Origin of the sequence: Natronococcus sp. JC468, from assembly GCF_012163165.1 — an archaeon.
Lineage (GTDB): Archaea > Halobacteriota > Halobacteria > Halobacteriales > Natrialbaceae > Natronococcus > Natronococcus jeotgali.
Genome location: NZ_JAAVUO010000002.1, coordinates 57,672 through 111,418, shown reverse-complemented (window position 1 = coordinate 111,418; position 53,747 = coordinate 57,672). Strand labels below are relative to the sequence as shown.

Genomic DNA, 53,747 nt, shown 5'->3' with positions numbered 1-53,747 from the left:
CGGGTTCGTCGAGCCGGTAGACGAGACCGGGGAACTGCTCGGGCTCGTACTCGATGTTCTCGAGGCCCAGCCCGATCGCGATCGCGTTCAGGTTGAGGTTGCGTCCGAGGTCCGCGCTCGTGACGATGTTCTGGACGACGATCTCGGGGTCCTCGTTGACCTGGATCTGGAGTTCCCGGAGCTTGTCGAAGACGATGCGGAGGCTCTCGTGGACGTCGTCGGTGCTTTTCGCACCGGTACAGACGATCTTCCCCGAGCGGAAGATCAGGGCGGCGGACTTGGGGTTTTGCGTGCGGTAGACGAGGCCGGGGAACTGTTCGGGGTCGTAGTCGGCCCCCTCGAGGTCCATCGCGACGCTTTGCAGATCGAGCTCCTGTCCGATGCCGGTCGACGCCACCACGTTTTCGATGTTGATGGTGTCCTTCGGATCCGTCATAAGTCGCTTAAAAAGACGTATTTAAGGTTTATAAAGGTTGGTACCGCCACCTGATATGTCCGGTTCGTACCGAACGGTTCGGTGACGAAATCGGCGTTGCTCGACGTCCTCCGTGCGATTCAGCGGAATCCATGTGCTAGGTTCTCGAGTACCCATCGGGGCGAGATCGTGTCCCGAGCGTGGAAAACGGTACGCTGATACTCGCGCCCGCGTCACGACGAGACGTGTACTTCCTCGAGCTCGGCGGCGAGGACGACGCGTTCGCGGCCCGCGAGGCCGAAAGCGCCGCGGCCGACGTTCGCCCGATCGCGCCCGGACTCGCCCTCGCGAACGCCGTCGTCCCCGAGCGCGTTCGCGGACTCGCCTACGCGCACCGCGCGAGCGAACTACTGGGCCGGACCGATGCCGACCTCGCCAGCGCGAGGGCGTTGCTCGAGGCGGCCTCGATCGATCGGGACCGAGACGCGACAGTCGCGGTGCGAGCGACCGACGTCCACGGCTCGACGGGCGTCAGCACCGAACGCGCCGAACGGGAACTCGGCCAGGTGCTGGTCGACCGGGGCTTCTCGGTGGACCTCGAGGATCCCGACCACCTCCTGCGGGTGGCCTTCTCCGAGGGTCGGCTCGAGCGCGACGAGGACGGACGGGGCGACCTGCTCTCGAACGCCGAGGGAGCGGTCGACGGGTCTCGAGGTGAGTCCGTGTCGGTCTGTGCGCTCGGCTGGCTCGCAGCCGAGAGCGTCCGCGACTTCGGAACCCGCGTGCCGACGGACAAGCCGTTCTTCCAGCCCGGCAGCATGGACCCGCTGCTGGCCCGCGCGGTCGCGAACGTCGCGGGCGCCCGCCCCGGCGCGACGATCCTGGATCCGATGTGCGGAACGGGCGGTGTGCTGGTCGAGGCGGGGCTGGTCGGCGCCGACGTCGTCGGCACGGACGCCCAGGCGAAGATGGCTCGAGGTGCGCGGACGAACCTCGAGCACTTCCTCGAGCGCGACGAGCCGTCGCCGACGGGCGTCTCCCGCGGTTCGTGGCACGTCGGCCGCGGCGACGCGACCCGATTGCCGTTCGCCGACGGCGCGGTCGACGGCGTCGTCTTCGACGCGCCCTACGGCCGCCAGTCGAAGATCGACACCCACCGCCTCGAGGACCTCGTTGCGGGCGCGCTCGCGGAGGCCCGCCGGGTCGCCTCGCGGGCCGTCGTCGTCGCGGACCGCTCGTGGGCGAGCGAGGCCCGCGAAGCGGGGTGGGAACTCGAGGCCGCCTTCGAACGCCGAGTCCACCGGTCGCTGACGCGGTACGTGCTGGTGCTCGAGTAACTGCTGATCCCGACACGATCAGACCCGATCGCTCCCCACAGTTTATGGTGATCGTATCCGTACCCAAGGGAACGGGTGATTCCTGTGAGCGAATCCGACGATTCTGCAGACGAGGAGTACGGGACCGCTCGACTCAACCATCGTGGTCGATTAACGATTCCAAAGGCGCTCCGAGACGACCTCAACCTCGAGGACGGAACGGAGTTCCGAGTTGTCCGCGAGGGCGGAGACATCCGGCTCGTACGTGAACTTCCCGATCTCGAAACGGTAACTCGCGGCGAAGAGTGGGGTGCGGAGGCGTTCCGAGACGCGGGTGAGGCGACGTTCGGCGGTCGATAGGATGAGCGGCACTCGCGTTCTTCCCGATCTCAACGCGTTGTCGATACAGTTGGTCGACGACCACCCCGGGCATCCGTACGTCGCCGAGGAACTCGTTCCAGCACTCGCAGGTGGTGATACGCTCGTCGTCTTCGGGTACTTGCCCCTACGAATCCAGTGGGTACTCGAGGACCTGGGCTTCGAACCCTACGAGGCCAGAAACGCCGTTTCGTCGCTGCTCCAGTATCCGCTGGAGTTCGTCGACGTGGACGGGACGACAGTCCTCGACGCCTACGAGATCAGTGCGCAGAAGAATCACGACGCCTTCGATTGCTTCTATCTCGCACTCGCGCGACGGGCCAACGTCGACGTCCTCGTCACGACCGACCGCGACTTCGAACGGCTGTGCGAGGACGAGTCCTTCGAGTACGTCAACCCGGTTCCCGAGGACGTACTGGAACGGTTCCACGACGTCGACGAGTCGTGATCGACGGCGAAGGGATCCGCCCTTCGACGACCGAAGCGCCGGACTCGGTGCTCGAGTGACCGCCGTTCGAGACCGGGTCGACCCGGTTCGATCCCGACGAGTCACGATAAGTGACTGTTAAGACCCGATACCGCCACGGTCCCGCATGGACCTTTCTTCAGCGGCTCCATCCGCGGCGGGCGGGACGACGTCGATCTGTACGCCGACCTCATCGGGCTCCTCGAGCAGCACGGAACGGTCCTCACCGAACACGTCGGCACTGAGGACGTCGAGGCGAAAGAACAGGAGGCGGGACTGACCGACGGCGATATCCACGATCAGGACGTCGCCTGGCTCCGGCGAGCCGACGCCGTCGTGGCCGAGGTGACGACGCCGAGCCTCGGGGTGGGGTACGAACTCGGTCGGGCCGTCGCCTGGGAGACGCCCGTCCTCGCGCTTTATCGTCCGGACGACGAGCACGAACTGTCCGCGATGGTGCGGGGCAACGACGCCGTTGAGGTGGTCGAGTACCGAACCGTCACGGAGGTCGAACCTGCCCTCGAGGCGTTCCTTCGAGGGTAGCGGCCATCGCCTACGACTCGTCGTCGAGTGCGCGCTCGCGAAGCCGTTCTCCCTCCTCGCTCTCGGCGGTCAGTTCGGGAACCGACTGGGGGCTCCCGTCCTCGTCGATCGCGACGAACGTAAAGGAAGACTCGGTCGTCTTCTCGGCCTCGCCGGTGCGGGGCTCCTCCCGCCAGGCCCGCAGCGCGACGTGGACGCTCGAGCGGCCCGCGTCGTAGACGTAGGCCTCGACAAGCGCGATGTCGCCGATCCTGATCGGACGCTCGAAGTCGAGTTCGTTCACCCGGGCGGTGACGCAGGTCTCGCCGGCGAAACGCATCGCCGACATCGCGCCGATCTCGTCGAGCCACTTCATCAGGTTCCCGCCGTGAAGCGTCTCGTTGTTGTTCGCGTGGTTGGGCTGGACGCGGAATCGGTTCTCGATGTAGGTCTCGCGGACGGTCGGCATACACACTCCTCGGTTCGGGGCCACGAAAAGTCCGGGCCCGGAACGCGACGTGACTACGCGCTCCGACCGAGTTCGGCAAGCAGGTGCGAGACGTGGATGCGGTCGCTCGTTCCCTCGTGCATCTCGAACTCGACGTCGGCCGCCAGCCGGTGGGTGCGGGCCAGTTTCTCGCCCTGGTAGCGTTTTCGCGCGACCTCGAGCACGAGATCCAGCACCTCCTCGCCGTCGAGTCCCTCGTCGACGAGCAGGTCGTCGAGCGTCTTCCGGGCGTCCGTGAACGCGCCCGCCTCGGCGTCCTCGAGCATCCCCTCGACCTCCTCGGCGAGGCCGACCTCGCCGATCGTCTCGTAGGCCGCGCTCATCGTTAGCTCGCCCGCGTCCTCGACGGTGGTCTGGGCCGCGAGGATCGCCTTCCGGAGGTTGCCGTTCGCGTAGCCGGCGACGAACTCGAGGCCCTCGTCGTCGTACTCGACGTCCTCCGCCTCGACGATGCGCTCGAGCACCGCGACGGTCTCCTCGCTGGTCGGCGCACGCACCGAGACGGGGAAACACCGCGATCGGATCGGCGGGATGAGCTTCGTCGGCTGGCGGGTCGCGATGACGAACTGGGTCGTCCGGTGGTGTTGCTCCATGATTCGGCGCAGCGCCTGCTGGAAGTCCTCGCGGACGTCCTCGGCGTTGTCCAGCAGGATCGTCTTGTACTCCCCGGAGACGGGGGCGTAGCTCGCCGACTCCTTGAGGACGCGGTTGATCATGTCGCGTTTGGACATCGACGACCGCCCGGTCAGGAAGGCGGCGAAGCGGGGGTCGTTCTTGATCTCCGTTTTCGTCCGGCCGAAGAAGTCGGCGACGTTGATCTCGACTAGGTCGTTGTCCGGATCGTCGTGGGCCGCTCGAGCGAGCGCGCGCGCCGCCGCGGTCTTGCCGCTGCCGGGCGGTCCTTGCAGGACGAGGTTGAGCGGTTCCTCGACGGCTCGCTGGAGGTACTCGCGAGCGTCGTCCTGTGGCAACTCGGCCAGCTCCGGGGCGTGGGTGTCGGTCCACAGCGGCGCGTCCATCGTCCGTCGGTAGGGGTGTAAGCGGTAAGAATCGGTCGGTTGGCCGCCGCGTTACGCCCCGTCGCTTCCGCCGTTCCCGTCCGCGCCGTTCTCGGCCTCGTCGGATTCGGCTCGAGCCTCCGCGACGGTGAACGTCTGCTCGACGGGCTCTCCGTCGTGCTCGATGGGCTCCGCCGACTCGACGTCCTCGGGGTCGCCCCCATAGACGACGGCGGTCAACTCGTCGTCCTCGCCGACGCTCGCGTTCTCGTCGAACGCGACGGTGACGTTCTCGTGTTCGCCGGGATCGAGGGCGTCGCTGGTGCCGAGGACCTCGTCGCCGTCCTCGATCGCGACGAACCCGCGCTCGGGGGTCGCGACGTCGACGGTCACCTCGTCGGTGTCGGCGTCGACGACGTCGACGGACGGATCCGTGTGGAACTCGAGCTCGATCTCGCCGAGTTCGCCGTCGTCGTCGGTGTAAACGCCGTAGGTCTGGGTGCCCGGCGGCGCGCCGTTCGTGTCGATCTCGAAGGTGATCTCGCGGCTCTCGCCGCCGTCGAGTTCGAGGATCTGGCGCTCGAGGACGGTGCCGTTCAGCCGGAACTCGACGACCTGTTGCTGTGCGAACTCCGTGGGATTTCTGACCTCGGCGACGGCCGTGATCGTCTCGTTTGTCGTCGCCGCGTCGGGGGCTTCCAGCGACTCGACGAGGAACGAGTTGGAGGCGCCCGCTTCCTCGTCGATCGTCACCGACGCGGTGTCGCTGATCGGATACCCGTCCTCGAGGTAGGGGGAGTCCTCCTCGCCGTCGGTCTCGCCGTACTCGAACGTCTCCTCCTCGCCGGTGTCCTGGTGAACCGTCGCGGTCAGCTGTCCGGCGAGTTCGGTCCCGTTCTCCCGGCTCTCGACGGTGACGTTCTCGTGGGATCCGTCCTCGAGGTACTCGGAGACCGCGAGGGGCTCGTCGCCGTCGGCGGTGATGACGACGAACCCGCCGTCGGAGAGGGTAACCTCGTCGACGGTGACGCTCGTGCCGTCGCTCTCCTGATCCTCGAACGTGATCGAAGCCGCGGGATCGTCGTCGACGCCGAAGATAGCCGGCGCCTGTCCGACGATGATTCCCGCCGCGAGAACGATCGCGATCGCGATCAGGACGGCGGTAACTCTCTTGATGGTTCCGAACGTCGCTCTCGAACTCATTTGGGGGTAGTGATGCTCGACACGTTAGCGCTGCAGGGACGTAAAACGCACAGTCTGTTTGCCGGTTCGGAACGGCGCGGCCCCCGTCGACCTCGTCGGGCCCGACGGATCCGAAGGCGGTTTAGTCTCAGCGCGTCGAACGGACACTGATGCCACTGCGCGTGACGTTTCTGGGGACCGGCGGGGCCGTTCCGACGACCGAGCGGAATCCGAGCGGAATCTTCGTCGCCCGCGAGGGCGAGGGGTTGCTGTTCGACGCCGCCGAGGGGACGCAGCGTCAGATGATGCGGTTCGGGACGGGTTTTTCGATCTCCCAGATCTTCGTCACGCACCTCCACGGCGATCACGTCCTCGGACTTCCCGGACTCCTCCAGACGATGGACTTCAACGACCGGGAGGATCCCCTGGCGATCCACGCCCCTCGTGGCACGCGCCGGGAGCTGAAATCGCTGGTCCACGCGCTGGGCAACCGTCCCTCGTTTCCGGTGCGGATCGACGAGGTCGGCGGGGGCGACGTCGCCTACCGTACCGACGAGTACGAGGTGCGGGCGTTCGCGACCGACCACGACACCCGCTCGGTCGGCTACGCGCTCGTCGAGGACGACCGCAAGGGACGGTTCGACCGCGAGCGCGCCGAGGAGCTCGGCGTTCCCGTGGGGCCGAAGTTCTCGCAGCTCCACGCGGGTGAGTCCGTCGAACTCGAGGACGGAACCGTCGTCGACCCCGAACAGGTCGTCGGCGACCCCCGCCCCGGGCGATCGATCGTCTACACCGGCGACACCCGCCCGGTCGCCGCGGCGATCGAGGCCGCGGACGATCCCGACCTGTTGATCCACGACGCGACGTTCGCGGACGACCGCGCCGACCGCGCCGCTCACACCGCCCACTCGACGGCCCGTCAGGCCGCCGAGATCGCCACCCGCGCGGGCGCCGAACGGCTGGCGCTGATGCACCTCTCCTCGCGGTACGCCGGCGACGTCTCGGCCCACCTCGAGTCGGCCCGCGAGGTGTTCCCGGGCGAGGTGTTCGTTCCCGACGACGGCGAGGAACTCGAGATCCCGTATCCGGACGCCTGAGCGGACTCGATCGCGGAGACCGGTCGCCCCGACTGCAGTCGGCCGACAGTACTTTGTGCTATTGTCACACAGCATCAGGGGCATCGACATGCAACCGTGCCACAACTGTCGGGCGATCATCGACGAGTACACCCTGGACAAACAACTCGAGCCCCTGCGCGGACTCACGGCCGACGATTTCAACGTCTGTGCGGACTGTGCGACGGTCGTTTCGGACGCCTGCGTGGCGTGCGACGGCGCGGTCTACGTTCCCCGAAGCGAAACGTCGACTCCCGACTACTGTCCGGCCTGTCGCTCCGATCGGATCGAGCGGACGGGTCACGACCCCGGCTGGACCGCCGAACACACCTCCTGACGGCGGATCGTTCTCGGAACCCGCCGCGCGGCTCTCCGCCCGCGGCCGCCTCGCGAGCTACTCGTGACCGTACACCGGAACCGGCTCGTAGGGCTCCTCGAGGTACTCGACGTCCGAAGCCGACAGCGACAGCTCGAGCGCCTCGACGGCCTCCTCGAGGTGATCGACGCTCGAGGTGCCGACGATCGGCGCGGTCGTGTTCTCGTTCTGGAACTGCCAGGCCAGCGCGATCTGGGCCATCGCGACGCCGTACTCGTCGGCGAGTTCCTGCACGCGGCCGTTGATCTCCTCGCTGGCGGGGAACTCGTGGTAGGGGACGCCCGCGTTCTCGACTTCGTGGTCGCCGCGGGTCGTGGTCCGGAACTCCCCGTGCGGACGGGCGAGATACCCCGCGCCGAGGGGGCTCCAGGGCATCGTCGCGACATCGTAGGCGTCGCAGACGGGGAACATCTCGCGTTCCTCCTCGCGGTAGGCCAGGTGGTAGAGGTTCTGCATCGTCTCGAACGGCGCGAGTCCTTCCCGCTCGCTCACCCGCCGGGCCTCGAGGAACTGGTGGGCCCACATCGAGGACGCCCCGAGGTGACGGACCCGCCCGCGGCGGACAGCGTCGTCCAGCGCGCGCATCGTCGTCTCGATCGGCGTCTCGTAGTCCCAGCGGTGGATCTGGTAGAGATCGAGCGTGTCCATCCCCAGGCGGTCGAGGGAGGCCTCGAGCTCCTGTTCGATCGTCTTCCGGGAGAGTCCCTCGGCGTTGCGGTGGTCGTCGGCGCCGGGGAATCGGACCTTCGAGGCGACGACGAACTCGTCGCGGTCGTAGTCGGCCAGCACGTCGCCGAGGATCGACTCGCTCTCGCCCGCCGAGTAGACGTTGGCAGTGTCGAAGAAGTTGATTCCCAGGTCGATCGCCCGCTCTACGAGGTCGCGAGCCTCCTCGCCGTCTAGCATCCAGTCCCGTCCGCTGCCGAAGCTCATACAGCCCAGACAGATCTTACTGACTTCCATACCGGTCGAGCCGAGCGTGGTGTACTCCATAGTCGATTCACGCCGACCGCCTCCTAATAATCGAGGCAAGCGGCACGGACCGCCTTGCCTTCGGGTGACGATCCGCGTCGGATTTATACGCGACTCGACCCTAGACGTTCGCGTGAGCACGCGAACGAGTGCGCTCGACGCGGTCGTCTTCGGCGTCGACGTACAGAGCGGCGACGTGCGCGGGGACGCGCCGTCGTACGCGCTGGTCGTCTACGACGACGAGGGCGTCGACCGAGACGCCGTTACCCACCGGAAACTCAGGCGACTGATCGACGACGAGGAGCCGGCTATCGTCGCCACGGACAACATGTACGAGCTGGCGGCGGACAAGGATCAGTTGATCCACTTCCTGGGGTCGCTTCCCGTCGGGACGAAGCTGGTTCAGGTAACAGGCGCCGAACAGCCCGAACCGCTCTCTCGCGTCGCGAAACGCCACGGGATCCCCTACGGCAAACAGCCGATGCAGGAGGCCGAGGCCACGGCCAGACTGGCGGCGCACAACGTCGGCCACGAGGTCTCGGCGTTTACGGACACGACGACGGTCAAGGTCTCGCGGGGACGCTCGACGGGCAGCGGCGGCTGGAGCGAGGACCGCTACACCCGTCGCATCCACGGCTCGGTCAGGAAGCGAGCCCGCGAGGTCGAGTCCGAACTCGAGGAGGCCAACCTCGAGTACGAGCGCGACGTGCGAGAGGCCTACGGGGGCTTTGCCAACGCCGTCTTCACGGTCGAGGCCCGCCCGCAGGACATCCCGGTCTCGCGGAACCGCTCGGGCGACGTCCGCGTCGAGATCGAGCGGGAACGCCGCGACGGGATCGAGTTCCGCCCGCTGGCCAAGCGACGGGACCACGTCGTCGTCGGCATCGATCCCGGGACGACGACCGCGGTCGCGATCGTCAGCCTCGAGGGCGAGGTACTAGACGTCTGGAGTTCGCGCATGAGCGACACCGCCGACGTGATCGAGTGGATCGTCGAGCGCGGACGGCCGATTATCGTCGCCGCGGACGTGACGCCGATGCCCGAAACCGTCGAGAAGTTCCGCCGAAGCTTCGACGCGGCGGGCTGGATGCCCGACAGCGACCTCCCCGTCGACGAGAAGCAACACCGGACCCGCGACCATCCCTACGACGACGACCACCAGCGGGACGCGATGGCCGCGGCGCTGTACGCCGTCGACGACCACGAGAGCCAGTTCGAACGCATCGCCGAGAAGATCCCGCCGGGGATCGACCGCGGCGAGGTCATCGCCCGCGTCGTCGCCGGCGAGGAGAGCGTCGAGGCCGTCCTGACCGACCTGACCGAAGACGACGAGGAGGAGGAGGAGTCGACCGAACACGAGCCCCGGGAGCTGACCGAGGAGGAACGAAAGATCAAGGACCTGAAGACGCAGGTCGAACGGCTCCAGTCCCACGTCGAAACCCTCGAGGACCGACTCGAGGAGAGAGACGAGCGCATCCACGAACTCGAGAACAGCCTCAGCGGCGCCCGCCGCCAGGAGCGCAAGGAGGTTCGCAAGGACCGGGAGGTCTCCCGACTCGAGCGCAAGGCCGACCGCCTCGAGCGCGAGCGCGACGAGGCCCGCGAGGCGGTCGACGAACTCGAGGGGAAAGTCGAGCGGATGAAGGCCCTCTGGAAGCTCGACCACTCGAACTTCAGCGACGTCTCCGCCGAGAAGGAGGGGCTCGTCCCCGTCAAGGTCGTCGAGAAGTTCACGAAGGGCGCGATCCGCGAGGCCGACGAGCAGTACGGGATCGCGGCCGGCGACGTCGTCTACCTCCGAGACGCCAGCGGCGCGGGGCGTTCGACCGCGGAGTTGCTCGCGGGGTTCGAACCGCGGGTCGTCCTGAAGGAGGGCGGCCTGTCGGACGTCGCCGACGAGATCCTCTTCGAGCACGAGATCCCGGTCGGGCCGGCCGGCGACGTCGCGATGCAGGAGGTCGACGAACTCGCCGTCGCCCGCGAGGACGACGTCGAGGCGGCGATCGACGACTGGTGGGACCGAGCCGAGAAACGCACCCGCGACCGGAAGGCGGAGATGGTCGATCAGCTCATCAGCGAACACCGGGCGGGCGACAACGAGGTCTGAGAAGGGCGGCGAGTCGACGGCTACATCATCCCGAACTGCCGGAACACGCTCGAGACGAGCGCTTTCACGGCCAGTCCGAGGCCGAGGAGGACGAGCGCGAACCCGGCGGCGACCAGGAGGCTCTCGTAGGCGATAACGACGAGTCCAACCAGCACGAGCGCGATACCGACGATTCCGAGGGGCCCGAGATGCCGCAGCATACGGTCGACTGGTCAGGGCAGGGGGATAAGCGACGCGGTTCGTCACGGCCTCAGATCGGCAGCCAGTGGCGGTTCGGTCGACGAAATCGATAAAGGATTAAACCGATCGAACCCGAAGCCTGCGGTATGAGCGACGACGGTGACGGCGGTCGGAACAACCTCCGAATGCCCGACGACGACGAGGTGTTCGCGACTGTCACCAACATGCTCGGGGCGAACCGCGTCAAGGTACAGTGCGCCGACGGGACCGAACGCACCGCGCGCATCCCCGGCAAGATGCAAAAACGCATCTGGATCCGCGAGGACGACGTCGTCCTCGTCGAACCCTGGGACTGGCAGGACGAGAAGGCCGACATCACCTGGCGCTACGAGAAAAGCGAGGCCGACCAGCTCCGGCGCGAAGGCCACATTCAGTAGTTTCGATTTTTCGGGTTCCGCACCACTCGAGCGTCGTCCGGTAGCGATGGCGCCGCTGTAGATCTGCGGTTCGGACGCCGTCGCGGTATGTCGACGGCGGATCGTCGTTTCCGGGTGCCGGCGCGGAGCCGAACGGGACCGGGCCCGGACCCCGCGAGGCGGCGTTCGGTCGTTCCCGCGGTCCGCGTGCGACCGATCAGAGTCCGGCGACGTCCTCGATGGCGTCGGTCAGCGCCTCGATGGACTCGCGGTCGTGTTCGCCCATGTGGCCGATGCGGAACGTCTGCTCGCCCAGCTGCGAGCCGTAGCCGTTCGAGAAGACCATGTCGTACTCCTCGCTGACGGCGTCGATCGTCTCGGCGACGTCGATCCCCTGCGTATTCTCGATGCAGCTGACCGTCTGCGATTCGTACCCGTCCTCGGGGAACATCCCGAAGTGCTCGCGGGCCCACTCGCGGGTGTACTCGGCCATCTCCCGATGGCGCCCGTCGCGGGCGTCGTGGCCCTCCTCGAGCATATGTTTCATCTGTTTGCGGTAGGCCAGCATGACCGGGATGGCGGGCGTGGAGTGGGTCTGGCCCTTCCGGTCGTAGTAGTCAAGCGAGCGCTGGAAGCCGCCGTACCACGACGCGGACTCGGACTCGAGTTCGCGCTCGTAGGCGTCGTCGCTGACCACACACACGGCGAGGCCGGGCGGCATGGCGAAGGCCTTCTGGACCGAGGTGAAGAGGACGTCGATCCCGTGGGCGTCGATGTCGACGTAGTCCCCGCCCAGCGCGGAGACCGCGTCGACGACGAAGTAGGTGTCAGGATACTCGGCGATGACGTCGCCGATTTCTTCGATCGGGTTCCGAACGCCCGTCGAGGACTCGTTCATCACGCAGGTGACGGCGTCGTAGTCGGCGTCGCTCTCCTCGAGGCGTTCGCGGACGTCCTCGGGCTTGACCGCCTTCCCCCACTCGTACTCGAGGGTGTCGACGTCCTTGCCGAGTCGTTCGGCGACGTTGGCCTGGCGCTCGCTGAAACTGCCGCAGGTCGTCACGAGAACGTCGTTGTCGACGAGATTGAGAATCGAACTCTCCATGAACTCCGTGCCGGAGCCGGTGAGGACGATCACGTCGTTGTCGGTGCCGAGGAACTCCTTGGTGTCCTCGACGATCGTGGTGTAGAGGTCGGTCATCCGGTCCATCCGGTGGCCGAACATCGGTTGACTCATCGCCTCGATGACGTCCTCGCGGACCTCGGTTGGCCCCGGAATGTACAGCGTCTTGTCGGGATAGTCGCCCGTATACTCGCGTTTCTCGGTCACGTAACCACCTGAATACGAGCCACTGAGTCGCCCGACGATATGGTACTTGTGAATGCCACAGCAACGGTCGGTCGCGGAACGCGTCCGATCCCGTTCCCGGCGCATCCCCGCGGCGGTCGCGGGCGCGCCGAATCGACCGCCGGGCGGCCGTCCTAGGTTTCGACCCAGCCGTCGTCCGGCCCGTCGTCGTCGTGGGACCGTTCGCAGTACGGACACCGGTCGGCTTCGACCGCGATCCGGGCGCCACAGGCCGGACAGTTGGTTTTCTGTGGCGACGCGTCGTCACCGCCGAACGTCTCGAGGGTGTGATCGGTCCAGGCGTGCAGAAGTATCGACACCAACAGCCCGAACGCGACGAGAAACGCGGCCATCCAGAGTCTGCTGCCGTTCGCAGCGACGGAGAGTACGCCGACGACGGCGCTCGTCATACCTTCTGTCGTTCGATCCCGGGGATACGTCTTGTGGCCCCGACGGGTCGGGACCGATCAGTCCGCCGACTGCATCGACCCGGCGTAGCGGTCGGCGTTGGCGACGTAGACGTTGCCGTCGACGACGACGTCGTCGGCCCTGGCCGCGGCAGCGGCGGGTCGGGTCGGCCCGTAGCCGACGACTGGCGCGCCGAGCCGCCAGAGCGCGTCGATCTTACATAGCGCGAACCCGGCGAGGATCAGCGCGAAGCCGCCGATCGTCGCGGGCGTGATCGTCTCGCCGAGCAGTGCCCAGCCGACCAGCGCCGCGACGACGGGCGAGGCGTAGTTGACGAGGCTGAGTTCGCTGGCGCCGACGCGCTCGAGCAACACGAAGTACGCCAGGAAGCCGCCTGCGGTGGAGACGACCGCGAGGTACGCGAGCGCGGCGGTCGTCTCGACCGTCAGCGCGGCCCGGAGCCCGGCCGCGCTCTCGGTGGGGCGGGCGAAACTCAGCGCGTGCAGCATGACGGCGCCGACGCCCATCGCCCACGTCTGTAGCGGCAACAGCGACAGGGTGCTGTGAGTCCGCTCGGTCAGCACCGAGCCGATCGCGAACACCAGCGACGAGCCAAGCAGCAGGCCGACGCCGGCGACCTGTCCGCCGAGTGAGCCGCCCGACAGCGCGATCGCGACCACGCCGGCCAGGCCGAGCCCGAGGCCGACGACGGCCGGCGCCCGGATCCGCTCGCGGGGCAACAGCGCCAGCGCGAGCGGGGGCGTCACGATCGGCGTCAGGCTGAGCACGATTGCGGCGACGCCGCTCGAGACGTACGTCTGACCGAGGAACATGAGCCCGTAGTGACCGCCGACGATGAGGCCGCCGGAGACGGCGATCGTCACTAAGTCCGCCCTGGTTCGCGGTCGCCACTCGGAGCCGATCGCGGCGACGGCCGCGACGAACAGGAGGGTCGCACCGTCCAGTCGGAGCGCAGCGAAGAGGATCGGCGGCAGCGTCTCGAGGCCGACCTCGACCGCGCCGAAGGCGGTCCCCCAGGCGACTGCGAGCGCGACGAAAAGGAAAACGTCTCGCTGTGAAGTCATTTTATCACGGGAGGAGCGCGAGCGACTTGAATGTTGATATTCGGCTGTAGAGCGGTGCTACGTGCCATATTCTCCGAGAAGTGGTGCCAATGAACACACCGCTATCGGGGCATGGTAGTCAGTACCCCGAAATGAATTTCCGGAACGCGAACCGATCCGGTTCGCCGGGGCCGATCGGCGATTTTCGGTTCGCTCCCGAAACCGATCGCCGTTCGAAGCGACGTCCGTTCCGGTGGAAACGCGAGGTCGAGGCGACGGCGACGACGGGAGCTGTGGCTCTCCGGTACGGGTACTCAAAAATGGATGAAGTCGTAGCGCGGGGTGACCGAGTTACTCGCCGAGGCCGCTGTCGTTACCGTTCTCGGAGGCGTTGTCGCCTTCGGTGGCGTTGTCGCCCTCGGTGGCGTTGTCGCCCTCGGTGGCGTTGTCTTCGGTAGCGTTGTCCTCGGTGGCGTTGTCCTCGGAGGCGTTGCCGTTGCCGCCGTTGCCACCCGAGACCTCGATCGTGCCGCGCATCTGACTCTCGTGGGGACGGCAGACGTACTCGGCCATGTCGCTGCTGGCCTCGAACTCGAGGAACTGGTCGTCGCCACCCTCGCTGGCTTCCTCGGTCGAGAGGTCGTTGACGATCTCGTCGTTCTCGTCGACGATCTCGATGTTGTGGGTCGCGCCGTCGCCTTCACTCCAGCCGATCTCGTAGCTCTCGCCTTCCTGAAGGGCCAGCGTCGGGTTCGACTGGTCGGCAATGCTGTCGGGTGCAATGCCCGTCCAGTCGGAGGTGTTGGCCTGGAAATCGATCGTCGTGCCGGGCTCGATCTCGGCGGCCTCGCCACCGCTGCCGCCGTTACCGCCGTTCTCGCCGTTACCGCCGTTGCCGCCGTTTTCCCCGTTACCGCCGCCGTTGCCACCACAGCCAGCAACGAGCGTCGTCGCGGCCGCAGCACCCGTGACCTTCATCGCCGTTCGTCGGGAGATGCCGTTATCTCGTGTCATCACCGATGGATTGGGACTGGGTACATAAAAATGGCCACCCTCCATCCGAGCGTCGGCATGTCTTGACATACCACATATTTGGTAGTATCAACCGAACTGGTTCGTCTAATCGTCGCTCAACAGTCGCCGTGCTCTCCAGCCCGGAAGCGATCGGCGCCCTCGAGCGAGAGTCGGAGGAACGCGGGGACGGCGACGATCGCGATCGCGATCTCGAGGCCGCCGACGACGAGGAAGGCCGAGCCGTAGCCGTAGCTTCCGGCGACGGTGCCACCGATCAAGAAGCCGCCGAGAAAGCCCAGGCTCCCGGCGAGGTTGAACCCGGCCATCGCGACCCCGCGCTCGCGCTCGCGGGCGACGTCGGTGACCAGCGCCATCGTCGTCGGCGAGACCAGCGCGCCGAGGACGCCGACGGCGACCATCGCGACCGCCGCCGTCGCCACCGACGGCGCGGCGCCGACCGCGAGGATGCCGACGCCGTAACACAGCGAGCCGACGACGATCGGAATCGTTCGCCCGATCCGGTCCGACAGCGCCCCCAGCGGGTACTGCAGCAGGGCGAACGGGGCGAAAAAACACGCCAGCAGGAGCCCGGTTGCGGCGGGGCCGACCCCGAACGTATCCTGGAAGTACAGCGTCCCGACGAGCGCGAAGAAGCCGGCGGTCAGCCGATCGACGAACCCGAACGCGTACGGGATCGCCAACGTGGGCTGCCGTCGGAGTCCCTCGACGAGCGCGCGGGCGGAGCGACGGCTCCCGCCGCTCCGGTCGGGGATCAGCGACACCAGCGCGCCGACGCAGACCAGCAGGACGGCCGCAGCGACCAGCGGCGCGAGCGGGTGCAGTTCGGTCAACCGACCGCCGATCGGGGCGCCGAGCGCGGCGCCGAGGCCGATCGCGATCCCCGCCGCGCCCATGTTTCGTCCGTGGCCGCCCTCGAGGTCCATCAGCATCGTCATCGTCAGCGAGAACGCGCCGATGGTCATCGCCCCCTGGAAGACCCGCAGCGCCAGCACGCCTGCAAACGGAATCGAACCGATCGCCGGAACGGCGACCAGGGCGGCGTAGCCGACCGCACCCGCCAGCGCGCCCGCGACGATGAACGGGCGGCGCCGCCCTGTCGTGTCGCTGGCGAGTCCCCAGACGCCGACGAAGGCAACGTAGGCGGCGAACTCGCTCACGAGAAACCACATGCTCGCGTCCAGGGCGGTCGCCGCCAGCGGCGAGGTCGCCGCGTCGGCCCCGAGGGTTTCGACGAGCGTGGCGACCCCCGGTACAACAGCAGCTGGGAGAACAACACCGCGAAGACGACCGTCGCGAGGAGGACCCGTTCACGATCGTTCGAGTGCACGTTCCGTCGTTCGCGCCGACGGCCTATCAACTCGTTCGTCCCGCCGCGCTGGCTGCGGTTTTTGCCGTTACTGGGACGCATATGAACGTGGAGAAGTATGCGTACTAAACATGAGCAACGACGAGAGCGACGGGCGCGGCGAGCCGTCGGCCCCTCGATTCGGAACCCGTAGCGTTCACGCCGGTCAGTCGGCCGATTCGGCGACGGGCGCGATGGCGCCGCCGATCTACCAGACGACCTCCTACGCCTTCGAGGACGCCGACGCCGCCGCGGAGCTGTACGCCCTCGAGGGGGAGGGATACATCTACTCGCGGATCGCCAACCCGACGGTCCGCGTCCTCGAGGATCGCCTGGCCTCGCTGGAGGGCGGGGCGGGAGCGGTCGCGACCGGGAGTGGGATGGCCGCGCTCGATTCGGCCGTGTTGATCCTCGCCGAGGCGGGCGACAACGTAGTCTGCTCGACGGACACCTACGGCGGGACGACGGCCTACTTCTCGAAGACCGCCACGCGCCGGGATATCGAGACCAGGTTCGTCTCGACGCTCGAGTACGACGCCTACGAGGACGCGATCGACGAGGACACCGCCTTCGTCCACGTCGAGACCGTCGGCAACCCCTCGCTGGTGACCCCCGACTTCGAACGGGTCGCCGAGATCGCCCACGACAACGGCGTCCCGCTCGTGGTGGACAACACGTTCGCGACGCCCGCGCTGTGTCGACCGCTCGAGCACGGCGCGGACGTCGTCTGGGAGTCGACGACGAAGTGGCTTCACGGCTCGGGAACGACGGTCGGCGGAATCCTCGTCGACGGCGGTTCCTTCCCCTGGGGCGAGCACGGCTACGACGAGATCGCGGGCCAGAACCACGCCTACCACGACGTCGACTTCTCGCGGGACTTCCCGGAGGCGCCCTTCGCCGCGGCCGCGCGCTATCGCTCGCTGCGCAGCCTCGGCAACCAGCAGTCGCCGTTCGACGCCTGGCAGACCCTGCAGGGCCTCGAGAGCCTGCCGCTGCGCGTCGAGAAACACTGCGAGAACGCCGCGATCGTCGCCGACTACCTCGAGGGCCACGACGACGTCGCCTGGGTCACCTACCCGGGACTCGACTCGCACCCGACCCACGACAACGCCTCGCGGTACCTCTCGGATTACGGCGGGATGATCGCGTTCGGGCTCGAGGGCGGGTACGAGGCGGGGAAGGTCTTCTGCGAGAGCGTCGAGGTCGCGCAGTTCCTCGCGAACATCGGCGACGCGAAGACGCTGGTCATCCACCCCGCGAGCACGACTCACGGCCAGCTCACCCCCGAGGAGCAGGAGGAGGCCGGGGTCACGCCCGATCTCGTCCGACTCTCGGTCGGGATCGAGGACCCCGAGGATATCCTCGCGGACCTCGAGGGAGCGATCGACGAAGCGACACACGCGGCGCGCGAGGAATAAATGACGACCAAGGAGACGATCGATCTCGGGGAGTTCCAGTTCCTCTCGGGGGAGACGATCCCGAGCCTCGAGGTCGCCTACGAGACCTACGGCGACTTCACCGGGGACAACGCGGTACTGATCTGTCACGCCCTGACGGGCAGCGCTCACGTCGCGCGCCGTCCCGACGCCGGCGACGAGACCGCGGGCCAGGCCCGGGCCTGGTGGGGCGACGTCGTCGGTCCCGGAAAGGCGATCGACACCACCGAGTACTACGTCGTCTGCGCGAACGTTCCCGGCTCCTGTTACGGGACGACGGGGCCGGCGAGCACGAACCCCGAGACGGGCGACCCGTACGGCACCGACTTCCCGCCGGTGACGATCGGCGACTGGACCCGTGCCCAGCGGCGGCTGCTCGACACGCTCGGCGTCGGTCGGCTCCGCGCCGTCATCGGCGGCAGCGTCGGCGGGATGAACGTCTTAGACTGGCTCCGACGCTATCCCGACGACGTCGATCGGGCCGCGGGTGTCGCCACCGCTGCGCGACTCGACGCGCAGTGTCTCGCGCTCGACACCGTCGCCCGGCGGGCGATCACGGGCGACCCGAACTGGAACGGCGGCCACTACTACGGGGGGCCCGAGCCCGAGGAGGGGCTGGCCCGCGCCCGCCAGATCGGCCACATCATGTACCTCTCGAAGGCCTCGATGGCCCGGAAGTTCGGTCGACGGTCGGCGGGCCGCGAGACGGTCCGCGAGGAGCCACCCGACCCCGCGGGAGCGTTCTTTCCCTACCGCGAGGTCGAGTCCTATCTCGACTACCAGGCCGAGAAGTTCACCGACCGCTTCGACGCGAACAGCTACCTCTACCTGACACGCGCGATGGACGACTTCGACCTCTCGGCGGGCTACGAGTCCGACGCCGACGCGCTGGCGGCCTTCGAGGGCGAACTCCTGTTGCTATCCTTTACCGGCGACTGGCACTTCACCGTCGAGCAGGCCGAGGTCGTCGCCGAGGCCGCCCGCACGGCCGACGTCGACGTCGCCCACCACGTCGTCGACTCCGACCACGGCCACGACGCCTTCCTCGTCGAACCCGAGAAGGTCGGCCCGCCGCTGTCGGAACTGCTCGAGACCGGGCTCTCCGGGCGGACGATCACGGACACGAACCCCGATGCGGAAAACGAGGACGACTCGTTCGCGCCGGTCCACACGAGCCTCTTTTCGAAGTGACGGCCGTCCGGGCTCTCAGTCCGCGGAGGTCGCCGACGGCCCCTCAACGGGCGCGTACTGCTCCGCCAGCCGACGGTCTCCACGACGTCGATCGATCCACCGACCGACGTCCCGCACGAACAGGTCGAGTCCCGTGGCTCGAGCGAGGCGGTGGACCGGTCGCTGGGGCGATCGGAACGTCGCGATCAGCGACCACATCGATCCCGCGGCGTAGGCACCCAGCGCCGAGAAGGTCATCCCGAGGGTGAGAAACGTCGTTCCGTACACCATCCCGATCGCCATCGACGGGAGGCTCGTCCCGAGGGGGACCCGGGCACTCGCGTCCCGCAGCGTCGGCGCGAGAAAGAAAATCGAAAGTGTGCTTCCTACCATGAACACCAGGTCTTGCCACATCATCGAGACAACTTACTCGGTCACGAGTAAATAACTCTCTCGGTATCGAAATGGCCGATTACCGCAGAATTTCAGCGGCGGCCGACGGATCCGTGCTACTCGCGATCCAGTACGCCCTCGGCGAGTAACGCGTCCCGAACGCCGGCCATCGAGTCGACGACGACCTCGCAGTGGGGCTCGACGGCGGGCTTGGGATCGAACCCGATCGAGAGGCCGGCGACCCGCAGCATCGGCAGGTCGTTCGCCCCGTCGCCGACTGCGACGGTCTCCTCGAGCGCGGCGTCGACGCGGGTCGCCAACTCCTCGAGTGCGGTGTCCTTGGTCCCCTCGATCAGCGGTCCCTCGACCTCGCCGGTGAGTCGGCCCTCGGCCATCGGCAGCCGGTTCGAGACGACGTGATCGACCGCCACGTCCTCGCGCTCGAGGGCTGCTTCGACGCCGCGCTCGAACCCGCCCGTGAGGATCGCCGTCGTGACGCCGGCGTCGTTCAGCGACTCGATCAGCGCCGCGGCCCCCTCGCGGAGTTCGACCTCGGCGAAGGCCGTCTCGACGGCGTCGTCGTCGAGCCCCTCGAGCAGCGCCGCCCGCCTGCGGAGGCTCTCGGCGTACTCGATCTCGTCGTTCATCGACCGCTCGGTGATCTCGGCCATCTCGTCGGCGACGCCGCACTGGTTGCCCAGCAGGACGGTCATCTCCGAGTCCGAGAGCGTCCCGTCGAAATCGAACGCAACGACTGTCATCGCCCGCCCGTTGTGGCCCCCGGGATAAACCAGTTCAGGTTCCGCCTCGAGGGCGGACCGTCCGGGACGATCGACGACGGCCCCCGCGTCGTCTCACCGATCCGTTCTCGCCCCGCTCGGCGGCGACTCGGTCGGGTCGTCGCCCCGATCGGCCGCCCCGTCGGGTTCGGCCGTCGACTCGTCGCCCTCTCGGAAACCGAGGTGCCGTTTCGCTTCGGGTTCGTTCTCGAGGAAGGAGAGCTCGCGCTGGGGGAACGGGATCGTGATTCCCTCCTCGTTGAACCGATCGTAGATGCGGCGATTGAGCTGGTCGACGGCGCGGATCTCCGCCAGCGGGTGGGCGACGTAGGCCTGAAGCTCGAAGACGAGCGCAGAGTCGCCGAACTGGTTGAACAGCAGGCGCGGCCGGGGCGACTCGCGGATCATCGGCGCCTCCTCGCAGACCTCCATGGCGATGCGCTCGACGGTCTCGTAGTCGGTTCCGTAGGCCGCAGAGATCGGCACGTCGACCCGGATGTGGCGTCGGGGCGCCGTCTGGTTGACGATCTGGGTCGAGTTCAGCACCGAGTTCGGCACCGTTACCATCGTGTTCTCGGGCGTGAGCACCGACGTCGACCGGATCCCGATGTCGACGACGGTGCCGCGTATCCCCTGCTCGAGCACGATGACGTCGCCCGGTTTGTACGTGTTGTCGAAGTATAGCGCGACTCCGCCGATCAGGTTGCCGATCGCGTCCTGGGCGGCGAAGCCGACGACGATACCCAGAACGCCCGCCGACGCGAGAAACGGCGTCACCCGGAGGTCCCAGATTCCGACGATGACCAGCGCCGCGATCGCGACCATACCGATCTTCCAGAAGTTCTGGAAGATGGGCGCGAACTCGTAGTCGTTTCCGGAACCGTTCGCGATCTCGAGCCAGCGGGTTCCGATCCGAGTCGCCGCGCGAGCCCACAGCACGGTCAGGGCCGTCGCGACCGCGTTGCCGAGCAGCGACTGGGCGTCGATGATGCCGAAGGTCTGTAACGAGACGGAGACCCCGATAAACAGGATCGAGATCGCCAGCGGCGTGTAGATCTCCTCGGCGGTCGCCCGCCAGAACGAGGTCGGCTCGTCTTCCTCCAGCGGCGGCAGGTACCGCTTGCCGAGCCAGTGAACCAGCCGTGCCAGCAGGTACGAGCCGACCACGACCACCGACAGCAACAGCCACTCCCACTCGAGCAGCGACGTCGATAGCGCCGGCTGACCGACGCCGTCGAGGTGCAGCCACCGCCACGGGAGAATTCGGAGCGACATCGAGGACGTGTAAGCCGTCGTTAGGACGAGTAATATACTGTTGGATGTGCGATCGAGCGCTTTTTGTACGGGTCCGAATCGTGTCCGGAACCGGAACGATAAACGGCGCTGCCAGTCGACTGGTACCGATGAGCGATGAGCAACGGGCGTACGCCCGTCGAGGATGACCGGGACGTCCGTCGACGTCGTCGCGCTCGCGCTGGTGCCGGCGGTCCTCTGGGGACTCACGCCGATCTTCGACAAGCGCGGGATGGCCAGCGGCGGCGGCTCGATCCAGGCCGCGCTCGTGGTCGTGGCCGTCCAGCTGCTGTGGTACTGGACCGCTATCGCCGTCGTCTACGGCGGTTCGGCCTTCTCCGGACTGACGGTCGAGGTGCTGGCGGTCTTTTCGCTCGCGGGCGCGGTCGGGACGGCGCTAGGGCGGATCGCGATTTTCGTCGGCGTCGACAGGGTCGGCGCGAGCCTCAACAGTACGATCCTGAGCACGCGGCCGCTGTTCGCGACGCTGATCGCCCTCGTCGCACTGGGCGAACCGCTGGGCCCGGTGACCGGTGTCGGAATCGTCGTCCTCGTCGTCGGTCTCTCGATCCTGGCGCTGTCCCGGGGCGGCGACCTCGAGGGCTGGACCCCACGGGATCTGGGCTGGCCGATCCTGGCGGCCGCGACGTTTGCCGTGGCGAACGTCGCTCGCCGATACGGTATGCTCGAGACGCCGATCTCGGCTCTCGAGGCCGTCGCGATAAACGAGACGGCCGGACTGATCGCGCTGGTCGCCTACGCGGCCGCCGTCGGCGGCCGCGACGTCCTCGAGCGTCCTCGGCGTTCCTACCGCTCCTTCGCGGTTAGTGGCCTGCTGACGACCGTCGCGATGCTCTCGTTGATGGCCGCGCTCGGCCTCAAGGCCGGCCGGGTCGCCCTCGTGGACCCGCTGGTCGCGACCGCACCCTTTTTCACGCTCGTGTTCGCCGCGGTGTTCCTGCGGGACGTCGAGCGCGTGAGTCGGGGTGTCGTCGCGGGCGCCGTTCTCGTCGTCGCGGGCGCGGTCCTGATCACGATCTGAGCGCCCGCCCCGCCTCCTGCCGGCTCCGAGCTTCGACGGATCGTCCGATTTCGGGACCGAGAGGTCGGGTTTGCTACACTTGTCGACAACGGAAGGGTTTACCCGTTCCAAGCCGGTGTCTCGCGCATGAAGGTGCTCGTTACGGACCCGATCGCGGATGCGGGTCTGGACGTTCTCAGAGAGGCGGGCCACGAGGTCGAAACGGGGTACGAACTCGAGGGCGCAGATCTGCTCGAGGCGGTCTCGGACGCCCACGGGCTGATCGTCCGCTCGGGGACCGAGGTCACCGAGGAGGTCCTCGAGGCGGCCGAGGAGCTGATCATCGTCGGTCGGGCCGGGATCGGCGTCGACAACATCGACATCGAGGCCGCGACCGACCACGGGGTCATCGTCGCCAACGCGCCGGAGGGCAACGTCCGCGCGGCGGCCGAACACACCGTCGCGATGACGTTCGCGACCGCCCGCTCGATCCCGCAGGCTCACATCCGTCTGAAAAGCGGCGAGTGGGCCAAAAGCGACTACCTCGGCGCCGAACTCGACGGCAAGACGCTGGGGATCGTCGGGCTCGGCCGCGTCGGCCAGGAGGTCGCCAAGAAGCTCGACTCGCTGGGGATGGACATCGTCGCCTTCGACCCCTACATCTCCGAGGAGCGCGCGGATCGGCTGGGCGCCGAACTCGTCGAGTTCGAGCCGTGTCTCGAGCGCGCGGACTTCCTGACGATCCACACCCCCCTCACGCCGGAGACCGAGGGGATGATCGGCGCCGCGGAGCTCGACCTGCTCGAGGGCGGCTACCTCGTCAACGTCGGCCGCGGGGGGATCGTTCAGGAGGACGCCCTCGCCGCGAAAGTCGAGGACGGCACCCTCGCCGGGGCGGCGCTGGACGTCTTCGCCGCGGAGCCGTTGGCCGAGGACTCGCCGCTGCTGGAACACGACGACGTCATCGTCACGCCCCACCTGGGCGCCTCGACGGAGGCGGCCCAGGAGAACGTCGCCGTCTCGACGGCCGAGCAGATCAACGCCGCGTTCCACGAGGAACCGGTCGCGAACGCCCTGAACGCCCCCTCGATCGACGAGAGCGCGTTCCCCCGCGTGGAACCGTACATCGACATCGCCGAGACCGCGGGGAAGGTCGCCGCCCAGCTGCTCGAGGGCCGGATCGAGCGCGTCGAGGTCTCCTACGAGGGCGAGATAACCGACGAAGACCTGGAGTTCGTCACCGCCTCGGCGCTCAAGGGCGTCTTCGAACCGCTCGAGTGGCAGGTCAACGCGGTCAACGCCCCCCAGATCGCCGAGGACCGGGGCGTCGAGGTCACCGAGTCCAAGACCCGCCAGGCCGCCGACTTCCAGAGCCTGATCTCGGTGACGGTCGGCAACGGGGACGACGAGGTCTCGGTCGACGGGACGCTCTTCGCGGGCGAGGACCCCCGCATCGTCCGGGTCGACGGCTACCGCGTCGACGCGATCCCCCACGGGAAGATGGTCGTCACGCGCAACACCGACGAGCCGGGCGTCATCGGACTCATCGGAAGCGTGATGGGCAAACACGGCGTCAACATCGCCGGGATGTTCAACGCCCGCGAGACGATCGGCGGGGAGGCCCTGACCGTCTACAACGTCGACACGCAGGTTCCCGAGGAGGCCAAAGCGGAGCTCAACGAGGACGACCGCATCCTCGGCGTCGACTACATCATCCTGAACGGTCAGTCGTAGCGACCTCCGGCCGACCCGTTCGCAACGTCGCGGTTCGACTCCCTACGGCGCGCCGACCAGTACGAACCGGCTCTCGGCGTCGCCGTTGTGGATCTGTCGGTCCGTCCCGGGCGGGATCCGGACCGCGTCGCCCTCGCCGAGTTCGACCTCCTCGCCGTCGACGGTAACCGTCGCCTCACCCTCGACCAGCAGGTACACCTCCTCCTGACCCTCGTCGGCGTGGTCGTGTTCCATCCCCTCCCAGCCGGGGTCGCACTCGAGGACGGTGACGCCGACGTTCTCGCAGTTCAGTTCGTCCCGCAGGAAGTACAGGCCGTGCTGTTCGTCGCCGTCGCGGTAGTTCGCGGTGGTGTACGACGCCATCGCGGGAGTCGACCACGGGCCAACTGATAAGCGTTGGTGACGACGAACCCGTTCGGCGTCCGCTCGCTCGCGTCCGTCCCGCACCGGAAAGTCGATCGCGCTGCAAAAGATCTATCGCCCGCAGGGCCCTCGAGTCGGCCATGAACGAGATCGCGGTCGACTTCGGCGAGGACGGGCTCGTTCCCGCGGTCGCACAGGACGCCGAGACCGGCGAGGTGTTGATGCTCGCGTACGTCTCCCCGGAGGCCCTCGAGCGAACCCGCGAGACGGGGCGGGCCCACTACTACTCCCGGAGCCGGGAGGAGCTCTGGGAGAAGGGCGCGACCAGCGGCCACACGCAGGACGTCGCGGAGATCCGGGTCGACTGCGACGCCGACACCCTGCTCTACCTCGTCGACCAGGAGGGCGGGGCCTGCCACACGGGACACCGCTCCTGTTTCTACCGGACCGTCGAGGGCGAGCACATCGGCGAGCAGGTGTTCGACCCCGACGCGGTGTACGAGTAGGATGAGCGAACCCGCCTCTCGCTCGAGCGACGCCGAAGCCGAGCGCACGGCGCTCGTCGACCTCGAGGCCGCCCGCGAGCGGTACGCGCGGGCAACCCGCGAGATCGGCGAGCGCGGGACTGGGACCGTCGAGGAGACCGCCGCGGCCTACCGGGAGGCGACGGACCTCCTCGAGAGCTACGTCGATCGGGCCACGGGGACCGGGAAGGAGAACTTCAAGGCCTACGTCGAACTCGAGGGGCAGTTCGACGCGCTGGTCGACGGCCTCTCCGACGACCTCGAGAACCGCGGGGCGTTCGAGGCGGCGCTCGACGCCCTCGACAAGCGCCGACTGAGCGAGGCGGACTTCGAACGGGCCCGCGAGGCGCTGGCCCCTGCCGCGGAGCACGCCGACCTGCTCGAGGAGCGCGAGGCGGCCCGCGAGGCCGTCGCCGAGGCGCGCAAGACGGCGAGCAGGCGCCTCCGGGAGATAGACGACGCGATCGACGAGCGTGAGCGATTGCTCGAGCTGGCCGAGGCCGACCTGGACGCGCCCGTCGAACGGCTCCGGGAGCCGATCGAACGTTACGACGAGCTGATCCGGGAGCGGTTCCGGGAGTACCGCGACGAGGCCTCGGCGCGGGAAGTGTTCGCGCTGCTCGAGCGTGGCCGGTGGTACCCCTTCGTCGAGTTCGAGCGGCCGCCCGCGGACCTGCAGCGGTTCGTCGCGGAGCGACCCGCCGGCGAGCGCTCGATTCCGGAGCTGCTCGAGTACGCCGGCTACTCCCGGTCGAAGCTCGCCCACTACGTCGAGGACGCCGACGCGCTCAAACGGGCGGTCGCGACCCAGCAGACGTTCCTCGAGGGGATCGACGCCGACCCACTGACCGTCGGCTGGCCCCCCGGTCCCGCGGGGGTCCTCGAGCGTCGGACCCGGGAGTTCCGGCCGTTCGTCGACCGGGTCGCCGACGAGGACACCGTGGCCGCACTCCGGGAGGTGCGGGCGCTGATCCGCGACGACGAGTACGACCGCCTCCAGACGGCGGCCCGGGCGGTCGAGCACCTGACCGCCGGGGAGCGGGAGCGACTGCGGGACGGCCGGATCGCGGACGAACTCGAGGAGCTGCGGGCCGAGCGAGAGCGACTCGAGGCCGCCCTCGAGGAGGACGACCCCGTCTGAACCCGCGACCGCGGCCGCCGTTCGGTTCGACTGACGGTCTCCAGCCCCGTACCGTCGTCCACCACGTAGTTGATATGGAATCGCCGACTACCAGCACCGATGACCCGCTGGAATCGGCTCCTCGTCGGCCTCGGCGTCCTGCTGATGGTCGGCGCCGGTGGATCGATCCTGTACTCGCTCGGCCGCGTCCGCCAGCCGGAGGTGGCGCTGCTCGAGGTGTTCCTCGACGCCGTCCTGATCGGCTTTCCGGGCGCCGCGATGGCCTACGTCGGCCTCCGGCTGCCCGAGACGACGATCCCGTCGGAGTTCTACTCGCGGATCGTCGCCTGGACCGGCGCCGGAGTCGCCGTCATGATCCTCGTCGTCGGCCTGCGTGAACTCCACCCCGGCGTCGACCTCGACCCGACGAGCGGGGCCCAGCTCATCCTGCTCTCGATCAGCTCCGTCACCGGGCTCCTGGTCGGCGTCCAGGACGCCCGCACCCGAACGCAGGCGCGGACTCTCGAGGAACAAAACGCCGAGCTTCGCCGGAAGTACGACCTCGAGCGGCAAAACGAGCGGCTGAAGCGGACCGAGCGTCGACTCGAGGAGGCGGTCTCGGAGCTCGAGGCGTCGAACGAGCGTCTCGAGGAGTTCGCCTACGCCGTCAGCCACGACCTCCAGGAGCCCCTGCGGATGGTCACCAGCTACCTGGAGCTGCTCGAGGGGCGCTACGACGACGAACTCGACGACGACGGCAGGGAGTTCCTCGAGTTCGCGGTCGACGGCGCCGAACGGATGCGCGAGATGATCGACGGACTGCTGGCGTACTCGCGGGTCCAGACGCAGGCGAACCCCCTCGAGCCGGTCGATCTCGAGGCCGTGCTCGAGGACGTCCTCGACGACCTGCAGTTCAAGATCGAGGAGCGCGACGCCGACGTCGCGAGCGAACCGCTGCCGACCGTCCGCGGCGACGAGAGCCAGCTCCGGCAGGTGTTCCAGAACCTGCTGTCGAACGCGATCGAGTACGCCGACGACGAACCGCCGCGGATCCGAATCGGGGTGCGGCAGCGCCCGGCGCTCGAGGCCGACGTCGACGCGGGGGCCGACGTCGACGTGGGGGCCGACGGCGCGGCGTGGGAGATCTCGGTCAGCGACGACGGGATCGGGATCGATCCCGACGACCAGGAGCGGATCTTCGAGATCTTCCAGCGGCTCCGCGCGTCCGGTGCGGGGTCCGGGTCGGGGATCGGACTGGCGATCTGCGAGCGGATCGTCGAGCGCCACGGCGGCGAGATCGCCGTCGACTCCGCGCCCGGCGAGGGGTCGACGTTTCGCTTCACGCTCCCCGACGTCGAGCGAGCGTCGTCCGCCCGCCGGCTCGAGACGGGTGCGGCGACCGATCGCTGACCGTTCGCCGAGCGCCGTCCGGGCTCGAGCCCGGCCACTGAAGGAGCCGTCCGTCCTACGTGCGGTATGACCAGTCACCTGCTCGTCCCGATGGACGACTCCGGGCCCGCGCGCGCGGCCCTCGAGTACGCCCTCGAGCGGTTCCCCGACGACGAGTTCACCGTCGTCCACGCGGTCGACGACCTCGAGGCGGGCTACGCCGGGGAGCCCTCGGCCGCGGCCACCGAGGACCGCCGGCCCGATGTCTTCGAAGACGCCAGGGCGATCGCCGAGGAGCGCGACCGACGAATCGAGACCCGCGTGCTCGAGGGCCAGGCCGCCGAGGCGATCCTCGAGCACGTCGCGGAGGCGGACGTCGACGGGATCGTCATGGGCAGCGAGGGGAAATCGGGCGTCTCGCGGATGCTGCTGGGCAGCGTCGCCGAACAGGTCGCGCGACGGTCGCCCGTTCCGGTGACGATCGTTCCGACCCGCTCGTGAGCGGTCCGAGATCACCGGGGTTTTCATTTCCAGTCCCCGAGGGGGCCGTATGGACGATCGGACGGGAACGACGCTGCACACCGGGCTTCTCGTCCTGACGACGGCCGGCGTCGCCTGGCTGTCGGGGCTGCCGATGGTGTTTCCGAGCCTCGGTCCGACGGCGTTCGTGCTGGCGCTGTTTCAGGACGGCGACGCGACCTCGCCAAAGCGGGTGATCGGCGGACACGTCATCGGCGTCGCCGCAGGGCTGGTCGCCTACCACGCCCTCGCCGGCGGCGTCAGCATGACCTCGGCGACGGCGCCGGGCTCGCTCGCGGGACTCCGACTGGCGGCCAGCGCCGTCGTCGCGACGGTGCTGACCGTCGGCGGGATGCTCGCGACCGACACCCGTCACCCGCCCGCCTGCGCGACGACGCTGATCGTCTCGCTGGGACTGCTGTCGACGTTTCGCGAGGGGGTGTTGATGGTGGTCGCGGTCGTCCTGCTCGTCGCGGCCCATCGGCTCCTGCTGGCGACCGAGCGCGCCGGCGCCCGGTACGGTGAAGGGCTGCGCCACTGAGCTCAGTCGCCGTCGCCGGCGTCGCTCGTCTCGAGGTCCTCGCCGGGGAGCTGTTGCTGGAGCACGAACGGGCCGAAGTCGGCGGCCGTCCGGCGGGCGATCGTCGCGATCCGGAGCACGTACGCCAGCAACACGGCGAAGGGGCTGAACAGCGCCGTGATCGTCGCGGCGACGACGAGGACGTAGAGGGAGGGGTGTAACTCGAGGGCGAGCAGGTTTCCGTACGAGAGGACGACGAAGGCGCCGGCAAGCAGCGTCGGGAAGCCGACGTACAGCAAGATCTTCGAGAGGTCCGCCAGCTCCTGTTGCATGTACACCGTCTTGAAGTACTGGCGGGCGACGTGGATGTCCCCCAGCAGCTCCTCGAGGCGGTCGAGCTGGTCGGCGGCGGGCGCCGAGAGGGCGTGGCGGTGGTGTTCGCGGAGCTTCCTGACCTCCTGGAGCTGCCAGGGATCGTCGTAGTGGAGGATGACCGAGATCACCTCGAAGGTGCCGAAGGTGGTTCCCTCGAGGCTCTCGACGGCGCCGTCGTCCCGCGGTTCGGTCGCCGAGACGAACTCCTCGACGTCCTCCCGGAGCTCGGTGTCGGCGTCGCGACAGACGTTCGCCAGTCCCAGCGTGGTCCGGCGCTTGGCCTCGATCAGCGTCCGGAGCAAGGCGGAGGGTTCGGCGGGGCTTGGCCGGACGCCGGTGTGGGCCTCGATCGACTCCCGGAAGTCGGCGGTCTCCTCGAGGCGCTCGAAGAAGGCGCCTGTCGTCCCGAACTCCTCGGAGAGGATCAGCTGGTTGATCGCGAGCACGACGGTGATAAACGGCAGCATACCGCCGATCAGCGTCGAGGAGATCGAGACGATGTCGTCGGCCTCGGCCGGCGTGATCAGCGAGCCCCGGATCAACAGCAACGCGGCGACGAACGCCGCCGTGAGTATCAGCCCGGAGACGATCTGGCGGTCGCCGTGGAGGTAACACCAGTGGAGTGCGGCGTCGGTTCGCGATCCGGATCCGACGAGCGAGTCGGGCTGGGACCGCGGCGCGTCGCCGTCGGCCACGTCGCGGCGCTTGCGGGTCGACTCCTCCCCCATCTGTGAACGACCGATGCGGAGCCGACGGAAAGACCTGCTGCCGGCAGCGGCCCCGTCTCAGGCCTCGATCTTCGCTTCGGCCAGGGTCTCGTACATCTCGTCGGCGAGCCCGTTCGCCCGGGCGTCGTCGCGGGCCTCGGCGTAGATCCGAACGAGGGGCTCGGTGCCGGACGGGCGGGCCAGTACCCACGCGTCGCCGTGGTCGAGCCGGTAGCCGTCGCGGGTGTTGAGCTCGGCGTCGGCCGCCTGGGCGTGGTTGGCCGCCGCGTCGAGCATCGCGTCGCGTTCGGCCGTCGACTCGTACTCGATGTTGCGCCGGACGTTGGCGTAGCCGCTGTAGGGGGCGACGATCTCGTTGACGGGCTCGTCGGCGACGAGCTCGAGGAACCGCGCGGCGGTGTAGGCGCCGTCGCGGGTGAGTCGGTAGTTCGGGAAGAAGATCCCGCCGTTACCCTCGCCGGCGACGGGGACCCGCCTGTTCTTGGCCTCGAGCTCGCGGATCCGGGTGATGATGTTCGTCGAACCGATCGGGGTCAGCTCGAGCTCCGCGCCGGCCGCGTCCGCGACGTCGACCAGCCGCTGGGAGACGTTGACCGCCGAGACGGTGGTGTCGTCGGGGCCGAGCTCGGCGGCCGCGAGCGCGGCCAGGGTCGCGTCGCCCTCGACGTACTCGCCGTCCTCGTCGAAGAAGATGGCGCGGTCGGCGTCGCCGTCGTGGGCGATCCCGATGTCGGCGTCGGTCGAGCGGACGAGCCGACCCAGGTCCTCGAGGTTCGAGCGAACGGGCTCGGGGTCGCGGCCGGGGAAGTGCCCGTCGGGCTGTCCGTTGACGGTGACGACCCGACAGCCCAGCCGGCGGAAGAACTCCGGGCTGGTCAGCGAGCCCGCGCCGTGGCCCGGGTCGAGCGCGACGGTCAGCTCAGCGTCGGCGATCCGCTCGCGGTCGACCGACGCGAGCAGCTCGTCGACGTACTCGCGCCGGGCGCCCTCGACCGTCCGGACCCGTCCGGTCTCGTCCCAGGGGGCGACGGTGAAAGCCTCCGCCAGCAGCGTCTCCTCAATCTCCTCGAGGTCGGAGACCGCGAGTTCGACCCCGTCGCTGTCGACGAGCTTGACGCCGTTGTACTGGGGCGGGTTGTGCGAGGCGGTGATGACCACCACGGGAACCTCCTCGCGTTCGGCGTAGGCCTGGGCGCCGGGCGTCGGGATGATCCCGAGCCGATCGACGTCGGTTCCCGTACTCGCCAGGCCGCTGGCGGCGGCGTCGGCGAGCATCTGGCCGGTGTGGCGGGTGTCGCGTGCGATCGCGATACGGCCGACCCCCCAGGCCGTCCCCGCCGCCTTCGCGACACGCAGGACGAACGCGGGCGTCAGCTCCTCGTTGGCGACGCCCCGGGTCCCGCTGGATCCGAATACTTGCATCGCGTAGTAGTCGGGCTGGCCCCCCCAAATGGGTTCCGAAGCCGGGAGACAGACGGAACGCTTTCGGTGCGCCGTCGCCACCGTGGAGGTATGGATTCGATCGAGGAGAAACGCGTCTACGGCGATCGAACGGGTGCCACGCGAGTCTACGTCGCGAGCTCGCTGGGCGTCGTCCGCGTCAACGTCTCCGGCGAGACCGTCGGCGAGTTCGGCCTCGAGACACGCTGTGACGCCGTCGACGTCGCGGCGACCGACGCGACCGTCGCCGTCGCGACCGCCGAGGACGTTCGGCTGCTCGAGCCGAGCGCGGCCGACCCCGACCCCGTCGACACCGGGTTCGGTCCCGCGACGGCGGTCGGCGCCGACGGCTCGGAGCTGCTCGCGGCCAGCCCCGACGGGCGGGTCGCTCGCCGGGAGGACGGGACGTGGACGACGCTCGCGTCGGGGTTCGAGCCGACGGTCCGGGCGATCGACGGCGACCTCCTGGCGACCGACCGAGGGGTCTACCGAGTCCACGACGGTGGACTCGACCACGCCGGACTCGACGACGTCGCCGACGTCTCGGCCCCGGGGGTCCCCCTCGCCGCGACCGCCGACGGTCTCTACAAGCTCGGCAACGGCTGGATGGCCGCCCTCGAGGGGCCGTTCGACGTCGTCGCCGCGGACCCCCGCTCCGAGCCGGGGAGCCTCCGTCGCGCGCACGCGGTCTCGGAGACGGGCATCCTCGAGTACGGCGCGGACGCCGGCGAGTGGCGCGAGCTCGCCGCGCCCGGGGGAATCGTCGACGTCGGCTACGGCGACGCGACCTACGCCGTCACCGCCGACGGGACCTTCCTCGCGGCGACCGACGACGGGTGGCGCTCGCAGGTCCTGGGGATCGACGGCGTCGCGGGGCTCGCGGTTCACACCGCCTGAGACGGCCCGCCCCGGCGGCTCCCCGACCGACCGCGACCGTCCCGCGGTTCGCCCGTCGTGACTTCCACCCCTCGAGGCGACGGCGGCGATCGCATCGCGGTAGCGACGGGCACGCCAACGACGCTCTCGGGGTCGCTCGAACCGCTCCCGGACGAACGACGGGTCCCGACGCCGCTTATCCCCTGTATAATAATCCCCCACTGTTCGGTAGGGACGAGTAATGATTCTGCGCCGCCGATCCCCGTCCCCGCCGCTCCGCCGGACCGCTCGCGAGCGGGCTCGGCGAAACGGTATCGGACCCGGACCGTCCTCCCCGCTTCCCGTCGTACCACCCGCCGAAAACACGGCGGTCGATCCGCACCGCAACTCGATGCACTCTTCGGGCGCCGTTCGAAACTCCCCCTAACGAATGGACCGGAGCATCACCAGCGCTTTTCTCTCGATCGTCGGCGTGAAGTTTCTCCTCATCAGCCTTGACTTCCTCTCCTCGCCGCTGCTGACCCGATTCCTCGGCGAGGGGTACGGCGACTACGCGCTCCTGATGTCGATCTTCGCGATCTACATGATCTTCGTCAGCACGGGCGTCGGCGACGGCGTGCGAAAGTACGTCGCCGAGGAACGCGACCGCCCTCACTGGGACCGACACGTCGTCGGGTTCTACCTTCGGCTGGCGCTGTTGCTCGCGGCGGTCGGCTGCCTGCTCCTCGCGCTGGCGGCCCGATCCGGCTTCATCCAGAACCACCTGGGGACGTCCTACCAGACGTACTTCTACCTCCTCTCGCTGCTCGTCTTCACCTCCCAGTTCCGGGAGTACACCCGCCGAACGCTCATGGGCTTCGGCCTCGAGCGCTACTCCGAACCGCTGCTCTTTCTCGACAAGGTGCTCTTTATCGGCGTCGGCGTCGGGCTCGCGTACCTCGGATACGGCGTCCCCGGCGTGTTGATCGGGCACATGACCGGCGCCGTGACGACGGCGGTGATCGGCCTCGCCGCGATCCACCGCGAGGTGTCGCTGTCGACGGCGCTGTTCGACATCCCCTCGCGGGAGTTTCCACGCCGCGAGCTGTTCGCGTTCAACGGGCTCAGCATCGTTTTGATCCTCTTTCTGACGTCGCTGTACCAGATCGACGTCGTGATGCTCGGCTTCATCGGGTCGACCCAGGAGACGGGTTACTACCGGATCGCGCTGACCATCGCGGAGTTCCTCTGGATCGTTCCGCTGGCGCTGCAGAACACGCTCTTGCACTCGACGTCGAACATCTGGGCGAACAACGATCGCGACCGGATCAACTCGCTGGCGGCCCGCATCACTCGGTACACGCTGCTGTTTACGATACTGCTCGCGATCGGGCTCGCGGCGCTGGCGCCGGCCGCCCTGTCGGTCATCTACCCCGCCGACTACATCGCGAGCTACGTCCCGATCCTCCTGTTGCTTCCCGGCTGCGTCGGGTTCGCCCTGGCGCGACCGATCCTCGCGATCGGCCAGGGGAAAGGCGACCTCCGGAAGCTGATCGTCGCGACCGGCGCGGCGGCGGTCGTCAACGTCACGCTCAACGGGTTGCTGATCCCTCAGTTCGGGATGCACGGGGCGGCCACCGCGACGAGCGTCAGTTACGGGCTGATGTTCGTGTTCCACCTCTGGAGCGCCAGACAGATCGGCTTCTACCCGGCCGCCGACGCGCGCATCCCGCGGGCCCTCGCCGTCGGTGCCGCGGCCGCGGTGCCGATCTTCCTCCTGACGCGGTTTCTCGGCGATGCGGCCGTCTCGCTGGTCGTCCTCGAGTTGCCCATCTCGCTGGTCATCGTTCCGCCCTTCGGCGCGGTGGTCTTTCTGGTGTTGTCGGTTCTCTTCGGCGCGGTCGATACCGACGAGATCGCCGACCTCCTCGAGACGGCGCCGGATCCGATCGCCAACCTCGGCTCGAGCCTCCAACAGAACGTACGGTCGGTCTCGACCGGCGCCCAGCTCCTGTTGATCCTCGCCGGAATCGGTTTTCTTGTCGCGGGAATCGCACTCGCCGCAGGCGGGGCGGGTATCGACGACACGATCACTGGTACCGACGGCGACGAGATCGACGGAGAGACGAATCCCAACGAGCCGAACACGGAGGGCAGTGGAGAGACCGACGACGGAGGAAACAACGGGACGGACGAGAGCGACGGCGACGGAAGCGGTGATACCGACAGCGGGGAAGACTCCACAGCTGACTCCGGCAACGGCGCCGACGACTCCGGTAATGGCGCTGATGATAGCGACGGCGGCAACGGCGCTGACGACACGGACAACGGCGCCGATGATAGCGACGGCGGTAACGGCGATAGCTCGCCGTTTGGTGACGACTCCGTCTTTGACGGCGATGGAGGTAACGACTCCGAGAGCGGCGATACCGACAGCGACAACAGCACTGACAGCGACAACAGCACTGACAGCGACAACAGCACTGACAGCGACAACAGCACTGACAGCGACAACGACACTGACAGTGATGGCGGCGACAACGGCACCGATGGCGATACCGCCACCGACAACGATTCCGACAGTGATGACGGCGATGACGACGCCTGGTACGAATAATTCGACGCCGTAGCCGTTTCTTCTCTGACATCCTCCCACGACTGAAGTCGTGGGCGTTCTCCTCGGACTACTGTAACTGCGGGTCGGTCGAACGTTCTTGGCGCTCTCGGACGTTTCCGCTTCGATCGTTCCAGACCGAGGACTCCTCGAGTTGCCCGTCTCGCTGGTCGTCGTTCCGCCCCTCGGCACGGTGGTCTTTCTGGTGTTGTCGGTTCTCTTCGGCGCGGTCGATACCGACGAGATCACCGATCTCCTCGAGACGGCGCCGGATCCGATCGCCGACCTCGGCTCGAGCCTCCGGTAGCGCCGTCGCCGCTATCCGCTGTCGAGTTCACAGAACGCCAGCCGCCAGTTCGACGGGTCCGTCAGCCGACGCCCCGAGCGCCGCCAGTCGCCCGGATCCGGGTCGACGCCGGACGGGCGGACGACGTGGGTCGACGGCGACGCGGCCCACTTCAGGGGTGCGTGCCGGTCGCCGTGGAACGCCTGCGCTCGGAGTAGCTCCCGCGGCAACACCTCTCCCGGGGCGGCGAGCACGTCGGCGTCCGCGTTCGCCCGAACCGCGTCCGCGAGCAGCCCGGAGAAGACGACCGTTCGGTGGGCGTCCGTTCCCGCCGCGAGGGGAAGCGCGTCGACGATCCGGACGGTCGTCGGCCCGTCGGTCCGCTCGCGTCGCCCGTAGACGAGCGCGGCGACCGGGTCGCCGTCGCGACTCGCGACGACGCTGCGGTAGGTCCACAGCGGGTTCTCGAAGCGCCACCCGTAGAACGTCTCGTCGCGGACGACGTGAAACGCCGACACCGTCTCGGTCTCCGCCAGCGCTGCGAGTCTGGCAGCCGGGACGCCGTCGTAGTGGGTCCGCTCCAGTCCGGCGCCTGCGTCGGCGAGTCGGTCCCTGACCGAGCCGTACCCGCTTGCCAACGTGCGCGCGATCGGCTCGACGGGCTCGAGGGCGGGGAGCCACGCGGTCGGGTTCTGAATCCGGTAGTACGTCTCCCGCTCGCCGACGACCCGCCAGCCGAGTTCGAGGTTTCCCGGCAGCGACCGGTGGTTCGGAAAGTTGAAGTACAGGTCGACGTCGTCGGTGTAGCGCTCGATCGCCCGCTCGGTCATCCGGGTGAACAGTCCGCGCCGGCGGTGCTCCGAACGGACCATCGTATCGCAGGGCTGGAAGGCGTCGTAGGTGTCCTCGCCCGCGGCGAGTCCCAGCGGGAAAAACGCCCGCGCGCCGACGAGTTCGTCGTCCCGTTCGGCGACGATGATCGGCACGTGGTCGACGTACGGGTTCGCCTCGTACTTCCAGGCGAACCAGTCGGTACCCATCCGTCCGCCCAGTACGGTCTCGAACAGCTCGAGAAACGCGTCCCTGTCGGTCGGTTCGTACCGTCGAATCTCGTAGGCGTCCGACATCGGGTGCGGTTAGGCCGTTTCGACGGGTTCGGCTCGAGTGCGCTCCCGACGCCGGACGTCGTCGGCGACCTCGGCCATCGTCTTCACCTGGAGGTCGCCTGCCGTTCGCCGACGGTCGACGTACCGGACGATCGACCGGAGCCGTCGGTGGTGGGCCGACGTCCGGAGGTTGTGGGGGTGCAACCAGAGGTGTAACACGCCGTCGTCGTTCGCGACCGCGTCGATCCCGGCCTCGACCTGTCTGACCACCGGATCCTCCCCGAGCGCCGAGAACGGCTTCTCGTACTCCTGCCCGAAGTTGAACAGGTAGACCGACGCCGGCACGTTGACCAGGCCGTACTCGTCGACGTAGGGTTCGACGATCGGCGGCGTCGGCTTTCCGACGACCGCGCTCGAGACCTTGGTCAGCTGTCGCTCCAGGGTTCCTCGATCCTCGAGCAGGCGGTTCACGCCGCGGTAACACTCGAAGCCGTTCTCCGCGAGCACGTCGCGGTGGCGTACCTTGTTGACGGGGAAGACGAACGACGACAGATCGTGGCCGCGCTCGGCCGCCGCCCGGGCGCAGTTTTCGATCTCGCGGATCGCGAACTCGTCGGTCATCCGCTCGTGATCGAGGTGGACGTGGGTGAACCCGTGGCCGGCGATCTCGTGGTCGACGTCGGCCGTCGCGACCTCCTCGACGAGCTCCGGCCCGTACCAGACGTCGTCGGCCTCGAGGTCGCCGACCGGGCGCTGACAACACCGTTCGCCGGCGGGGTGATTGTGGTGGCTGTCGAGACAGGAGTCCAGAAACAGGTGGCCGGTGACCGCCCACGTCGCCGGCACCTCGTAGGCGTCGAACAGATCCCGCAGGTGGAGCCAGTTGTCCCGGGTGTCCCGCAGCAGCGATTCCGGAACCTCCCTATCGTGGAACCCCCACCCGAGCTCCGCGTCGAGGGAGATGACGACCGTTCCCATGGTATCACCGGGACCCGTAGGCAGCGGCTACTCGAGAGCGGTCCCCTCCACGAGACGGCAAGAATCCTCCGCCTCGCAGTTTCTTCGCCGCGTGGTGTTGACGATTCATCTCGCACGGACCGTGGGTTTCACCGAGTATAGTGTTTAATCTGTTAAGGTGATGTGCGAATATTACTACAGTTTTCCAGCTCCGAAACCCCGCTGTACCGACCGAAAGTCGACTAAAGAGTTTGCTCGAGTGAAACGAGTTCGGGGTCGGAAACGCGGCCGGCAGCCGCCGGGTCCGTGCGTCGGCGTCCGCCTCGACGCGCTCGATTTCGATTCGCGAACAGCTGAGGAGGCTTTCGACTGTGGTATCCGCGGCCGTTGCGGTGTTTCCCGTCGCGACGTGGAACCCGACTATCGTCGCGATAAGCGTCCGGCGTCGGTGTTGTCGCTCCGAAACAGTTGGACAGCTAAGGAATTCGGGGCTTCCGTCGCGGCTACGGAATCGACACGCTAAGGCGGGCCGGCGAGAAAGCCGAATCGATGGCGACGCTTTCGATCGCCGGCGGGCGAGTGCTGTTGCCCGACGGAACGGTGACGCGTGCGGACGTACTGATCGACCGTGACGAGGGGGAAATCCTCGAGGTGGGCGCCGACCTCGCGGGCGGGGAGACCCTCGACGCCTCGGGCTCGCTCGTGACCCCCGGGTTCGTCAACGGGCACAGCCACGTCGCGATGACGCTGTTGCGGGGGTACGCCGACGACAAACCTCTCGACGCCTGGCTCCGGGAGGACATCTGGCCGGCCGAGGGCGAACTGACGGCCGAGGACGTTCGGATCGGCGCGGAGCTGGGACTGCTCGAGATGATCAAGGGGGGAACGACCGCCTTCGCCGACATGTACTTCGAGGTGCCCGAGATCGTCGACGCCGTCGATCGGGCGGGACTGCGCGCGCGGCTCGGCCACGGCGTCGTCACCGTCGCCAAGGACGACGCGGGCGCCCGCGAGGACCTCGAGACGAGCCTCGAGGTCGCCCGCGAGTACGACGGCGCCGCCGACGGTCGGATCTCGACGGCCTTTATGCCTCACTCGCTGACGACCGTCGGCCGGGAGTACCTCGAGGAGTTCGTCCCGAAAGCCCGCGAAGCCGGCGTCCCGGTACACTACCACGCCAACGAGACCGCCGACGAAGTTACCCCGATCGTCGAGTCCGAGGGCGTTCGCCCCCTCGCGTACGCCGCCGAGCTCGGGATGCTCGAGTCCGAGGACTTCGTCGCCCACGGCGTCCACGTCGACGAGAGCGAGATCGGCCTGCTCGCGGAGGCGGGGACGGGCGTGATCCACTGCCCTGCCTCGAACATGAAACTGGCCAGCGGGATGGCCCCGATCCAGCGCATGCTCGAGGAAGGCGTCACGGTCGGGCTGGGCACCGACGGCGCGGCCTCGAACAACGACCTCTCGATGCTCGACGAGGCCCGCGACGCCGCGATGATCGGCAAGCTCGCCGCCGAGGACGCGAGCGCGGTGCCCGCCGAGCGGGCCGTTGAGATGCTCACGCACAACACCGCGGACGCGATCGGGCTCGCGTCGGGTCGCCTCGAGGCCGGCGCGCCCGCCGACCTCGCGGTGATCGACCTCGAGACACCCCACCTGACGCCGGCCCACGACCCCGTCAGCCACCTCGCGTACGCCGCGGCCGCCGCCGACGTTCGCCACACGGTCTGCGACGGGCAGATCCTCATGCGGGATCGGGAGGTGCTGACCCTCGATGAGGACGCGGTGCTCGAGCGGGCGAGCGAGGCGGCCGCCGCGCTCGCGGCCCGCGCCGAGGACTGACGAACCGGCTTCGGTAGCGTTTTGGCGCCGCTCGCACTCTGTCGACTCATGACCGACTATCCGCCGATCAGCGATCAGCTGGACGATCCCGACGCCGCGCGGGAGGAGGGTCGTCGCAAGATGGACTGGGCCGCCCAGCACATGCCCATCCTCGAGCACGTCCGCGAGGAGTTCGTCGACGAGCAGCCGTTCGAGGGCGAACGGATCGCAATGGCAATGCACGTCGAGGCCAAGACCGCGATGCTCGTCGAGACCCTCGCCGAGGGCGGTGCCGAGGTGGCGGTGACGGGCTGCAACCCGCTGTCGACTCACGACGACGTCTCGGCGGCGCTTGACGCCCACGAGTCGATTACGAGCTACGCGAAACGCGGCGTCGACGACGAGGCGTACTACGACGCCATCGAGGCCGTCATCGCCCACGAGCCGACCGTCACCGTCGACGACGGGATGGACCTGGTCGCCGCGATCCACGAGGACTACCCCGAGCTGATCGACGGCATCGTCGGCGGCGCGGAAGAGACGACCACGGGCGTCCACCGCCTGCGCGCGATGGACGAAGACGGCGCGCTCGACTATCCCGTCTTCGCCGTCAACGACACCCCGATGAAGCGGCTGTTCGACAACGTCCACGGCACCGGCGAATCCTCCCTCGCGAGCATCGCGATGACCACGAACCTCTCGTGGGCCGGCAAGAACGTCGTCGTCGCGGGCTACGGCTACTGTGGGAAGGGCGTCGCGAAGAAGGCCGCCGGCCAGAACGCGAACGTCATCGTCACCGAGGTCGAGCCCCGCCGCGCGCTCGAGGCCCACATGGAGGGCTACGAGGTCATGCCGATGACCGAGGCCGCCGAGAAGGGCGACGTGTTCCTGACGACGACCGGAAACCGCGACGTCGTCGTCCGCGAGCACTTCGAGAAGATGGACGACGGGGTCCTGCTCGCGAACGCGGGCCACTTCGACATCGAGATCGACCTCGAGGCGCTGGACGACCTCGCGGTCGACCGCTACGAGGCCCGCGACGGCGTCGAGGCCTACGAGATGGCCGACGGCCGACGGCTGAACGTCGTCGCCGAGGGACGACTCGTCAACCTCGCCGCGCCCGTCTCGCTGGGCCACCCCGTCGAAGTGATGGACCAGAGCTTCGGCGTCCAGGCGGTCTGCGTGCGCGAGATGCTCGAGAACAGCGACGCCTACGACGCGGGCGTCCACGAGGTGCCCGACGAGCTGGACCGAGAGATCGCCGAGATCAAACTCGAGGCGGAAGGCGTCGAGTTCGACGCGCTGACCGACACTCAGCGCGAGTACATGGATAGCTGGGACCACGGGACGTAAGTTCCTCTCCCACTCCAGTAGCGGTCTTTCGAACCGATCCTCTCGAGGCGATACGGAGAAAACCTTCTAACAGTTGTAGTTGGTTTCCCTTCCCGTGGGAACTAGCTGCGGTATATAGGTGAGTGTCCGTCCTACGTATAGCTGTAAGAGGAGACCGATCATGACTACAACAATCAACCGACTCGAAAGCCGCCTCGGAGGCGTATCGGTAGACGGACGACCCCACCAGCTGAGCGTCTGGGCGATCTTCGGCCTCCGGCTCGTCATGGGGTGGGTGATGCTCTCGGCGGGCTTCGGGAAACTCACCGAGGGATTCAGCGCCTACGGCTACCTGGCGAACGTCGATCCGGCGAGCCCGGCCAGCGGGCTCTACGGCACGATGGCCGAGAGCGCGGCGCTGATGGGAGCCATCGACGTGATCGTTCCCGTGACGCAGGTCCTGATCGGACTCGCGCTCCTCGCCGGGGTGTTCGTCCGGCTGGCCGCCCTGGGCGCCGCGACCCAGATGGTGTTGTTCTACTTCGGCAGCTGGGACGTCGCCGGCGGCCTGGTCAACAGCCAGTTCGTCTACGCCGTGGTCTTCCTCGCGCTGGGCGCGCTCGCCGCGGGACGGATCCTCGGCGTCGACCGCTACCTCGAGGATCGCCCGATCGTCGAACGGTACCCGAAACTCCGGTACCTGCTCGGCTGATCGATGATCGCGTCCCGCTACCGCTCTTTTCGTCTTCGTTTCACTTGAAAGAGGAACGCCCAAGGGTTTCCTGTTCGTACGTCGAGACATGGCAACAGTAGACCGGGCGGGCGGCCAGGTTCGATCGCTACTCATCGCCGTCTTCCTCTCGGTCGCCGGGATCGTCGCGTCGCAGTTCACGACGCTGCCGGCGTTTCTGCTCGATCCGACGCTGATCCAGTCTCCGGCCGACGCCTCCAACGCGTCGACGTTCGTCTTGCTCACGCTGAACTTCGTCGGGTTCTTCCTCGTCGGCGGGGCCTACCTCTGGTGGACCGACCGGGGCTGGGACTGGCTCGACCTGCGCGTGCCGAGCAAACGCGGGTGGCTCTACGTGCTCGCGGGCGTCGTCGGGAGCATCGCGTTTATCGTGCTCGTCAACGCCGTCGCGACCCTGCTCGAGCTCCCCTCCTCCCAGAACCAGGTCATGAATCTAATCGGCGACGATCCGAACATGGTGTTGCTCATGATCGTGATCGTCTTCCTCTTCAACGCGCCCGCCGAGGAGTTCCTGTATCGAAACGTCGTCCAGAAGCGCCTGTACGCCGCCTTCTCCCGAACCGGAGCGGTCGTCGCCACGAGCCTCATCTTCGCGCTGATCCACATCCCCTCGTACGCGTTGGCGGCCGACGGGAGCTTCGCGCCGCCGGGCGCGATCGCCGTTTCCCTCGCCGCCGTCTTCGGCGGATCAATCATCTTCGGGACCCTCTACGCGAAGACCGACAACCTCCTCGTTCCGATCGCGGCCCACGCCACGTACAACGCCGTCCAGTTCGCCGCGCTCTATCTCGTGCTCCGCTTCGCGCCCGAGGAACTCGAGGCCGCGACGGCCGTCGCGGTCGACGCCCTGACGCTTCTTCCGTAGCGGTCCGCCCCGTTTATTACCGCCCGCCGGCGACTCACCGGTATGTCCCACGCGAAGGGCGACCGCCGCGAACGAGAGCTCGTCAACGCGCTCGACGAGGCCGGATTCGCGGTCATGCGCGCGCCCGCAAGCGGTGCGGCGACCGACCGCGAACTCCCCGACGTGCTCGCCGGCGACGGCGACACCTTCTACGCGATCGAAGCGAAATCGAGTGCGGGCGACCCGATCTACCTCTCCGGCGAGGAGGTCGAGGCCCTGACCTACTTCGCCCGGAACTTCGGCGCGAAACCCCGGATCGGCGTCCGCTTCGACCGCGAGGACTGGTACTTCTTTCACCCCGCCGACCTCCACGTCACCGACGGCGGGAACTACCGCGTCAAGAAAGAAACCGCACTCGCCGACGGCACCGACTTCCCCGAGTTCGTCGGCGACACGGAGAAGGTCACGCTCGCGGAGGTCGGCGACGACGGCCCCGACGAGGACGTCGTCCGCGTGCTCAACGCCGTCGAACAGGGCGTGATGGACGTCGAGGAGGCGGCGGAGCTGCTCGAGTGAGTCACTCGCCGTCGACGGTCGCCGACCTCGAGAGCTCGCCGGGATCGGCCGCCGCGTGCCGGACGATCGGGTCGAACGCCTCGAGCGCGAACCGGTCTCCGTCCGTTATCCCGCGCGCGTCGGGTGTCTCGAGTTCGTTCGCGACGAACCGCCGGGCGACGAGCGCCAGCCGCCCGTCCCCGGCCTCGAGTTCGGCCCGGGCCTCCTCGAGCAACAGCGCCGCGGTGAAGACGTCGAACACGTAGTGGGCGAGTCGCTTGGCCGACAGCTGGGCGTACTCGCCGTCCGCGCCGGCGAGCGTCGACAGCGCCGCCAGCAGGTCGCGGTACTCCTCCTCGACGGTCTCCACGGAGTCGGCCAGCGCCGGGTGTGAGGCCGCTTCGAGGCGGTTTTCGATCGCCTCTCGAAGCGGTTCGTGGGCGTCCTCGCGCTCGAGGGCCCGCAACACGTCCAGCGAGAGGACGTTCTCGGTCCCCTCCCAGATGGGCAACACCTGCGCGTCCCGGAGCATGCGGTTGGTCACGTAGTCGTCCACGTAGCCGTCGCCGCCGCGGATCTCCATCCCGTAGGAGGCGGTGTCGACGGCCATCCGGGCGGTGCGCAGTTTCGCGATCGGGATCAGTAGCCGCAGCAGGCGGTAGGCGTCGTCGGCCTCTTCGCCCGTTCTGGCCGCGCGCTCCCGCTCCGAGAGCAGCCGCGCGGCCTCGAAGGTAAACGCCGTCGCGGCCTCGTGGGCGACGGTCATATCGACCAGGTCCGCCCGCATCAGGGGGTAGCGATCGATCGGCTGGCCGAACGCCTCCCGGTTCGCGGCGTGGATCTTGCTCTCGAGCAGCACCCGCCCGACGATCCCGCAGGACGCGGCGGCGTTCGACAGTCGCTCGAGGTTGAGCATCTCGGCCATCTGCCGAAACCCTGCTTCTTCCTCGCCGACGAGGATCGCCTTCGCACCCGTAAATTCGACCTCGCCCGTCGGTACCGAGGTCGTGCCGAGCTTGTCCTTCAGCCGACGGTATAGCTGATCGTTGACCTCGTCGGAATCGAGGGGACCGTCCTCGAGCAGGTCGCCCTTCGTTACGGGGCCCGCTCTCGGGCTGTTCCCGCTCGCATCGTCCGGGGTGCGTTGGGTCTCGCGGTCGGGATCGGCGTGGGGTACCAGAAACATCGACAGCCCCGCGGTCCCGTCGGGGGCGTCCTCGGTTCGGGCGAGCGCCAGCGTCCCTTCGGCGTCGACGTTCGAGCAGAACCACTTCTCGCCGTACAGCCGCCAGCGGTCGGCCTCGGCGTCATACTCGGCGCGGGTCTCGTTGGCGCCGACGTCGCTGCCGCCTTGCTTCTCGGTGAGGAACATCGCGCCCTCGATCAGGTCGTCGTACTCCCGGCTCGTTAGCGCCTCGTAGTAGGGCTCGAGCTCGCCGCCGCCGAACTTCTCGAGGACGAGGGCCGCGCCCGCGGTCATCGCGACCGGACAGTCGAACCCGGGGTCGGCGTAACACAGCAGGTACTGCATCGCGAGGTTGTGCGACAGCGGCATCGGCTCATCGCGGCCGGGCGGGGCCTCGAAGGCGTCGGCGACGATCCCCGCCTCGTAGGCCAGCCGTTCGTTCTCGAACTGCTCGGCCGGATATCGCACGAAATTCCGGACGTCGCCGCGTTTGTCGTAGGGCTCGAGTTCGGGTCCGTGGTCGTCGACGTAGTCGGCGTTGTCCGCGATCGCGTGTCCGACCGTCTTGCCGAACGCCTCGAGGCGGGCCTCGGCCCACTCGTACTCGGCATCGCCGTAGACGCGGCGGACCTCGCGGCGCAGCGCTCGATCCAGGGTCCAGTAGTTACAGTGCCGTCCCTCCTCGTAGCGCCTGTAGTCGATCCCGTCGTCCATACCCTGTCACTCGGTGGCAGTGACCAAAAAACGAAAGCTATCCAACTCGTTACCCGTTGCCGGGCGTTGCTACGCCGCCGTGGTACGTCCCGGAACCCGCTTCTCGAGTCGGGTCCGCGGGAAGACGTAGACCCGCAGGGAGTCGGGGACGACGCCGTTGGGCGCGACCGTCGCGTGCGGATACACCGCCCCGACCACCGGGACGTCGGGTTCGTAGCGTTCGTTCGTCGCGTACTCGGCGACGGACTCGCCCGTGGCCTCGATCCGGACGGCGTCGGCCCGCAGGTCGGAGACGTCGACGACGGTGAGTCGGTCGCCGGTCTCGCGGTCGACGACGGCGTCGCCCGGGTAAAGCGCGTGGCGGTCGCAGTAGATCGGGCCGGCCGCGTCCTCGTCGACGAACACCCGCTCGCCGCAGTCGTGACACTCGACGGCTCGTTTTCCGGGCGGCGGCGTCTGACCCTCGTTGATCTCGATGGCGACGCGACGAATATGCTTGCACCTGACCCCGCGGAAGACGTGGTCAGGACAGGTACAGCGCCCGCCCTCGAGGTCGACGAGGTAGGTGTGGTCGCTGGCGGACTCGACCTCGTAGAGCCCGTCGCCCAGCGCCAGCACCGACATCGGTTCGATGCGGGCGCGGCGCGAGCGCTCGGCGAGGGAGTCGTCGGACGGTACCGGAAGCTGTGTCTTCGGTGACGCTTTTGTTTTCATGGGTTGCGTCGAAGCACTGAATCGCCGGCTAACGGCCGGCTCCGTACTCGGCTGGCTGTTCGACGATCCTAGGATCTCGGTCGAAATAACGCGCCTGCTTGCACCAGCCTGCTCGAGATTTATATGATAACCGTGATTTCGACGGGCTCGCGGGCGCTGTCGACGGGTTGCGTTCGCGGCTCGAGCGCGCGGCCGAACTCCGAGCGGCGCTTCGAAGCGCTTTTGGCTCGGCCGCCGGAACTCGTGGCTAATGCTCGAGCGCGAGCGGATCATCGAAATCGTCGTGGCCGCCTCGGCCGTCTTCCTGATGCTCGGTACCATGATCGCCATCGGTTCCGAGTACGGGGGGCCCGAAAGCGCCCTCTCCGCGACGGGGGGCGAGATGCTCGTCGGCGCGATCGTCGGCTTCATCGTCCTGCTGACCGCGGCCGGGATCGGCCTGGCCTACCTGCTGAACGACCCGGGCGACGGGCTCGAGGACGACGCCGACGCACAGAACGCGGTCTAGCCCGGCGGCGCTTCGTTTCGCCCCTCGGCGTCGGTTCGGCGGCTCAGTCCCCGGCAGCCGGCTCGCCCGATTCCTCGCGCCAGTCCTCGAGGTCATCCTCGTCGGTTTGCTCGATCCGTTTCTCGTAGTACGCCATCGGGTGGGGAATGCGCTCGCAGAGGTCGTCCTTGTTCACGCAGTCGCCGTAGGACTGCATCGTCGCACACGAGGGCGGGGAGTACTCCGTCGGCGACGTTTCGCCGCCGATGTGGTCGGTCTGGTACCGAGTCATTTCCTCGCCGAACGATGAGTTCACCCGGTAGAGCTCGACGATCTCGTCGGTCGACATCCCGATGCTCGTCAGGAAGGCGGTGATCGCGAAGCGGGAGTGGTGTGGGAGGTGTTCGCCCTTCTGGATGTCGTCGAGCAGCGCCTTCATACACGGCGGGAACAGGTCGGGGACGACGGTGTCGATCTCGCGGGTCAACTCGAGGTCGGCAAGCACCTCGCGGATCTCGGCGGCCTCGTCCTCGAGGCCCGTCGCGATGGCGTCGGGCACCGCGAAGGGAAGTCCCTCCTCAATCCGTTCGCGGATCGCCTCCCGGAGCAGCGCGTGCAGTTCGTCGTCCTCGATCGGCACCTCGCCGCCGGAGAGCGCGCGGTTGACCAGGCGCCACCGGTCGTCCCGGAGCCCGGCCGCCAGCGGCAGGTAGCGTCCGACGCCGATCCGGTAGCCGCCGTCCGTCGAGCGAACGTCGTCCTCGAGGTCGAACTCGGCGAGCAGGTCCTCGAGCTCCAGCCCGCTCGAGCTGACGCTTTTGAGCTCGACGGTGTCCTCGAAGTCAACCGTGAACCGCTCGTAGGCGGCCTCGGCCTCGGCCCGGGCGTACTTGCGAACGAGGATCCCCTCGTCGACGAGCGAGACGAGCACGCGGGCGACGGGGTAGGAGAGCAGTTCGGTGCGGGGGTCGCGGCGGGCGTCGCCGATCTCGCCGTCCTCGAGCGCGGTAACCACGCGTTGGGTGGCTCGCTCGACGACCGCCCCGTCCTGTTCGACAATTGTCGCCAGATCGACGGCTTCGGTCGCCACGGCCTCGCGGGCGGCCTCGAGAAACGGGTACCGGGCGTGCAGTCGCTCCATCGGTAACGTAGTGTTACTCGGGGAGGTTAAGCGCCCTGATTGCGCGGCCGCTCCGGACCGTCGAACCAAAGCGCAGTTACTGGCGGTAAGACGACGCTACCGGTACCGGGAGCCGGCTCTGCCTCGAGGGTCGATTTCAAGGGCGTCCGCTGCGTCGGCACGGGTATGCCACGGGTCACTCGCGACGGCGTGTCGATCTACTACGAACGCGACGACGGGGAGGGAACGCCCGTCGTCTTTCTGCAGGGACTCGGCTTCGGGCGGTGGATGTGGCGCTGGCAGCGCGAGGCCGTCGCCGGCGAGTACGGCGTGATCGCCCCCGACAACCGGGGGACGGGGCGATCCGAAGCCGGGCTCCCGCCGCTGTTGCCCCGGCTCCCGCGCAAGCTCCGCGCCCCGCTGCTCTTCAAATTCGCCGGCTACTCGATCGGCGGGCTGGCCGCCGACCTCGAGGCCGTTCTCGACGACGTCGGGATCTACGACGCCCACATCGTCGGCGCGAGCATGGGCGGGATGGTCGCCCAGCGCTACGCGCTGGAGTACTCCCGCGCGAAGACGCTGACGCTTCTGTGTACCACCCACGGCGGGGTCGACGCCGTCCCGATCCCCGACGAGACCCAGGAGCATATGTTCGACGTGCCCGACGGCGCGAGCGAACGGGAGGTCGTCCGCCACCGGATGCGCCCCGCCTTCAACGAGCGGTTCACCAATCGGAACCCGCACCTGATGGACCGCATCATCGAGTGGCGACTGGAACAAGACGCCGGCGAGGCCGCCCGCGAGGCCCAGGCCGCGGCCGCCCTCGAGTTCGATGTCAGCGATCGCCTCGAACGGGTTCGGGTGCCGACGCTGGTCATGCACGGAACGAACGACAAGGTCGTTCCCGTCGCGAACGGTAAGCTACTCGGCGAGAAGATTCCGGACACGCGCCTCGAACTCGTCGAGGGCGGCTCGCACTGCTTTTTCATCGAGGACTCGGAGCGGGTCAACGAGACGCTGCTGTCGTTTCTTGCCGACCACGAGTGATCAGTCGCCGGCGACCGCGCCGGAGGTCGCCGGCGGATCCGAGACGCGGATCCGACCGTCGGTCCGGACGTCGACGTCGAAGCCGGCGTAGGAGAACCGGAGGATGTGCGCCCGGTTTCCGTCCGTCCGGCGGGCGTGTGCACACAGCGCGTCGATCGCGTCCGGATCGACGACGGCGTCCGGGGGCCCGAGCCCGAGCGGACCGACGCCGGCGGCCGCGCCGACCGCCTCGAGGACGGCCTCGCGGGCGCTGTCGCCGGCGGGATCGAACGTCGCCTCGTACCGTCGATCGCTGGGGTCGCTGGTGGAGGGCATGCGCGTTCTCCCTACGCGGAGGGGACTGGTAGGGGCGGTGCTTACCATATCGACGTTTTAAGTTCTGGGCCGAGTGAGATACCGTCACACGCGACAGAGAAGCGATCGAACGCGATCGGACGAAAACGGTGGCGTCAGTCGCTCTGGATCCGCGGCGCCAGCATGTAGGTGACCTGGCCAAGTCCCTCCGCGAACCCGAAGTAGATCTTGACGGGGAACTCCTCGCCGAGGTCGAGGGTGACCTCCGCGTCGCCGGGGATCGCCTTGTTCATGTCCTTGAGGTAGTCCAGCGAGAACAGCGAGTGGGCGGGCCCGACCTGCAGGTCGATCAGGTCCTCCTGGGTGAGCTCGAGGTGGACGTCGTCGGTGTCGCCCTCCGCGTCGACGTAGAAGAACTCCTCGCCCTCGTCGACGCCCAGGGCGATGTGATCGGAGACCATGTCGGCGGCCGTCACCGAGCGGTTGACGTCCTTCCCCTCGAGGACGACCCGTGCGGGCAGGTCCAGTTCCGGGATGTCGGGCTCCTGGCGGATCGAGTCGGGGTCGATCAGCGCCAGGGTGTACTCGAGCCCGTCGATCTGGATGTGGAGCTTGCGGGTCTCCTCGTCGAGTTCGAGCTGAATGAGCTGTCCGGAGTCGGCCATTCCGGCGATGTCCTCGAGCCGCGAGAGATCCACTCCGATCAGTCCGCCGTCGGCCTCGTAGGATTCGAACGCGGCCGCCTCGAGCGAGAGATCGACCATCCCGACGTTCGCGGGATCGACGGCCCGGATTTCGAGCCCCTCCTCCTCGAGATGGATCTTGCACTCGTCGACCAGTACGCTCACCGAATCGAGCGCGCTGGTGAGCGTTTCCGCGCTCACGATGGCCTTGAACATATGGCTCGAGGTACGGACGGTCGGCATAAAAATGCACTCTTTACGCGCGGGCGATTCAAAAGAAAGTACGCGACCGAGACCGGGTCAGTACTCCCCGCGCAGCCGGATCTCACCGTCGGTGATCTCGTCGGTCGCGTCGTTGCAAAGCGGGTACTCGCTTCGGCGACGCTGCCCCAGCCGAGTTTCGTCTTCAGTTCGCCGTCGACCCCCTCGCTCGGCTCGACGTAGGCGGTGTCGTCCTCGCCGTCGAACGAGCACCCGGGTGCACACGCAGGGAAACGCTGGTCTCCGGTGCGGACGTACCCCGCCACGATGAGCGATCGGAAAACCGACTGGGAGTTCGAGACCGTCTTCGCCGACGCGCTCGCGGCCGTTCCCGACGAGCGGTTCGACCGCGAGCGGTTCGTCCCCGGGGTCGGACCCCTCTCGGCCGACGCGATGCTCGTCGGCGAGGCGCCGGGCGAACGGGAGGTCGCCGAGGGCGAGCCGTTCGTCGGACAGGCCGGCCAGCAGCTGGATCGCGCGCTCGAGTCGATCGGGCACGACCGACGCGAGCTGTACGTCACCAACCTCGTCAAGGTGCGACCGCCGGAGAACCGCGACCCCCGCGTCGCCGAGGTCGACGCCTGGCGACCGGTGCTCGAGGCCGAACTCGAGCGCGTCGACCCGTCCGTCCTCGTCCCGATGGGGAGTTTCGCGACCGAGGAGCTGCTCGAGACCGACGGGACGATCACCGACCTGCACGGCCGACGGTTCGAGCAGGAGCGCCGAACCGTCGTGCCGGCGTTTCACCCCGCGGCAGCGCTGTACGACCGGAGCAAGGTCGAGGCGATCGAGTCCGATCTGGCGACGGCGTTCGAGTCGGCGTGACGGTTTCGTCGGTCGGGCCGTGCTGTGCAGGCACGAACGGCTTGCCGCGAAGCGTGCTACGCTCGGAGTATGTGCCCGACGTTCACCGCGGACGACATCGGCAAGTCCGTCGAGACCGCCGACGGCGAGTCGCTCGGCGTCGTCGCCGCCGTCGATCCCGAAACCGCCTACGTCGAGCCGAACGCCAGCGCGGCCGACTCCGGGGGCGAGGACGCCGTCCCGCTTGCTGACGGCTCCGTGGAGCGAGTGACCGACGAATCGGTCCGGCTCGAGGCCGGGTTTCCGGTCGAGAGCCTCGCGAAGGGGACCGAGAGCGCCGACGAGCCGAGCGGACGGGACGCGGAGTACGATCCCGGAGAGTCGGTGTCGCCGACGCGGGGTGAGCCCGACGGCGTCGGGACCGAACCCGCGAGCGACGCCGGGACGGATGCCCTCGAGCACTCGGAGCCCATGATGGAAGACGAGGGGTTCGCCGAGACCGCCGCGGACGATCCGCGTGCGGACGCGTCGGCGGAGCCGGAACCGCCGGAAGCGGACTCGTCCGCGAAAACCGAGCGAACCGACGACGAGGAACTCGAGTCGGTCGAGGAGGAGGCGAGCCGCGAACTCGAGGTCGATCCCGTCGAGCTGACCGACGGCGATCCGGAGGCCGAGCTCGAGTCCGGCGAGGACGTCGGTCGCCGGGGGAGCGGGGCCGACGTCGGCGGCGAGGTCGACGAGCCCGCGGGACCGTCGGCGTCGGATCCCGAGGCGGTCGACACGGAGTACCGGGAGGGTACCTCCGAGCGCGCCGACGACGTCGACGAGGGGGCCGACGTCGAGGACCGCGAGCCGGAAGACGGCTGATTCGCCGCGAGTATCGGTCTGCGAGCCGGCGGCCGCGACGTACGAGTCGTTCGCTCGTCGGATCGCCTACGCGTCGGCTCTGATCGTCAGGATCCCGTCGTTGACGGCCACGTCGGTCGCGTCGGCGGGGACGTCGAACTCGTACTGGTCTCCGTCGACGACGACGATCGCCGTTCCGTCGACGACGTCGAGTGTCGGCTGTCCGGACTCGAGACCGAAGTCCACGGCGACGACCTGTTCCTCGTCGTACTCGCGTTCGGTGATCGTGATCGCGTCGTCGTCTCCCGCCGCCGCTTTCAGTTCGGGTGGCGTTTCCATGGGCGGGCGTTCGCGGCCGCCACTCGTAAGTCACACGCCGGAACACGCCCTCCCCGTATCAGCAGGTCTTTCCGCTTCAGGTCCCTACTCGAGGTACGAATACGGCCGATCCGTCGCCGGCGTCGCCGACGCCGATCGGATCGGCGCGATCGAACCATGACACGGAAAGACCACTACTACAACAAGGCGAAACAGGAGGGGTACCGCAGTCGGGCGGCCTACAAGCTCAAACAGCTCGACGACCTCGAGAACGTCATCTCCGGGGGCGACACCGTCGTCGACCTGGGGGCGGCCCCCGGGGGCTGGCTCGAGGTCGCCGCCGAGCGGGTCGGCCCGCAGGGACGAGTCGTGGGCGTGGACCTCCAGCGCATCAAGGATCTGGAGGTGGGCGGTGGCACCGACCGCGTCGAGACGATCCGCGGCGACATGACCGAGCAACGAACCCGAGAGCGGGTCACCGACGCCGCGGGCGGCGCGGTCGACGTCGTTATCTCGGACATGGCGCCGAACATGTCCGGCGAGTACTCGCTCGATCAGGCCCGGTCGCTGCACCTCGCCCGGCAGGCGTTCGAGACGGCCCTCGACCTGCTCGACAGTGGCGGCAATTTCGTCGCGAAGGTGTTCGAGGGACCCGACGTCGACGCGTTCCGGGCCGACCTCGAGGACGAGTTCCAGTACGTCCGGGCGACGGCGCCTAACGCTTCCCGGGAGTCGTCCTCGGAGCTGTACCTCGTCGCCAAGGGGCGGCTCACCACCGCCCTTCGGCCCGGCGACGAACTCGAGGTTGAGATCGTCGACGTCGGCAGCGAGGGCGACGGCATCGCGTCGATCGACGGCTACCGACTGTTCGTCTCCGGTGCCGAGGAGGGCGAAACCGTCGCGGTTCGCGTCGACGACGTCAAGCCCAACTTCGGGTTCGCCGAGCGGATCGACCGGGACTGAGGCCCCACCTCACTCGCGCTCGTAGCTGATCCGGACCGTCGTCACCGACTCCTCGCCCGTGGCGACGTACAGCTCCTCGAGCTCGTCGAACACTTTGGGCGGTAGCTCCGTCGTCTCGTCGGCCACGGCGAGTTCGTCGTAGAGATGGGCCGTCGCCTCGTGGAGCGCGCGCTGGACCGTCTCCGTCGCGGGGAGTTCGACCGTCTCCGTCGGCGGCTCGAGTTCCCGCTCGGTCGTTGGTGTCGTCATGGCACAGGGTACACCGTCGAACCCCCATAAGCAATCTGGTTCTGGGGATCGGTAATTACGACTCCCGTCGTTCGTCGCTCTCGAGTCGGTCGTGGCGGTCGTCGATCTCGTCCAGGATGTCGAGGGTCTTGCGAACCGAGGCGCGGATCGCGTCGCTGCGGTTGACGAACTTTCCGTCGTCGCCGACGTGACCGTCGAGGTCGTCGAGCAACTCCTGTGGGATTTCGACGCTGATCTTGGGCATGGGTGCCCGTTCGCAGGCAACTCCCTTAAGCCGTCGGCGATCCGTCCGGCTACTCGCCGGTTGGGGACGGCTCGGGGTCGGGCTCGGCCGTCCCGCCCCCGCCGCCTCCGAAGAGGCGACCCCCGCCGGTGAGGACGTACAGCACGATGAGCCCGAGCACGTAGGTTAGCGCGATCGGGATCGCGAGCAGCAGCATCGTCAGGATCCCCTTCGGACTGAACAGGGCCGCCGCGGTGAAGATCCCGACGACGACGGGCCGCCACCGCTCGAGCATCGTCCGGTAGCTGATGATGCCGCCGACGTGGAACAGCGCCATCGTGACGACGATGTTGAACAGGAAGCCGACGCCCAGCGTCGTGTAGATCACGAGCCACGAGAAGCTGTTGATCCGATAGGAGATCTCCATCCCGTTGGTTACGGCGTCGGTGATCAGGTACGAGATCACCGCCGGCGCGATCCAGTAAAATCCGAGGAACAGTCCGATGGCGAACCCGGCGATGATCGCGACGCCCCAGACGAGGAACACTCGGGCATCGCCGCGGACGAGACCGCGTTCCCTGGCTGCCGGCCAGCCCCAGTACATGATCAGCGGGAGGACGGCGATGATCGCCAGGATCGTGCTGACCTTCACCATGAAGATCAGCACCTCGACGGGGTGGAGGGCGATGACGAGTCCCGCCTGATTCAGGATGTCGACCATCTCGACGGTCGTGTCCGCGGCCGCGATTTCGGCCTCGGTCATGTCCGTGACCTCCGCGAGGGCGCCGTCGGGAACGCGCTCGACGAACTGGGTGAGGATGACGCCGAACCCGCCCTGGTAGAGCGCAACGAACGCTCCGCCGAGCACGAGCATGAACACGCCGACGATGTAGAACATCTTCGAGGTGAGGCTGTTGACGATGAACGCGAGGTCGTAGGCGTAGCCGCCGATGTCGTCCTCGGTCGTCTCCTCCTCGGTGAAGGCGTCGAGCATCCCGGCGGCTGTACTCGAGAACAGGCCGCCGTCGTCCTCTTCGTCGGCGGCCGCGCCGTCGGCGGCTCCGCCGCCGCTTGCACCGAGGTTCGCGTCCGCGCCCGGGCCGTCCTCGGACCGCTGTTGTCGTTTCTGGAGGCCGTCGTACCGGTCGAGGATGGCCTGTGCCTTCTCCCGGTCGTCGTCGTACATCGCCTTCCGGGAGTGATCGAGGGCCTCCTCCTCCTCCATTGCGAGGAAGACCGTCGCGGGCACCTCCTCGATGTCCTCGGCCTCGAGGGTCTCGAAGTCGACGTCGTCGGCGGATTCGGCGGACCGAATGTCATCCTCTCGAGGGTAGACGGGAGACTGCAGGACCTTGATCGTGTACCCCACCAGGACGAGTCCGCCGACGGCTGCGGCGGTGATCGCGCCGATGGCGACGAGACCGAGCGCGCCGTGATCCGCGTACAGCTCCCAGAAACCGAGCGTCCCGCCCTCGGGCCGGAGCCACGCGGGGAGGTTCGGGTACACCTCCCGGTTGACGAACGCGAACCCGCCCTGGGAGACGAAGACGATCGCCCCGATGCCAGCGAGCGCAACGAGCCCGAGGAACTGGACGAACCGCCGCTTCATCAGCCCGGTTCCGGTGTCGAGTTCGGCCGCACCGCGGCGCCGGACGTTGGTGACGACCTTCGCCAGACCGAGGCTGAAGACGTACAGCGCGAACAGCGGCACCGCCCACATGATCAGCGTGAACGGATCCGGCGGGGAGAACATCGCGCCGAA

General features: G+C 68.1%; 57 protein-coding genes and 1 pseudogene (2 of these 58 cut by a window edge). 30 read left to right on the top strand and 28 right to left on the bottom strand.

The window, feature by feature from the left end:
• A protein-coding gene (locus tag GWG54_RS02000) for a TATA-box-binding protein (RefSeq protein ID WP_006671604.1) crosses the window boundary here: on the bottom strand, positions 1–436 show its 5' portion. 125 nt of this gene lie to the left of the window's left edge; the window shows 436 of its 561 coding nt (coding positions 1–436); it begins with the start codon at positions 434–436; its stop codon lies off the left edge, out of view.
• Between the two features lie 224 nt (positions 437–660).
• Here GWG54_RS02000 and GWG54_RS01995 point away from each other — a divergent pair, with 224 nt between their 5' ends.
• The 4 genes from GWG54_RS01995 to GWG54_RS01980 all read left to right on the top strand — a co-directional run bounded on the left by GWG54_RS01995 (position 661) and on the right by GWG54_RS01980 (position 3,118).
• Positions 661–1,752: a methyltransferase domain-containing protein gene (locus tag GWG54_RS01995; protein WP_167936185.1), complete on the top strand. Its 1,092-nt coding sequence runs from the start codon at positions 661–663 to the stop codon at positions 1,750–1,752.
• Between the two features lie 84 nt (positions 1,753–1,836).
• On the top strand, positions 1,837–2,091 hold the full coding sequence (locus tag GWG54_RS20745; protein WP_167936184.1) for an AbrB/MazE/SpoVT family DNA-binding domain-containing protein: 255 nt from the start codon (positions 1,837–1,839) through the stop codon (positions 2,089–2,091).
• A gap of 49 nt (positions 2,092–2,140) precedes the next feature.
• Entirely contained in the window at positions 2,141–2,557 is a 417-nt protein-coding gene (locus GWG54_RS01985) for a type II toxin-antitoxin system VapC family toxin (protein WP_245242730.1), read from the top strand.
• Between the two features lie 114 nt (positions 2,558–2,671).
• Positions 2,672–3,118, top strand: coding sequence for a nucleoside 2-deoxyribosyltransferase (locus GWG54_RS01980; protein ID WP_167936277.1), 447 nt, complete (start codon positions 2,672–2,674; stop codon positions 3,116–3,118).
• A 10-nt stretch (positions 3,119–3,128) separates the two neighbouring features.
• Here the strand turns inward: GWG54_RS01980 and GWG54_RS01975 are convergent, their stop codons facing one another.
• From GWG54_RS01975 to GWG54_RS01965, 3 genes are read right to left on the bottom strand one after another with little or no spacing between them, the layout of a single operon-like run.
• Complete coding sequence (locus tag GWG54_RS01975; protein ID WP_167936182.1) at positions 3,129–3,566, bottom strand: acyl-CoA thioesterase; 438 nt, start codon at positions 3,564–3,566, stop codon at positions 3,129–3,131.
• A 53-nt stretch (positions 3,567–3,619) separates the two neighbouring features.
• Positions 3,620–4,624: an AAA family ATPase gene (locus GWG54_RS01970; protein WP_167936181.1), complete on the bottom strand. Its 1,005-nt coding sequence runs from the start codon at positions 4,622–4,624 to the stop codon at positions 3,620–3,622.
• Between the two features lie 51 nt (positions 4,625–4,675).
• Positions 4,676–5,806: a CARDB domain-containing protein gene (locus tag GWG54_RS01965; RefSeq protein WP_167936180.1), complete on the bottom strand. Its 1,131-nt coding sequence runs from the start codon at positions 5,804–5,806 to the stop codon at positions 4,676–4,678.
• Between the two features lie 149 nt (positions 5,807–5,955).
• On the opposite strand from GWG54_RS01965, the gene rnz reads away from it, so the two are divergent.
• Positions 5,956–6,882, top strand: coding sequence for a ribonuclease Z (gene rnz, locus GWG54_RS01960; protein ID WP_167936179.1), 927 nt, complete (start codon positions 5,956–5,958; stop codon positions 6,880–6,882).
• 88 nt (positions 6,883–6,970) lie between these two features.
• Entirely contained in the window at positions 6,971–7,237 is a 267-nt protein-coding gene (locus GWG54_RS01955) for a hypothetical protein (protein ID WP_167936178.1), read from the top strand.
• Between the two features lie 57 nt (positions 7,238–7,294).
• Here the strand turns inward: GWG54_RS01955 and GWG54_RS01950 are convergent, their stop codons facing one another.
• Positions 7,295–8,269 (bottom strand): aldo/keto reductase, encoded by a 975-nt coding sequence (locus tag GWG54_RS01950; protein WP_167936177.1) that lies wholly within the window; start codon positions 8,267–8,269, stop codon positions 7,295–7,297.
• Positions 8,270–8,381: 112 nt separating this feature from the next.
• Here GWG54_RS01950 and GWG54_RS01945 point away from each other — a divergent pair, with 112 nt between their 5' ends.
• Entirely contained in the window at positions 8,382–10,355 is a 1,974-nt protein-coding gene (locus GWG54_RS01945) for a DUF460 domain-containing protein (protein ID WP_167936176.1), read from the top strand.
• 20 nt (positions 10,356–10,375) lie between these two features.
• On the opposite strand, the gene GWG54_RS01940 is transcribed toward GWG54_RS01945, so the two are convergent.
• Entirely contained in the window at positions 10,376–10,555 is a 180-nt protein-coding gene (locus tag GWG54_RS01940; protein WP_008421004.1) for a hypothetical protein, read from the bottom strand.
• Positions 10,556–10,681: 126 nt separating this feature from the next.
• Between GWG54_RS01940 and eif1A the strand changes: the two genes are divergently transcribed.
• Positions 10,682–10,972 (top strand): translation initiation factor eIF-1A, encoded by a 291-nt coding sequence (eif1A, locus tag GWG54_RS01935; RefSeq protein ID WP_167936175.1) that lies wholly within the window; start codon positions 10,682–10,684, stop codon positions 10,970–10,972.
• Between the two features lie 196 nt (positions 10,973–11,168).
• On the opposite strand, the gene GWG54_RS01930 is transcribed toward eif1A, so the two are convergent.
• The 5 genes and pseudogenes from GWG54_RS01930 to GWG54_RS01910 all read right to left on the bottom strand — a co-directional run bounded on the left by GWG54_RS01930 (position 11,169) and on the right by GWG54_RS01910 (position 16,133).
• The gene (locus GWG54_RS01930) at positions 11,169–12,281 is read right to left on the bottom strand and encodes an alanine--glyoxylate aminotransferase family protein (RefSeq protein WP_167936174.1); all 1,113 of its coding nucleotides are present in this window, start codon (positions 12,279–12,281) and stop codon (positions 11,169–11,171) included.
• A 152-nt stretch (positions 12,282–12,433) separates the two neighbouring features.
• Positions 12,434–12,709, bottom strand: coding sequence for a hypothetical protein (locus GWG54_RS01925; protein WP_167936173.1), 276 nt, complete (start codon positions 12,707–12,709; stop codon positions 12,434–12,436).
• Between the two features lie 57 nt (positions 12,710–12,766).
• A complete protein-coding gene (locus GWG54_RS01920; RefSeq protein ID WP_167936172.1) occupies positions 12,767–13,792 on the bottom strand; it encodes a DMT family transporter in 1,026 nt (341 codons plus the stop codon).
• A 330-nt stretch (positions 13,793–14,122) separates the two neighbouring features.
• Positions 14,123–14,785 carry a plastocyanin/azurin family copper-binding protein gene (locus tag GWG54_RS01915; protein ID WP_167936171.1) on the bottom strand — a complete coding sequence of 221 codons (663 nt, stop codon included), beginning with the start codon at positions 14,783–14,785 and terminating at the stop codon, positions 14,123–14,125.
• A 116-nt stretch (positions 14,786–14,901) separates the two neighbouring features.
• Positions 14,902–16,133: pseudogene (locus tag GWG54_RS01910) on the bottom strand (MFS transporter).
• 110 nt (positions 16,134–16,243) lie between these two features.
• On the opposite strand from GWG54_RS01910, the gene GWG54_RS01905 reads away from it, so the two are divergent.
• Positions 16,244–17,569, top strand: a complete 1,326-nt coding sequence (locus GWG54_RS01905; protein WP_167936170.1) for an O-acetylhomoserine aminocarboxypropyltransferase/cysteine synthase family protein — start codon at positions 16,244–16,246, stop codon at positions 17,567–17,569.
• Entirely contained in the window at positions 17,570–18,778 is a 1,209-nt protein-coding gene (gene metX / locus GWG54_RS01900) for a homoserine O-acetyltransferase (protein ID WP_167936169.1), read from the top strand.
• Positions 18,779–18,793: 15 nt separating this feature from the next.
• Here metX and GWG54_RS01895 read toward each other — a convergent pair whose 3' ends face one another.
• The 3 genes from GWG54_RS01895 to GWG54_RS01885 form a co-directional block, all read right to left on the bottom strand.
• Complete coding sequence (locus GWG54_RS01895) at positions 18,794–19,174, bottom strand: hypothetical protein (protein WP_167936168.1); 381 nt, start codon at positions 19,172–19,174, stop codon at positions 18,794–18,796.
• A gap of 92 nt (positions 19,175–19,266) precedes the next feature.
• Positions 19,267–19,911 (bottom strand): phosphoserine phosphatase SerB, encoded by a 645-nt coding sequence (serB, locus tag GWG54_RS01890; protein ID WP_167936167.1) that lies wholly within the window; start codon positions 19,909–19,911, stop codon positions 19,267–19,269.
• Between the two features lie 93 nt (positions 19,912–20,004).
• The gene (locus GWG54_RS01885) at positions 20,005–21,204 is read right to left on the bottom strand and encodes a mechanosensitive ion channel family protein (protein WP_167936166.1); all 1,200 of its coding nucleotides are present in this window, start codon (positions 21,202–21,204) and stop codon (positions 20,005–20,007) included.
• A gap of 163 nt (positions 21,205–21,367) precedes the next feature.
• Here GWG54_RS01885 and GWG54_RS01880 point away from each other — a divergent pair, with 163 nt between their 5' ends.
• Both GWG54_RS01880 and serA read left to right on the top strand, forming a co-directional pair.
• A complete protein-coding gene (locus tag GWG54_RS01880; protein WP_167936165.1) occupies positions 21,368–22,264 on the top strand; it encodes a DMT family transporter in 897 nt (298 codons plus the stop codon).
• Positions 22,265–22,390: 126 nt separating this feature from the next.
• Positions 22,391–23,977 (top strand): phosphoglycerate dehydrogenase, encoded by a 1,587-nt coding sequence (gene serA / locus GWG54_RS01875; RefSeq protein WP_167936164.1) that lies wholly within the window; start codon positions 22,391–22,393, stop codon positions 23,975–23,977.
• 42 nt (positions 23,978–24,019) lie between these two features.
• Here serA and GWG54_RS01870 read toward each other — a convergent pair whose 3' ends face one another.
• The gene (locus GWG54_RS01870) at positions 24,020–24,340 is read right to left on the bottom strand and encodes a cupin domain-containing protein (protein WP_167936163.1); all 321 of its coding nucleotides are present in this window, start codon (positions 24,338–24,340) and stop codon (positions 24,020–24,022) included.
• 140 nt (positions 24,341–24,480) lie between these two features.
• On the opposite strand from GWG54_RS01870, the gene hisI reads away from it, so the two are divergent.
• The 5 genes from hisI (at position 24,481) to GWG54_RS01845 (ending at position 28,433) form a co-directional block, all read left to right on the top strand.
• Positions 24,481–24,846 carry a phosphoribosyl-AMP cyclohydrolase gene (gene hisI, locus GWG54_RS01865; protein WP_167936162.1) on the top strand — a complete coding sequence of 122 codons (366 nt, stop codon included), beginning with the start codon at positions 24,481–24,483 and terminating at the stop codon, positions 24,844–24,846.
• A gap of 1 nt (position 24,847) precedes the next feature.
• Positions 24,848–26,005 carry a hypothetical protein gene (locus GWG54_RS01860; protein WP_167936161.1) on the top strand — a complete coding sequence of 386 codons (1,158 nt, stop codon included), beginning with the start codon at positions 24,848–24,850 and terminating at the stop codon, positions 26,003–26,005.
• A 99-nt stretch (positions 26,006–26,104) separates the two neighbouring features.
• The gene (locus tag GWG54_RS01855) at positions 26,105–27,394 is read left to right on the top strand and encodes an ATP-binding protein (RefSeq protein WP_167936160.1); all 1,290 of its coding nucleotides are present in this window, start codon (positions 26,105–26,107) and stop codon (positions 27,392–27,394) included.
• Between the two features lie 66 nt (positions 27,395–27,460).
• Positions 27,461–27,874 (top strand): universal stress protein, encoded by a 414-nt coding sequence (locus GWG54_RS01850; protein ID WP_167936159.1) that lies wholly within the window; start codon positions 27,461–27,463, stop codon positions 27,872–27,874.
• A 49-nt stretch (positions 27,875–27,923) separates the two neighbouring features.
• Positions 27,924–28,433, top strand: a complete 510-nt coding sequence (locus GWG54_RS01845) for an HPP family protein (RefSeq protein ID WP_167936158.1) — start codon at positions 27,924–27,926, stop codon at positions 28,431–28,433.
• A gap of 2 nt (positions 28,434–28,435) precedes the next feature.
• Here the strand turns inward: GWG54_RS01845 and GWG54_RS01840 are convergent, their stop codons facing one another.
• Both GWG54_RS01840 and glmM read right to left on the bottom strand, forming a co-directional pair.
• On the bottom strand, positions 28,436–29,515 hold the full coding sequence (locus tag GWG54_RS01840) for a hypothetical protein (RefSeq protein WP_167936157.1): 1,080 nt from the start codon (positions 29,513–29,515) through the stop codon (positions 28,436–28,438).
• 57 nt (positions 29,516–29,572) lie between these two features.
• Complete coding sequence (glmM, locus tag GWG54_RS01835) at positions 29,573–30,937, bottom strand: phosphoglucosamine mutase (RefSeq protein ID WP_167936156.1); 1,365 nt, start codon at positions 30,935–30,937, stop codon at positions 29,573–29,575.
• A gap of 90 nt (positions 30,938–31,027) precedes the next feature.
• Between glmM and GWG54_RS01830 the strand changes: the two genes are divergently transcribed.
• The 3 genes from GWG54_RS01830 to GWG54_RS01820 all read left to right on the top strand — a co-directional run bounded on the left by GWG54_RS01830 (position 31,028) and on the right by GWG54_RS01820 (position 34,731).
• On the top strand, positions 31,028–31,852 hold the full coding sequence (locus GWG54_RS01830) for a hypothetical protein (RefSeq protein WP_167936155.1): 825 nt from the start codon (positions 31,028–31,030) through the stop codon (positions 31,850–31,852).
• Positions 31,853–32,261: 409 nt separating this feature from the next.
• Positions 32,262–34,427 carry a lipopolysaccharide biosynthesis protein gene (locus GWG54_RS01825; protein ID WP_167936154.1) on the top strand — a complete coding sequence of 722 codons (2,166 nt, stop codon included), beginning with the start codon at positions 32,262–32,264 and terminating at the stop codon, positions 34,425–34,427.
• Positions 34,428–34,578: 151 nt separating this feature from the next.
• Positions 34,579–34,731, top strand: a complete 153-nt coding sequence (locus GWG54_RS01820; RefSeq protein ID WP_167936153.1) for a hypothetical protein — start codon at positions 34,579–34,581, stop codon at positions 34,729–34,731.
• 11 nt (positions 34,732–34,742) lie between these two features.
• Here the strand turns inward: GWG54_RS01820 and GWG54_RS01815 are convergent, their stop codons facing one another.
• Both GWG54_RS01815 and GWG54_RS01810 read right to left on the bottom strand, forming a co-directional pair.
• The gene (locus tag GWG54_RS01815; protein ID WP_167936152.1) at positions 34,743–35,837 is read right to left on the bottom strand and encodes a GNAT family N-acetyltransferase; all 1,095 of its coding nucleotides are present in this window, start codon (positions 35,835–35,837) and stop codon (positions 34,743–34,745) included.
• A 9-nt stretch (positions 35,838–35,846) separates the two neighbouring features.
• Positions 35,847–36,794, bottom strand: a complete 948-nt coding sequence (locus GWG54_RS01810) for a polysaccharide deacetylase family protein (protein ID WP_167936151.1) — start codon at positions 36,792–36,794, stop codon at positions 35,847–35,849.
• Between the two features lie 528 nt (positions 36,795–37,322).
• Between GWG54_RS01810 and GWG54_RS01805 the strand changes: the two genes are divergently transcribed.
• The 5 genes from GWG54_RS01805 to hjc all read left to right on the top strand — a co-directional run bounded on the left by GWG54_RS01805 (position 37,323) and on the right by hjc (position 42,097).
• On the top strand, positions 37,323–38,615 hold the full coding sequence (locus GWG54_RS01805) for an amidohydrolase (RefSeq protein WP_167936150.1): 1,293 nt from the start codon (positions 37,323–37,325) through the stop codon (positions 38,613–38,615).
• Between the two features lie 48 nt (positions 38,616–38,663).
• Entirely contained in the window at positions 38,664–39,947 is a 1,284-nt protein-coding gene (locus tag GWG54_RS01800; protein ID WP_167936149.1) for an adenosylhomocysteinase, read from the top strand.
• 157 nt (positions 39,948–40,104) lie between these two features.
• Positions 40,105–40,638, top strand: coding sequence for a DoxX family protein (locus GWG54_RS01795; protein ID WP_312854245.1), 534 nt, complete (start codon positions 40,105–40,107; stop codon positions 40,636–40,638).
• Positions 40,639–40,726: 88 nt separating this feature from the next.
• A complete protein-coding gene (locus tag GWG54_RS01790) occupies positions 40,727–41,542 on the top strand; it encodes a CPBP family intramembrane glutamic endopeptidase (protein ID WP_167936147.1) in 816 nt (271 codons plus the stop codon).
• 42 nt (positions 41,543–41,584) lie between these two features.
• Positions 41,585–42,097 (top strand): Holliday junction resolvase Hjc, encoded by a 513-nt coding sequence (gene hjc / locus GWG54_RS01785; RefSeq protein ID WP_008420942.1) that lies wholly within the window; start codon positions 41,585–41,587, stop codon positions 42,095–42,097.
• A gap of 1 nt (position 42,098) precedes the next feature.
• Here hjc and GWG54_RS01780 read toward each other — a convergent pair whose 3' ends face one another.
• Together GWG54_RS01780 and GWG54_RS01775 are read right to left on the bottom strand one after the other, a co-directional pair.
• Positions 42,099–43,976, bottom strand: a complete 1,878-nt coding sequence (locus tag GWG54_RS01780) for an acyl-CoA dehydrogenase family protein (RefSeq protein ID WP_167936146.1) — start codon at positions 43,974–43,976, stop codon at positions 42,099–42,101.
• 69 nt (positions 43,977–44,045) lie between these two features.
• Positions 44,046–44,690 (bottom strand): SWIM zinc finger family protein, encoded by a 645-nt coding sequence (locus GWG54_RS01775; protein ID WP_167936145.1) that lies wholly within the window; start codon positions 44,688–44,690, stop codon positions 44,046–44,048.
• Between the two features lie 250 nt (positions 44,691–44,940).
• Between GWG54_RS01775 and GWG54_RS01770 the strand changes: the two genes are divergently transcribed.
• Positions 44,941–45,198 carry a hypothetical protein gene (locus GWG54_RS01770; protein WP_167936144.1) on the top strand — a complete coding sequence of 86 codons (258 nt, stop codon included), beginning with the start codon at positions 44,941–44,943 and terminating at the stop codon, positions 45,196–45,198.
• A gap of 43 nt (positions 45,199–45,241) precedes the next feature.
• Here GWG54_RS01770 and priL read toward each other — a convergent pair whose 3' ends face one another.
• Positions 45,242–46,318, bottom strand: coding sequence for a DNA primase regulatory subunit PriL (priL, locus tag GWG54_RS01765; protein WP_167936143.1), 1,077 nt, complete (start codon positions 46,316–46,318; stop codon positions 45,242–45,244).
• 165 nt (positions 46,319–46,483) lie between these two features.
• Between priL and GWG54_RS01760 the strand changes: the two genes are divergently transcribed.
• Positions 46,484–47,344: an alpha/beta fold hydrolase gene (locus GWG54_RS01760; protein WP_167936142.1), complete on the top strand. Its 861-nt coding sequence runs from the start codon at positions 46,484–46,486 to the stop codon at positions 47,342–47,344.
• Here GWG54_RS01760 and GWG54_RS01755 read toward each other — a convergent pair whose 3' ends face one another.
• Both GWG54_RS01755 and GWG54_RS01750 read right to left on the bottom strand, forming a co-directional pair.
• Positions 47,345–47,659, bottom strand: a complete 315-nt coding sequence (locus GWG54_RS01755; protein ID WP_167936141.1) for a HalOD1 output domain-containing protein — start codon at positions 47,657–47,659, stop codon at positions 47,345–47,347.
• A gap of 134 nt (positions 47,660–47,793) precedes the next feature.
• A complete protein-coding gene (locus GWG54_RS01750) occupies positions 47,794–48,537 on the bottom strand; it encodes a DNA polymerase sliding clamp (RefSeq protein ID WP_167936140.1) in 744 nt (247 codons plus the stop codon).
• A gap of 312 nt (positions 48,538–48,849) precedes the next feature.
• Here GWG54_RS01750 and GWG54_RS01745 point away from each other — a divergent pair, with 312 nt between their 5' ends.
• Positions 48,850–49,407 (top strand): uracil-DNA glycosylase, encoded by a 558-nt coding sequence (locus GWG54_RS01745; protein ID WP_167936139.1) that lies wholly within the window; start codon positions 48,850–48,852, stop codon positions 49,405–49,407.
• 69 nt (positions 49,408–49,476) lie between these two features.
• Complete coding sequence (locus GWG54_RS01740) at positions 49,477–50,253, top strand: hypothetical protein (protein ID WP_167936138.1); 777 nt, start codon at positions 49,477–49,479, stop codon at positions 50,251–50,253.
• Between the two features lie 66 nt (positions 50,254–50,319).
• Here GWG54_RS01740 and GWG54_RS01735 read toward each other — a convergent pair whose 3' ends face one another.
• Positions 50,320–50,571, bottom strand: coding sequence for a hypothetical protein (locus tag GWG54_RS01735; protein WP_167936137.1), 252 nt, complete (start codon positions 50,569–50,571; stop codon positions 50,320–50,322).
• A gap of 156 nt (positions 50,572–50,727) precedes the next feature.
• Between GWG54_RS01735 and GWG54_RS01730 the strand changes: the two genes are divergently transcribed.
• Positions 50,728–51,513: a 23S rRNA (uridine(2552)-2'-O)-methyltransferase gene (locus GWG54_RS01730; protein WP_167936136.1), complete on the top strand. Its 786-nt coding sequence runs from the start codon at positions 50,728–50,730 to the stop codon at positions 51,511–51,513.
• A gap of 9 nt (positions 51,514–51,522) precedes the next feature.
• Here GWG54_RS01730 and GWG54_RS01725 read toward each other — a convergent pair whose 3' ends face one another.
• The 3 genes in view from GWG54_RS01725 to GWG54_RS01715 are tightly spaced (at most 55 nt apart) and all read right to left on the bottom strand, a layout consistent with a single transcriptional unit that may run on beyond the window.
• Positions 51,523–51,762, bottom strand: a complete 240-nt coding sequence (locus tag GWG54_RS01725; RefSeq protein ID WP_167936135.1) for a hypothetical protein — start codon at positions 51,760–51,762, stop codon at positions 51,523–51,525.
• 55 nt (positions 51,763–51,817) lie between these two features.
• Positions 51,818–52,006: a CopG family transcriptional regulator gene (locus GWG54_RS01720; RefSeq protein WP_167936134.1), complete on the bottom strand. Its 189-nt coding sequence runs from the start codon at positions 52,004–52,006 to the stop codon at positions 51,818–51,820.
• Between the two features lie 49 nt (positions 52,007–52,055).
• Positions 52,056–53,747 carry the 3' portion of a twin-arginine translocase subunit TatC gene (locus tag GWG54_RS01715; RefSeq protein ID WP_167936133.1) on the bottom strand. Its footprint extends 669 nt past the window's final position, so the window shows 1,692 of its 2,361 coding nt (coding positions 670–2,361); the start codon falls outside the window, past its right edge; the stop codon is at positions 52,056–52,058.

Excerpts from the sequence above, each read along its gene's own strand:
- GWG54_RS01975 (WP_167936182.1), bottom strand. The coding sequence starts at position 3,566 with ATGCCGACCGTCCGCGAGACCTACATCGAGAACCGATTCCGCGTCCAG.
- GWG54_RS01970 (WP_167936181.1), bottom strand. The coding sequence starts at position 4,624 with ATGGACGCGCCGCTGTGGACCGACACCCACGCCCCGGAGCTGGCCGAG.
- GWG54_RS01965 (WP_167936180.1), bottom strand. The coding sequence starts at position 5,806 with ATGAGTTCGAGAGCGACGTTCGGAACCATCAAGAGAGTTACCGCCGTC.
- rnz (WP_167936179.1), top strand. The coding sequence starts at position 5,956 with ATGCCACTGCGCGTGACGTTTCTGGGGACCGGCGGGGCCGTTCCGACG.
- GWG54_RS01955 (WP_167936178.1), top strand. The coding sequence starts at position 6,971 with ATGCAACCGTGCCACAACTGTCGGGCGATCATCGACGAGTACACCCTG.
- GWG54_RS01950 (WP_167936177.1), bottom strand. The coding sequence starts at position 8,269 with ATGGAGTACACCACGCTCGGCTCGACCGGTATGGAAGTCAGTAAGATC.
- GWG54_RS01940 (WP_008421004.1), bottom strand. The coding sequence starts at position 10,555 with ATGCTGCGGCATCTCGGGCCCCTCGGAATCGTCGGTATCGCGCTCGTG.
- eif1A (WP_167936175.1), top strand. The coding sequence starts at position 10,682 with ATGAGCGACGACGGTGACGGCGGTCGGAACAACCTCCGAATGCCCGAC.
- GWG54_RS01925 (WP_167936173.1), bottom strand. The coding sequence starts at position 12,709 with ATGACGAGCGCCGTCGTCGGCGTACTCTCCGTCGCTGCGAACGGCAGC.
- GWG54_RS01920 (WP_167936172.1), bottom strand. The coding sequence starts at position 13,792 with ATGACTTCACAGCGAGACGTTTTCCTTTTCGTCGCGCTCGCAGTCGCC.
- GWG54_RS01915 (WP_167936171.1), bottom strand. The coding sequence starts at position 14,785 with ATGACACGAGATAACGGCATCTCCCGACGAACGGCGATGAAGGTCACG.
- GWG54_RS01905 (WP_167936170.1), top strand. The coding sequence starts at position 16,244 with ATGAGCAACGACGAGAGCGACGGGCGCGGCGAGCCGTCGGCCCCTCGA.
- metX (WP_167936169.1), top strand. The coding sequence starts at position 17,570 with ATGACGACCAAGGAGACGATCGATCTCGGGGAGTTCCAGTTCCTCTCG.
- GWG54_RS01895 (WP_167936168.1), bottom strand. The coding sequence starts at position 19,174 with ATGATGTGGCAAGACCTGGTGTTCATGGTAGGAAGCACACTTTCGATT.
- serB (WP_167936167.1), bottom strand. The coding sequence starts at position 19,911 with ATGACAGTCGTTGCGTTCGATTTCGACGGGACGCTCTCGGACTCGGAG.
- GWG54_RS01885 (WP_167936166.1), bottom strand. The coding sequence starts at position 21,204 with ATGTCGCTCCGAATTCTCCCGTGGCGGTGGCTGCACCTCGACGGCGTC.
- GWG54_RS01880 (WP_167936165.1), top strand. The coding sequence starts at position 21,368 with ATGACCGGGACGTCCGTCGACGTCGTCGCGCTCGCGCTGGTGCCGGCG.
- serA (WP_167936164.1), top strand. The coding sequence starts at position 22,391 with ATGAAGGTGCTCGTTACGGACCCGATCGCGGATGCGGGTCTGGACGTT.
- GWG54_RS01870 (WP_167936163.1), bottom strand. The coding sequence starts at position 24,340 with ATGGCGTCGTACACCACCGCGAACTACCGCGACGGCGACGAACAGCAC.
- hisI (WP_167936162.1), top strand. The coding sequence starts at position 24,481 with ATGAACGAGATCGCGGTCGACTTCGGCGAGGACGGGCTCGTTCCCGCG.
- GWG54_RS01860 (WP_167936161.1), top strand. The coding sequence starts at position 24,848 with ATGAGCGAACCCGCCTCTCGCTCGAGCGACGCCGAAGCCGAGCGCACG.
- GWG54_RS01855 (WP_167936160.1), top strand. The coding sequence starts at position 26,105 with ATGACCCGCTGGAATCGGCTCCTCGTCGGCCTCGGCGTCCTGCTGATG.
- GWG54_RS01850 (WP_167936159.1), top strand. The coding sequence starts at position 27,461 with ATGACCAGTCACCTGCTCGTCCCGATGGACGACTCCGGGCCCGCGCGC.
- GWG54_RS01845 (WP_167936158.1), top strand. The coding sequence starts at position 27,924 with ATGGACGATCGGACGGGAACGACGCTGCACACCGGGCTTCTCGTCCTG.
- GWG54_RS01840 (WP_167936157.1), bottom strand. The coding sequence starts at position 29,515 with ATGGGGGAGGAGTCGACCCGCAAGCGCCGCGACGTGGCCGACGGCGAC.
- glmM (WP_167936156.1), bottom strand. The coding sequence starts at position 30,937 with ATGCAAGTATTCGGATCCAGCGGGACCCGGGGCGTCGCCAACGAGGAG.
- GWG54_RS01830 (WP_167936155.1), top strand. The coding sequence starts at position 31,028 with ATGGATTCGATCGAGGAGAAACGCGTCTACGGCGATCGAACGGGTGCC.
- GWG54_RS01825 (WP_167936154.1), top strand. The coding sequence starts at position 32,262 with ATGGACCGGAGCATCACCAGCGCTTTTCTCTCGATCGTCGGCGTGAAG.
- GWG54_RS01815 (WP_167936152.1), bottom strand. The coding sequence starts at position 35,837 with ATGTCGGACGCCTACGAGATTCGACGGTACGAACCGACCGACAGGGAC.
- GWG54_RS01810 (WP_167936151.1), bottom strand. The coding sequence starts at position 36,794 with ATGGGAACGGTCGTCATCTCCCTCGACGCGGAGCTCGGGTGGGGGTTC.
- GWG54_RS01805 (WP_167936150.1), top strand. The coding sequence starts at position 37,323 with ATGGCGACGCTTTCGATCGCCGGCGGGCGAGTGCTGTTGCCCGACGGA.
- GWG54_RS01800 (WP_167936149.1), top strand. The coding sequence starts at position 38,664 with ATGACCGACTATCCGCCGATCAGCGATCAGCTGGACGATCCCGACGCC.
- GWG54_RS01790 (WP_167936147.1), top strand. The coding sequence starts at position 40,727 with ATGGCAACAGTAGACCGGGCGGGCGGCCAGGTTCGATCGCTACTCATC.
- hjc (WP_008420942.1), top strand. The coding sequence starts at position 41,585 with ATGTCCCACGCGAAGGGCGACCGCCGCGAACGAGAGCTCGTCAACGCG.
- GWG54_RS01780 (WP_167936146.1), bottom strand. The coding sequence starts at position 43,976 with ATGGACGACGGGATCGACTACAGGCGCTACGAGGAGGGACGGCACTGT.
- GWG54_RS01775 (WP_167936145.1), bottom strand. The coding sequence starts at position 44,690 with ATGAAAACAAAAGCGTCACCGAAGACACAGCTTCCGGTACCGTCCGAC.
- GWG54_RS01770 (WP_167936144.1), top strand. The coding sequence starts at position 44,941 with ATGCTCGAGCGCGAGCGGATCATCGAAATCGTCGTGGCCGCCTCGGCC.
- priL (WP_167936143.1), bottom strand. The coding sequence starts at position 46,318 with ATGGAGCGACTGCACGCCCGGTACCCGTTTCTCGAGGCCGCCCGCGAG.
- GWG54_RS01760 (WP_167936142.1), top strand. The coding sequence starts at position 46,484 with ATGCCACGGGTCACTCGCGACGGCGTGTCGATCTACTACGAACGCGAC.
- GWG54_RS01755 (WP_167936141.1), bottom strand. The coding sequence starts at position 47,659 with ATGCCCTCCACCAGCGACCCCAGCGATCGACGGTACGAGGCGACGTTC.
- GWG54_RS01750 (WP_167936140.1), bottom strand. The coding sequence starts at position 48,537 with ATGTTCAAGGCCATCGTGAGCGCGGAAACGCTCACCAGCGCGCTCGAT.
- GWG54_RS01745 (WP_167936139.1), top strand. The coding sequence starts at position 48,850 with ATGAGCGATCGGAAAACCGACTGGGAGTTCGAGACCGTCTTCGCCGAC.
- GWG54_RS01740 (WP_167936138.1), top strand. The coding sequence starts at position 49,477 with ATGTGCCCGACGTTCACCGCGGACGACATCGGCAAGTCCGTCGAGACC.
- GWG54_RS01735 (WP_167936137.1), bottom strand. The coding sequence starts at position 50,571 with ATGGAAACGCCACCCGAACTGAAAGCGGCGGCGGGAGACGACGACGCG.
- GWG54_RS01730 (WP_167936136.1), top strand. The coding sequence starts at position 50,728 with ATGACACGGAAAGACCACTACTACAACAAGGCGAAACAGGAGGGGTAC.
- GWG54_RS01725 (WP_167936135.1), bottom strand. The coding sequence starts at position 51,762 with ATGACGACACCAACGACCGAGCGGGAACTCGAGCCGCCGACGGAGACG.
- GWG54_RS01720 (WP_167936134.1), bottom strand. The coding sequence starts at position 52,006 with ATGCCCAAGATCAGCGTCGAAATCCCACAGGAGTTGCTCGACGACCTC.